Raw genomic sequence first — 57,671 nt, 5'->3', positions numbered from 1 at the left:
CCATAACCCGCACATTGTTAAACATGGTGATACTTATCTACTATATTACATGGGATCTACTCATCCTTTGCCGGAACCGGCCTCGGGTGAGGGATTCGGATTGGATGATCCGAGATGTATCGTCGCACGGGCGAATAAACGTGTAGGACTGGCGACATCAAACAGTATATTTGGCCCTTGGAAAAGGGCGGTTACACCTATATTGCCAACCCGTCCCGGACATTTTGACAGTTTCCTGATATCGAATCCTGCGCCTTGCATGCACGACGATGGTTCCGTATTACTCATCTACAAAGCGCGTCAGTATGAGGGGAATGTACACGGAAATATGACGATTGGTGCCGCCTATGCAGAGCACTGGAGTGGACCTTACCGTGTTATCAGTGACAAACCTGTGTTTCCGCCGGGGAAAATTCATATTGAGGATCCGTTCCTATGGCATACAAAGGACGGTTATGAACTGATCGCCAAAGATATGGATGGTCATCTTACCGGGGAGAAACATGGTGGTATTCATGCATTGTCTGTAGATGGATTGAGTTGGGAACTATCCGCTAATCCACGTGCTTACTCCCGTACCCTACGCTGGGAGGACGGAATCATAAGAACGATGGGCAATCTGGAGCGACCTTTCCTATTGTTTCAGGATGGGGTTCCTACTCATCTATTCGCTGCTGTCTCGGACGGTAAACAAGGATTTAGCGATGCGAAAAACACTTGGAATATGGTGATTCCATTAACAACGTAATCCATTCTTTAGTGTGATGACGGACTGGTCAATAAGCGGTCCCCCTCCTGAACATCAGGGCAAACAGTTCAATCTATCTAAGTACGATCTTATTTCCTATTAGAGAGGGGAAAATATGATGATACTCCAGAGAAATGTGCAGTTAAGATCCATTGTAATGGTGCTTACTTTGGTGTTGATTTTAGGTACTCTTTCTTCAGCCTTAGGCAGTCGTATGATTTATGCGGAACGAACGAATCTTGCGCTGGGTAAAACAGCAACCGCCAGTAATGTATTTCAGAATAAGCCAAATTATGATGCCAGCCGGGCAGTGGATGGGCAAGCGTCTTCGCGGTGGGCTAGCGACACGAGTCAAGAACCTTATTGGTTACAGGTTGATCTGGGTCGTGAATTCGCGTTCGATCAAATTGTTATTTCGGAATATCAGAGCCGAATGACCTCCTATTCCATTCAATATTCCAGTGACGGCACGACATGGAATACTGGAAGTACCGGGACGAAGGCGTCCGGTACAAAGGATACCGTGACAGACATAGATCTGGACCATCCAATCACGGGCAGATATGTCAAATTGGGTGTCGATACCGCGAGCAGCGGAATATCCATTTATGAGTTTGAAATCTATGGCGAAATTCCCATCGGAGGTGAGGTTATGCGTGTAACAACCCCGAACGAATTAACAGAAGCCTTCCATTCTGCACTGCCAGGGGATACTATCCTTATGGCAAATGGAACATGGAATGAGATCTACATTGACTTTTCCGCATATGCAACTGCGGAGCACCCGGTAACCCTACATGCTGAAACTCCTGGCAAAGTCATCATTAGCGGCCAATCGGGACTATCCTTAAACCGCCCTCATCTAATCGTTGACGGCTTGTTGTTTACTGACGGTAGAGCCCCAGATGGTAAAGACTCTGTCATCACTTTTAATAGCGATTATGGTCGAATAACCAACACATCCATAGTGAATTTCAATCCCGGTGATACATCAACGAAATATTACTGGGCATTCTTCAGAGGAGCATATAATCGTTTGGACAATAGTCGTTTTGAAGGGAAAGACCATATGCAACCTGTGATCGGGAACAACGGCAATGGTAACGAAAAATATAATGTGGTCGATCATAGTTATTTCAAAAACATTCACCATACCAATGCCAATGGCATGGAGACCTTCCGTATTTGGGGTTATGGCGGCAATGATGAACTTGGTGATGATGGAGCTTATTTTACGATTGAAAACAACTTATTTGAACATGCTGACGGAGACGATGAGGTTATATCGCTAAAATCCAATCACAATGTTGTTCGTTATAATACCATTGTGGAATCACGAGGAGGCATTGTCGGTCGCAGCGGCAACACGAATACGATCGAGAATAACATTATTATTGGCAACCACTATGCTGATAGCACAGGTATCCGGATCAGTGGACATCGTAACACCGTAAGTCAGAACTACGTTCAAGAAGTCTCTGGTGTAGCGTTAACGCTAACGACTGGGGAATACGTATTTGACGAGAACCATCAGCTGGATTATTTGACGCCAGGCTTTGAACCACTCGCACGTAATGGTTCTCCTTATGGTTATGTAGGTCATTACGGTTGGGTGAAAGACAGTAAAATTACAAACAATGTATTCGTCAATAACGACGGTATTGATATCTCAGTGGGTATATTTTACAAAAATCACTGGCCTGGCTATCAAATGGTTCTTTTACCCGAAAACAATCTAATTTCCGGCAATATTGTGTATAAACCCAACGGCGGTACAGCGATACTTACAACGAAGCAAGAGAGTACCTCACCGTTAGATACATTCAAATTTCTACCGAACTCATTCCATAAAAACGTCGTCTTCGGAGGGGGAATCGAGATTAACTCGCCTAACTCGGATAAAGGAACCATCGTACTTCCCCTTCTTGGTAAATCAGTGAGTAACTCGTCAAGCCAGTTGGCGGAAGATGCAATTCAGTCATATGGCTTGAAGGGAAGAGGCCTTAATTCGATACAAGACCCATCCGATTCTTCTGGTGGCCAGAAGCCGCTTATGGCTCAGGATGTCGGTCCATCCTGGATGAAATAACCGTTCAAACTTTAAATAAGAAAGAAAGACCCTAACTTCAAATAACAATTAAAAAGTGAGAGATCCATATATCATTTTGGATTTCTCGCTTTTTCTTAATGTTCAATTTGAAATAAAAACATACATTCTCGTCTAGCCTTCAGACCCAATGGCCAACTTAACCGATAAAGAAGAACCCCAAGCCATATTGGCTCGGGGTTCCTCCTATTCATTGTCCTCTAATGATAGAGTTATGCCGATTTTATTTAGGGAACTAGAACGGGTGCCATACGATTATGAGTCCCTTGTTCATATGAATACGCTAGCTTGATGATTGTAGCTTCATCAAAGGTGCGGCCCATGAATTCAATACCTGCAGCCAGACCTTCAGAAGTGAAACCCGCCGGAACGGAAATTGCAGGGTAACCTGTGTAAGCACTTAAGCGGTTGTTATTGCCTGCGTCTTGACTTCCTCCAATTTCAGCTGCTGTTTGTGTTGTAGAAGGATATACAATAGCATCCAGGTTATTATCTGCGATCACCTTCATGATTGCATCACGTGACAATTTTGTACGTTTCAATACAATATCCTTATACTCTTGTGATTCTAGATTACGCGTATTTCTTACAATAAAGGTTGCTTTAAGTTGAGCGTAGAACTGTCCAGATTCAATAATTTCACTAAGGTTATGATAGCTAGCATCTGGTGCGTACTCAGCCAAGTACTCATTTAACTGAGTCTTAGATTCGTATCTACTTAAGCTTGGATAGGTAAAGATTTCTGCAAGGTTTGGAATCGTAATAGGTACAGTTGTTGCTCCTAGCCTTTTTAAATCATCTACAGCAGCATTTACAAGTTCACTCACCGGTTGCTGTTTATCTTTAGTTCCAAATAGCTCTGTTGCAACTCCAATTCGAGAACCCTTCAAACCATCCACAACTAAGGAATCTGTGTATGTTGCTGGAATGTGTCCGATATAAGCTGTTGCTACATCATCTTTATCGTAGCCTGCAGTTGCATCCAATAGAATGGCTGCATCAGTAACTGTACGAGCCATCGGACCACCCACATCTTGCGTTAACGCTAATGGAATAATGCCGTCACGACTAGACAACCCTATGGTCGGTCTGATTCCAACAAGGTTATTATAGGACAATGGAATACGGATCGAACCACCCGTATCCGTTCCGAAGCCTGCCAACGCGAAGTTAGCTGCGACGGAAGCACCCGTTCCTGCACTTGAACCCCCAGGATAATGATCCAAGGCATATGGATTCAATGTTTGCCCACCTAGCGAACTTGTTCCTTGCGTATTTAAAGCAAATTCATCAAGGTTTGCTTTAGCAATAATGATCGCTCCAGCACTCTTCAACTTAGCTACTAGTTCAGCATCCTTTGAAGGGATAGAGTCTTTCAAACACAGACAGCCAGCCGTCGTAGGCATATCGGCAGTCGCGTAATTATCTTTAACAATAATAGGAATACCGTGGAGTGGACCACGTACGCCATGCTCTACTCGCTCCACATCCATAGCCTTTGCTAGCTTAAGCGCATCTGAATTGACCGTAATGATCGCGTTAAGCTTGATCCCTTGATCATCATATTTTTCAATTCGATCTAAATACATTTGAGTTAACTCTTCGTAGGTCAATTTCCCTTTGCTAACTGCATCTTGAATATCCGAAATCGTCGTTTCATTCAGAATAAATGGCTTAAGTAATTCATATACCCGGTAGGCTACAGCTGAAGCCTCACTCTGTGTTAACACCCGATTCGGTTCAAAACGAGTATCACTAACGCCATTCATTAACTGCTGGTTAACCACTGCTCCTACTATGGGAGAAAGACTCGTATCATCTCCTATATCGGTAAATGTTTCTGGCTCATCTGTTAGATGAAGTGATTTATATAGTAGATACGCTGCATTCTTACGAGATACTGTTGTCGTCTCAGTCATACTAAAAGTGATCGAACTACCCGCAAGTTTAGCCGATTGATCTAGCAGAGCAACCCATTCACTAGAAGAGATAGGCTGATTAGCTGGCGCTGTAACACTACCCAGTTTAAGTTCAATACCGAGAGCTGCATCTCCCGTATAACTCTCTGAAGAGGCGGAATTTGCCGTGAGGGGGATTGTTAACGCTAGAGATGTAGATATGATGATCGTTGAGTAGATTTTTTTCCACCTTGTGTTTTTAATTTGCGAATATAAAAAAGGCTGCTCGATTAGCAACCTTTCCTCTTCGTCGGATTACTTATTACTCATTCAATGAGTTGATTTTGTTTGCATTTTAAACTTCATAGTAGGGCTTCCTCCTTAAGATGAGTGGTTGGTTTATGTGTACTCTCATCATACTGAGCCTGTTTTTTTCAAAGTTGAAATTTAACGCTCTACAGGAATGCTAAGCTGGACGGGAAAGTATATTCTTCCATGGGTTTTCACAGTATAAGACCGTTAGAATACATTTACTATGCTTTCTTTAATCTTGTTATCACAAAATGGCTAATATTCGTGATGGCATGTTGCGCTTCGGGCAGCATGTATGCTAAAAAGTGGAACACACTCCACATTTTTTCCCATACTTCTAGCGAGACTTCGACACCTGCGGCTTTTGCGAGGTCAGCAAACCGAGTAGCGTCGCTTAACAAAACCTCATGGTCACCTACTTGGATGAGTAGTGGGGGTAATCCTCTTAAATCCATCCTCAAGGGGGATAACAAAAGGGGCGCTTCCTGTGATACATTACCTAGATAATCGTTCAAAATCCTTAGATTAATCTGCCTACTGCCAGTAGGATCAAGTTCTGCTCGACTATGATACGATTCCCCGTCTAAATGCACGAGATCAGTATGCGGCGTTATGAGAAAGGCGCCTGCCGGAAGTACTTCATTAGCCTCACGTAAAGATAGCAGTGTCATCAGTGCAAGACTACCTCCGACAGAATCGCCTCCCAATATGATGTTATGAGGCGCATATCCATTTGCTAATAACCAATGATACGCACTCAGGCAATCCTCATTTGCAGCGGGAAAGGGATACTCAGGTGCTAAACGGTATTCTAACGTCAACACTTTCACACCACTAGACTTCGAAATCCTTGCAGCAAGATCACGATATGTTTCGCAGCTTCCTGCGATAAATCCTCCACCGTGAAAGTAAAGAATCACTTCTTTCGCTGTCTCTGGTTTATTATCCTCAGTACTGACCCATTCACCTTTTAAATGCCCGACAGCAACCTTTTCGACCATAATATCAGGAAGCTAAGGGAGTGCCGCTGCTGCTTTCGCCATATATTGCCAAATTTGTTCAACAGTCTTACCTTCGTAGTTACTGTTTTGCCGTAAATAACTTTTGATCATTGTGAGCTGTTCTACATCCGTTTTTTGCACGTGAATTCCTCCTACAAGGTTAATAAAGTGATTATAGAACCTGTAGTAAGGTACAAGGTCAAGTTAAGATTTCATATTGAGGGTCTGGAGTACATCCTGCACATCGAGATGCTTATTCGTTGCTTGTAGACTAGATTTCAAGTCTGACAACATTGATTTTGTATTCTCTCTCTTGCTAATTTCTTTGTTGATACTGTTGATTTTTCTATCAATAACATCAATAAAGTCAGAGATGCTGATCGAATGATCTTCCGACTTCGTTAGAGCTTTCTTTATTTCTCTAAGTGTAAATCCACAGAGCTTAGCATTTTTTATAAAAGTGAGCCGGATCAGGACTTCATCTGTATATAAACGATAGCCGGATTCTGAACGTTTCGGAGGTTGAATGAGCCCTTGTTCTTCGTAATATCTTAAAGTTTCAATATTCACATCTGCCATTTGCGCGATTTGTCCCCGTTTAAATCCTTCCATTAGCAAACCTACTTTCATAATCCATCAGATAAGATCACGAATATCATAGTATACATTGTATAAATATGTAAATAAAAGTTAGGTAATAAAGTGCTACACTTGTAGAGTGAAGATTTTATAAGGAGGATGCGAAATAATGAAAATAAGAAAGTTTCATGATTTGGATGTAAGGCAGATTGTCTCTTTGTTCTATGAAACAGTGCATTCGGTCAATAAACAACACTATACACAAAAGCAACTTGATGTCTGGGCACCCAGAGAAGAAGAAGTGCTTAAACGGATAACTTGGAAAGATTCTTTCAATCTCAATGTCACTTATATAGCTGAGATCAACGGTAATATTGTAGGGTTCGCTGATATGACTCAAGAGGGCCATTTGGATAGATTGTATATACATAGAGATTTCCAGAGACAAGGAATAGCTTCATCTTTGGTGGATAATTTAGAATCCGAAGCGAGACAACGAGGTCTTATTGCAATGGATACAGAAGCAAGTATCACGGCACGACCATTTTTTGAACATCACGGGTATCAATTAACGGAATCGCAGGTTGTTGAACGCAAGGGCGTGTCATTAGAAAATTTTAAGATGGTTAAAAATTTGTTGAATAAATAAAAATATTTTATTTTACTAAAACCCTTTTGCCTTTTCGGGAGTCTAATCATGGAAAGGAACGGGGTGGGGGATTGTCTACGGAAGAACTGGTGATGGCCGCACAATGCGGTGACCATGAGGCATTTCATCAATTAGTTAGCATCAATAAGAAGAAACTTTACTCAATTGCCGTTGCTTACTTAAAGGACGAGAATGATGCATTGGAGGCTATCCAAGAAACGACATGCAGGGCCTACACTAAGCTTGCAAAGTTAAAGGAACCTATATATTTTCAGACTTGGTTAATACGTATTCTGATCCGATGCTGCATTGACGAACAAAAAAGAAAACGTAAAATGATGCCATTATTTCATGTGACTGAACCGCTTGCTGCGGATCTTGAATTAGATTTCAAAATGAGTATGGAAATGGCAATCAATCTGCTCGCTCCTAAGCTTCGTCATATCATCATCCTTAAATACTATGAGGATATGACACTTAGTGAGATTGCTAATCTGTTAGAGAAACCGGAAGGTACAGTGAAGACTTGGCTGAACAAAGGGTTAAAAGAACTTCGAATGTATTTGTCGAAGGAGGGGGAATACGAATATGTCCAACCCAACTGAATATGAAATAGCATGTGGATTAGATGATCGGATTGAGGCTGCCATTACGGATGGCATTCGGAGAGGGCAAATGGAGACAACACGTCGCAGCAAACAACGACGAAGACGATTTACAGGCGTGATCCTTACGACAGTACTACTCTTCACTTGCATGTTCACGATTAAAGTATCACCGGTGTTCGCCGCGATGGTCAGGGAAATTCCTGGTCTGAATAAGTTCGTTGATTTGATCAACAACAATACATCGGATAAAGGTATTCAACTCGCTTTAGATAACGACTTCATCCAGCCTGTTGGCGTCTCCGACGAGCATAATGGCATGAAGTTCACGGTTCAAGGCATCATCGCAGATGACTCCCGAATGGTTGTGTTCTACGATATTCAATTGCCGGACAAGGATAGTTCTGTCGAATTAGATGATGTATCTCTAACGGATACCTCAGGTAAGAAAATATTGGCCTCACTCAGTTACAATAATTCAGATGAACGGAAACAGGAAGACATTCGAGAATTTGGAATTCAGCGTGGGACAATAGTTGTTGAAATCACACAAGGGAAGTCACTACCTAGTGCAGTGCTACTTAAAGTCGTTTTTAAGAAATCACCATTATCGAATTTGGACAATGTGAAAAGAGACATGTTCGCAGGCGATGGAGAGAATTTAATCACAAAAGATAATGATCGTGGTACGGAGTTTAACGTCACCATACCGATTGATCGAGAAAAATTTGAAGGGCTTCAAAAAGAGTATATCATTGGCGAAACTATCCAGATTGAAGGCCAGAGTATCACCTTTGATAAAGCTGTCGTCTCTCCTTTACGCATTTCTTTGTATGTGGACTATGATAAGGAAAATTCAAAACAGATATTTGGGCCTGGGGATATACAGTTGATTGACGATCAAGGGACGGCTTGGAAAAGTATATCTGGGAGTATGGGTTCTCTAAAGGATAGACAAATTCTTAATTTTGAGAGTCCGTATTTCAAAGTACCTAAGACTTTGACCATTGAAGGAAGCTGGTTTCGTGCACTCAACAAAGATCAAATGTCCGTAATCATTGACACAGAGAAAGGGCAGTTACTTAAGACACCAGACGAGAAACTGGACCTTCAAGGGATAGAAATTATCGATAAATATCTGCAATTGGATTTTTCCCTCAAGGGCCTCGATCCAGCAGATTATATGGGTTACTCTTTGTTTGAAGGGGAGTTTACTGACGCGGATGGTAACAAGCACCAACGGGAGAATCTTAAGGAAAGTACTACAAGTAGATTTAGTGACTCTGGGCCGATAGAGCAACACAATCTTCAATATATGGATAATAAAACATATAAACAACCACTTACTTTCACAATATTCAACTATCCTGCATATATCCGTGAGCGATACAAGATTCGTATAAAGTGAAGAAGAGTTACTCTTCCAAAAGTATATCATCTCACGCCATGAAGTGATATTATAGTTAAAATATTGTAAATACGATGATTAGAAGAGTAAATAAATGCAATTCATTAGCAGAGAGCTCCGAAGGGTGAAAAGGAGTAATGAATGATTTATTGAAACAAGTCTATGAGTATCATGTTGGAACCTGATTTATGAGGATAGCATGACAGGAGCTCCTGTTATAGAGCTAGAGTATACACATGATTCTCAATCATGTCGTACTTGAAGAGGTTATTATGGCAACATAATAGCAAATCTGGGGTGGTACCACGAATTTCATATCTCGTCCTCAAGACTAACGTCTTGGGGGTGAGATTTTTTGTCGTCTACACGTATATAGATGACGAATTTGGTTTGTAGCAATCTAGAGGTGATGGATGAACATCATCATATTTCATATAAGAGCTGTTGGAAAGGAGTAACACAATGAAAGTGAAACCAATTTCAGATTATTGGAAGTATTCTTCGATGTTATTATTTGGAATAGGAGTTTCAAATTTAGGTTCGTGGATTTACTTTATTGCACTTAACTTAATTGTGCTCGATATTACGAAGTCACCACTTGCTGTCTCGGGGCTTTATATTATGAAGCCGTTAGCGACAATATTCACGAATCTCTGGTCCGGAAGTCTAATTGATCGATTGAACAAGAGGAATGTAATGGTATTCCTAGATATCTTTCGCGCAGTCATCATAACCTTGTTACCGTTGAGTTCTTCCATCTGGTACATGTATACCCTTGTTATTCTCATTAGTATGGCAGGTTCGATATTTGGACCAACATCAATGACTTACATAACACAACTGATCCCAGAGGAACAAAGACCGAGGTTTAATTCACTGAATACCTTAATCAACTCTGGCGCATTTCTACTGGGCCCAGCTATCGCGGGAGCTCTATTCGTTGTAAGTTCAGCCGTGCTTGCAATCTATCTGAATGCGATAGCTTTATTTATTTCAGGAGTTATTACGTTACTCATGCCGAACTTGGAGAGTCAAACAACGCACGGGAAATCAGAAACACAACAAAGGATATCTTTGGCGTTATTGAAAAAGGACTGGGATATGGTCATACAGTTTTATCGACACAACGGTTATGTTAGGGCTATCATTTTTCTATTTGGAAGTACAATGTGGGTCATGGCATCGGTAGTGGACTCATTGGAGGCTTCCTTTGCAACGCTAGTAATAGAAATGTCTGAAAGTGAGTATGGTGTTCTTGTTAGCATTGCGGGTGCAGGTATTATTGTAGGGGCTATCGTGAACACTGTTATTGTAAAAAAACTGGCCATGACGTTGATGATTGGGATGGGTTCAATAGGTGTCTGCTGTGGCTATATGATTTATGCGTTCTCACATTCATTTCTATACGCTGCTGTTGGATTTTTCACCCTCGCGTTTTGGCTAGCATTTGTAAATACAGGATTCACTACATTCTATCAAAGTAATGTCCCGGTATATATAATGGGTAGAATAGGAAGTCTGAATGATTTTATATCAGCCATACTTATTATAATCACAACCGTGTTTCTCGGAGTGGCCGCAGAATTCCTTTCAATCCAAATAGCCGTTATTACCGGAGTTATTGTTATGTTTTTATTAGGGATTATGTTAAGTGTGTGCGTATTAATTCCGCAAAGTAGATGCAGAGCAAGCTTGAACAAGGTATGATGAAATCATCACACAAACGGTTAATACGAATAGATTGAGGTGGTAATTTTGATCCTAGTGAGTTCATGTTTAGCGGGGTTACCAGTAAGATATAACGGAACACATCGAATAGATCTCAGAATTCAGAAATTGATAGAAGACAATAAAGCAAAGATGGTTTGTCCTGAACTCCTTGGAGGTTTCTCAACACCGAGAGAGCCTGCTGAGATCGTCGGAGGAGATGGAGAGGATGTCCTTAATGGACAAGCAAGAGTTGTTGATAAATCAGGACAAGATGTCACGGACCAGTACATTAAAGGAGCTTACGATACGCTTAAACAAGCGCAAGCGGTTCATGCGGAAATCATCATTCTAAAGGAATACAGTCCATCTTGTGGAAGCTCAATGATTTATAATGGTACATTTGAAGGCAAGAGAATCGTTGGCAATGGCGTAACGACCGCTTTACTTATAAGAAATGGTCTAAGAGTAATTTCGGAAGAGAACTTATCAGATTTTCTGCATGATCTATAAAGGATACGTATTCCATTGACAGTAAGCTTTATTTCTATTATGCTTTACAAGAATTATTTTTAAATATCACAAACTCATTTTTTTTGAGAGACGAAATTTTTAAAAGGGAAACCTTTTTTTCGGTCGTCATCTGTCCTTAGGACAGGTGGCGATTTTTATTTTTTAATAGAAGGAGTGTTAAGCTTGAATGTATTGAAATATTCAATTTTTGCGATATTGGGTGCGATATCGTATGGTACACTGTCGACGATGGTTAAGCTTGGATTTAAGGATGGTTATACTTCAGGAGAATTAATCGGTAGCCAATATCTCGTTGGTTGGGTCATTATCGCTGCTATATACCTTTTCTCATTTAATTATAAGATTTCATTGAAGAACGCTGGACAGTTGTTGTTTACGGGTTTGATGACTGCTTTAGTAGGTATAACCTACGCGGTCTCTGTATCTGAATTGCCTGCTTCAATAGCGGTTGTATTCCTGTTCCAATTCACTTGGATAGGTGTTGTTATTGAAAGTATTATGACTAGAACATGGCCAAGTAAGAGTAAATTAGTAGCTATCTTATTGTTAGTAATCGGTACATTGATGGCGGGAGCTATTTTTAATCAATCTTTATCTTCATTGAGTATGAAAGGCGTGTTGTTTGGACTACTTGCTGCCTTATTCTTTGCACTTTACATGGTACTTTCTTCAAAAGTTGCGACGCAGGAAGCTGCTCCAAAACGGTTGTTCTTTATTAGTACTGGAGCGTTCTTAACGATATCCCTAACAACAAATCCGGTACACCTTGTTACTCAACTAACAGAGACAAGTCTATGGAGATATGGTTTGCTACTTGGGGTGTTGGGTGTCGTAGTTCCGTTCTTTTTATTTGCCATTAGTATGCCTAAAATAGGAGCAGGTCTAGGTACGATCCTATGTGCAGCAGAATTACCTTCAGCCATGGTGGTCTCTGTCATATTCTTGGGAGAATTGGTTACACCTCTGCAATGGAGCGGGATGTTCTTGATTGTACTAGGAATCATGTCTCCAGAAATATTAAAGAGGATGTCAGTCACGCAACGATCAGGGGAAAAGTTACTGCCTTACAATAGACGAGGATGATGTTCTTTCTCAGTAATGGCCTTAGCTATCCAATCGAAAATTCATTCATAGATGTGTAAGTTATAAATCTGCATTACTGAGAGACTGATCAAGGGAACCCTTGTTCAGTCTTTTTATGTTGTAACACAAGCTCGTACTCGGTCAAATGCAGCTTGGAAATAATATTTTCATGAGAATTGCAGGGGACATGATAAAATTAACGTCTAAGACTAGGGGAAGGAGAGGAGAACTATTGACGAGGATAAAATCATAGAAGATATTCTTCAAGGGGACGAGACAGCATTTCGGTTCATTGTAGATCAATATAGTAAACATATATTCCATACGACATACTCCGTATTGCGCGATGTTAAGGATGCAGAAGATGTTGCCCAAGAGACCTTTATCCAGATCTATAAGTCTCTTTCTCAATATCGATCCCAAGGGTTTAAATCGTGGATTACGCGTATTGCAATGAATAAGGCTATTGATCTGAAGCGAAAGAAAACACGGCGAGGCGAAGATAAGCAATATCCTGTGTTCGATATGGAATTGATTGCCTCAGATGAAGAAGATCTGTTAAACCGTACGATTCGTAAAGAAAAAAATGAACTCTTTAAAAGGAAGTTACAAACGATTCCAGATAATCATAGGGTTGTGCTTACGGCTTTTTATTTAGATGAGAAGAATTACGAACAAATTGCGCAAGAGCTTGAGGTTAAACCGAAAACGGTAGAATCTAAATTGTATCGGGCAAGAGAGTGGATTCGGAAGAAATGGAAGGAGGAAGCTTGGAAATGAAACATTTAAGCGTGGAAGATAAGCGAATACTAGCACAACTATATATCAATGGTGGCTGTACGATGGAACAAGAGAAGTCTTGGGAAACGCTACTACTTGAAGATACGGAAGCGATGGATTTACATATCCAACTTCTATCTTCCGTGGAACTAAGCATGCCGGATATGATGGATTCGATACAATTTACGGATGACGTCATGAATAGCATACCGTTTCATCTTTACGAGAAGGAAGAGAGTCGTATTGAACAACAGCGACGACGGTGGTTCGAACATCCTATATTCCATTATGCAGTTGCTGCATGTGTGACCTTGTTATTCTTGTCTACAGGGCTTTTTGATAAATTAGTAACTGGGGATTTAACTGTTATAGCTAAAGAACAGAAACAGACGACGCCATATAGCGAACAGATGATGGATATTACAGTGACGTGGCTTGATCAATTGAAACGATAAATGAGACTTGAGAGGATGGATGGATGTGCATAATGAACGAAATGGACTTTTGGCTTTCGCATTAAATGTGTTCCCCGGGTTAGGACATTTTTTCTTGGGAAGAAAATCTAGAGGATTTCTATATCCTTTAATGTTCTTTGGAAGTATTGGTGTGAGTTCTTTGTTGGCTATTGTTAGTAATCAGGATGAATTTATAGGTGTTGGAGCCGTAGGGGGACTTTTCTTCTGGTGTGTTAGTATGCTAGATTTAATAATCTTCTTACTAAGAAGGCCATCTTCACCCCAGATTGCATTGCAAATGAGAAATGAACTAGGTCATGCAGTGTATGAACAAGGACACTTAATAAGTGAACCATTCGTTTCAAAAAGTGAGCATAGTGAGCGTTTTTACACGATTCTACTATCATTTATCCCCGGATTAGGACATTTCCAATTAGGCTTGATGCAACGTGGATTATCTTTTCTAATCGCATTCTTCGGGTTGTTAACGATCATGATGTTTGTTTCGGGGATTACAAGTTCCTCGATATTCCTGTTGTTCCTAGGTGTACTCCCGGTTATTTGGTTATATTGTATGTTTGATACGGTACAACAAATGAATCGGAAGCAGGCAGGGGAGCCGTTAGTCGATCGAACATTATTTGAGGAATTTGAAGAAGGACGAGAAGATGGTAAACGTAGTAAAACATTAGTGACATTATTGTCTGCTTTTCCTGGTGCGGGACATATGTACCTAGGCTTGCAAAAGAGAGGGCTACAACTGATGGTATTGTTCTTGGGTTCCATCTATATTCTAGATATTCTTAGACTTTCAATATTCATGTTTCTTATCCCTGTGATTTGGTTCTATAGTTTCTTTGATGGACTCCAGCAGGCATCTCGATATGGCAAAGAGCCGCTTATTGATCGACCGCTTGTTGAAGGAATTGACAATCACCGTGGGTTGCTAGGTATAGCATTATTATTACTTGGGATGTATTATCTAGGGACACAATTCATTATTCCTTTATTGGATGCAAGGTTCCCTGAATTCCGTATTGACTATCGATTCCGTACGTATATCCAAACATTCATCGTGTCGATACTCTTTATCGGCGGTGGACTGAAGCTTGCGCTCGGGAATAAGAAGTTGAACAAGAAATCGGAACAGGTTCGACCTCGTCGTTAATGTATTCAAGATAAATGTAGGAGGTATTCATGACAACAGCATTGGTGTTAGGTGGGACACGATTCTTTGGAAAGAGATTAGTAGAGCTCCTTTTAGAAGAAGGGGTAGAGGTAACGATCGCTACTAGAGGGAAGACTTCGGATGGGTTTGGAGATAAAGTAAAACGTCTTGTCATAGATCGAGAAAATTATGACTCCTTATTACAAGCTACTGAAGGTTTAGCGTGGGATGTCATATACGATAATATCTGTTATTCTCCACAAGACGCATGGAATGCCTGTGAAGTATTTGCAGGTAAGGTGAAGAGATATATTAATACATCCACTATCTCCATATATGAATCCAATCCAAATGAACACATAGAAACAGAAGTGGATCCAACTACCTATCCTATACAGATGGGAACGCGCTCAGATTTCAACTATGGTATAGGTAAAAGACTAGCCGAAGCCGTATTCGCCCAACATGCCACATTCCCTGTGTGTAGTGTTCGATTTACTTTTGTCGTAGGTGAAGATGATTATACGAGACGTCTTGAATTTCACATCGATCGGATTAAGGAAGGGACACCTATTCTTATTCCTTCACTTGATGCAAAGATAAACTTCATTTCTTCGGATGAAGCGGCTTCATTACTAAGCTGGTTGAAGGATCAATCGCTTACCGGAGCTCTAAATGCCTGCTCCACAGGTGAGATATCGTTAGCAGAGATGATCGAATTGATGGAACAAGAAGTGGGCAAAACAGCCATTATAGATCAACATACAGAGGATTCGAATCACTCACCTTATGGTGTGGAAGAATCGTTCTTCAGTAGCAATGCGAAGGCAGTAGAAGCAGGGTTCCCCTTTACATCATTAAATGAGTGGTTTCCAGCTCTGATTCGTCAGTTGGTACGAACAACATAATAAATATTGAATTAGACAAAACAATCCCAATCCTAATTATAGGAATGGGATTGTTTTGATATCGGGTCATAAGAACAATGCATCTCTCTGGAGTGGTCTTACTACACCATTATTTCTCATGCACGTTCCTAACGATCACTATCTTTTAGGTACGTTATTAAGCAGTAAACCGCGATACAAATATTCAAAAATAAATTCAAATGCTTCTAAGTGTCTCTTAGCTTCAAAGGCATTCTTACCCCACGCACAGATACCATGATTCTGTAACAATATGCCAGGTACCGCAGGATTAAGCACCCCAGGAACTTCTGCTGCAATACTTGGAATGTGTGCATAATTAGGGATAACTGGAATGGAAATCTCAGCATTTTCTTCCCAGATGTTGAAAGCTTTAATCAGTTCAATACCCTGAGCTTTAACAACCCCGCTCTGACCAAGCCATTCGCTAATTAGGTTGTTATACACGGTATGTACGTGGAACACCGCACCGCATCCAGTCAATCGATAAATTTCACAATGGATCAATGTTTCTGCACTTGGCTTAAGTGTCGTGGCTTCACAAGCTTGACCGTTCTGATCCACGAATAAAAAATCTTGAGGCGTACTCACGGATTTATCTTTGCCGCTTGCAGTTACCGCAAAATGAAATTCATCCTCTTGAAATTCCCCAACACGAATCGATAGATTGCCGCTTGTTCCAGGGAACCAATTACGCTCTGCAAATAGGGTTTTTACTTGTCGTAGATCATCGAGCGCCTGTTGTTTTTCTTCTAAGGTGATATTTTCAAAGCTCATGATTTAAGCACTCCTTGTTCTTGTTTCAGTTGCATATCTTTTAAGATATCATGAAATGTCGCATAAGGTACATGGTCTACTCCAAGCTCTTCACATTTCGTAGTGAGGTGGGATCGGGAATAGACAAGATCAGCAATTTTGGCACCTTCGAAGTCTGTTAGGCTATCTCCAATAAGGATTCGGAAATAAGATTCCTCTGGAAACTTACGCATCACCGTTGTTTTGCACATGCCGCATCCACTCTCGCAAGGAGGAAGACATGGATTAGGCCAAGTAATTTCAATTTGTTCACCTGTAAAGTCAGCACCATTGCAATAAATATGGTCCGCAGGAATGCCGAATGGCGCAAGCATAGGATGGATGAAGAAATCCATACCACCACTAGTGACATTGAATTCAATATTCTCAGCTTCAAGATAGTGGAGGAAGTCTTGGAAACCTTCGCGTATCCCAGCGGTATTGAGTACAAAAGAAGTGAGTTCTTCCTTTTGGCCAGAAGGCATAAGTGCGAACATAGCGCCGACACCTACTTTTAGCGTTAACCGTTGTTTAATTGTATCTTCGACAATAGCTTCATAACCAGCAGGTTTGAATTGATTCATAATCGCAACAATATTATCTGTAATGGTGATAGTACCGTCGAAATCGCAAAAGATGACGGTTTTCTTAGGTGATGTCATTATTTTCCTCCCCAGATGTTTAATGCTGTTTGTAGTTCAGGAAATGAATGTGCATAGTCGGATAAAGGGATGTTGTGAGTAGCAGCATCAATGGCTTGTAAGAAAGCACGTCCGCCTGCAGCCGTACCCATTGGATGGCCATGAATACCTCCACCTGCATTGACTACGACATCCATTCCGAAATCTTGAAGTATGACCGGTACGAGTCCCGGATGAATCCCGGCAGAAGGGACAGGCATACTTGTCTTTATAGCTAAATCTGAGCTAATAAGTTCATCTCTAATCGCTAAATTCTCATCCCGCGGCATCGTGACAGATCCATAAGGAGAAGGGAAAAGTACCAGGTCCGCACCAGCTAGGCGCATCAACTGCCCAAGAAGTACAGACGCTGAAATGCCATAATGAGGTGAAGGGTACATTGCCCCAGCTAATGCAGGATGTGCTGCGATTGGAACGGTAATCTCCGGATCACTACTTAGCTCATGTAGGACATCATAGCCATAAGAAAGCACGTTGAATAGTAAGGCATTTGCGCCAGCTTCGATAGCTCTTAGCGCTTGTTGTTTCAGATTGGACGTGCGTCCAGTTAAGTTCGTAGCGTAAAGAAGTTTTTTACCTGTTTCTTTACTTGCTTCTTCCGCAGCTCTAGCACAGATCTCGACACGTTTCTCAATCGGTGTTAGTTCATTCTCGAACAAAATTTCATCATCTTTAATGAGATCTACCCCACCCAATGCTTGAAGGGTGAATTGCTCACGAAGTTCATCAAGATTAAGTCCGATGACAGATTTGAAGATACTCATGAGGAGTGGGCGATTGTATACATCAAGTTGTTGGCGGATGCCTTGAATTCCAAATTTAGGACCTGGAAAAGCGGACAAAAATGACTCTGAGAATCCAAGCTTGATTAGTTTGATTCGACCATCCATAGAGATTTTACCGAAAACAGTGACAAGAAGTGCTGGAATGTCACGGCTGAAATTCACATCAGGGTAGGCGATAGTGATGTCAGCATACCGATTAGCGTCCGATAAATCTTCATGTACATCGACATATAAGACTTGACCTAGATGTTTTTGCATGGCGGTACGTTTCGCTTGAGGTAATTCAGTCCAACTTCCTACCGTTAATCCAACAGCGATTGATTCTGCCTTTTTATGAAAATCCGCTTTCGGATCATGTAATCTATACGTAGCTGTGCAATAACTCATTTAAATTTCCTCCTCAAGAGCCGCGCCCATTTCACGTGATCGTTCACTGCAACGATTGACAGCAGCAATAACATCTTCGAAGAAGTTACCTTCGTCAAGCACGCTAATCGCGGCTTGGGTAGATCCGTTAGGAGAAGTGACTTTCGCTCTCAGAGCTCCAGGTGCTTCTCCCGTTTGTTGTACCATTCGAGCAGCACCAAGTACGGTCTGAACCGTCAATTCTGTACATTGTTCTGGAGTAAGACCACCACGAACGCCTGCAGCGATCATCGCTTCCATCATATAGTAGATATAAGCTGGGCCACTTCCCGAAATTCCAGTCAATAAGTCCATATTTTGCTCTTCAATAATTGTAATCGTACCAACAGCTTCAAATAGAGTCGTAACAATACGTTGTTGATCTTCAGTTACTTCAGTTGAGAACGAAATTCCAGTAGCGCCAAGACCAATTGAACTAGAAGTATTCGGCATCGTGCGAGCGATAGGTTGATTGCGACCTAAAAGGCGCTGCATGGTGTTGATCGACAGACCTGCGATAACAGATACAATCAACTGATCTTCTGTAAGTAGGGGGCCTAATTGTTGGAGAGCCGCAGCAGCATCTTTGGGCTTCATCGCTAGGACAATAACCGAAGAACTCTGCAGGATACCGACCTTAGCTGATTCGTCATTGCTGGTCCTAACTTGATATAACTTTTGCAATTCTTCAAGTCGGGTAGTATTACTACGATTAAGCATCATTATATTGGAAGGCAGAACAACGGATCTTGCTATAAGACCGCGTACGATCGCTTCTGCCATCGATCCTGCACCATGAAAAGTAATATTATTCTGAATTGCGTACTGTTGTTGACTCATTTGGCCCATGATTCAATCCTCCATGTCGGAAATTATCGACGAATTTGTCCGTTACCGTAGATTCTATATTTAGTAGAAGTAAGTGAAGGGAGTCCCATTGGGCCCCGAGCGTGCAACTTTTGAGTGCTAATTCCAATTTCTGCACCGAATCCGAATTCGAATCCGTCTGTGAAACGAGTAGAAGCATTATGATAAACAGCAGCAGCATCAACCTCTTGGATGAAGAATGCAGCCTGATCTTTGTCTTCCGTAATGATACATTCAGAGTGTTGCGTTCCATGTTGCGCAATATGATCAAGTGCTTCTTGCACATTGTTGACTATTTTAACATTCATGATGTAATCATTATATTCCGTCGAGTAGTCTTCGTCGGTAGCTAGGGTAGCCCAAGGGATGATTGGGAGCGTAGCCTCACATCCACGTATTTCTACATTGGATTCCTTGAATTGTTCTGCCAGAGATGCAAGATGGCGTGTAGCGAAATCGCTATGAACGATAAGGGTCTCCATCGAATTACAGACAGATGGACGTTGTACTTTAGCATTTAAGCTAATATTAGAGGCCATATCAGGATCAGCGGATGCATCTAAATACGTATGACATACACCAGCGCCGGTCTCGATGACAGGGACAGTAGCGTTCTCAACAACATTCTGGATGAGTGATCTGCCACCACGTGGAATCACAACGTCTAGTAATCCTTTAAGCTTCAACATTTCATCGACAGATGCGCGATTAGGATCTTCGATAATTTGTAGAGCATCGACTGGGATAGCTGATAGAGCAAGAGCACGATGCAACACTTCAATAATTTGACGGTTGGATGAGATAGCGGAAGATCCACCACGCAATACAACCGCATTACCCGTCTTAAGACAAAGACCAGCAGCATCGACAGTCACATTCGGACGAGCTTCATATATGATACCAATTACACCAAGTGGAACACGTACTTTATCGATTGTAAGACCATTTGGACGATCTAAAGCTTCTAGTACGTCACCAATAGGATCTGGAAGATCAATAATCTGTTCTAAACCTTCAGCCATAGCGTTAATGCGTTCCGGAGTTAATGCCAATCGGTCGAGTAGGGAAGGAGCTGTACCTTGCTGACGTCCACGTTCAAGATCTTCAAGATTTGCAGTTAAAATAATCTCTTGTTCCTGTCTGAGCGCCTGAGCCATCAGTTGCAACGCTTCATTCTTCTGTTGAGTATCCAAGCGATTCAGTACAGTAGCAGCAGCTTTCGCAAGCGTGGCCTTTTGTCTTACTTCACTTTGGTTCATAGGGATAACCTCCTGAAATTTTTTGAGCATATCATCGTCGAACTACTTCGAAAAAAATCACATCGGAAGCATGGTTTTAATTTTTTAGCGATACTTCCAGTTTTACTTCATGAAAGATCGCATCGTAAGCATAAGCTTAGTTTTATGAGGTTTACTTCAATGTTTTTTTCTCTATTAATACCCGCATTAAAGTGGATCTTGCCGCAATCTTGCGAAGGTGAAGGAATTGTTCTGAAGAAGCGTAGCGTTCGCCTTTGTCATAGGATTTCTACCGCGATAAGCGGCTTATAATCAAGAATCCAATGACAACAGCGATCGGAAGAACAATCCGTCACCGTAGCGGCTTTCGCCTAAGCCTCTACTTTAATGTAATCCACTCGTCACGATGAACAACCTCTAACCGATGAATACTATCAATCTTCTGATATACATCTGAACTGGACATGCCGCATACTTGGCGTAATTGTTCATCATCATAATTAATGACGCCGCGTCCGAGGACTACTGCATCCGTATTAAGTACTTCTACGACATCGCCTGCATGAAAATGACCTACTACGTGTTTGACACCTACGGGAAGCAGACTATGCCCACCATGGATTAAGGCTGTTTCCGCACCTGCATCTACAGTGATGGAGCCAAGTGGTGTCGACATGAAGCCAAGCCATTGCTTTTTCATAGATAGGGAAGAGAGTTTAGTATCGAAATAAGTTCCACGGCCTTGGCCGTCTACAGCGTTCTGAAGATCTCCATGAGCTGTAACCTGCCCGATGAAGACAGGGACACCGCCTCGGGTGGCTATCTTGGCAGCATCTATTTTGGAGCGCATGCCACCTGTACCGAGTGAGGAACCAGCACCACCAGCATTAGTATAAATTTCCTCCGTTATTTCAGTCACATGACTGTAGCGAACGGCATCTGGATACTTGCGTGGATCACCACTATAAAGACCGTCCATATCTGTGAGGATCAAGAGGTGACGTGCTTTCACTAAATTGGCGACAAGGGCAGATAATGTGTCATTATCACCGAATTTAAGCTCATCGACAGACACGGTATCATTTTCATTAACAATAGGGATGACACCTTGTTTCAACAATTCTTCAACGGTCATACCGGCATTATTCATCCGCTTGCGACTGCAGAAATCAGTCCGTGTGAGTAATAACTGAGCGGTAACAATGCCATGAGCGGCGAAGGCTTGCTGATAGGCTTGCATTAATAGTGCCTGACCAACGGCTGCTGCAGCTTGTTTCTCATGTAATAATCGAGGACGAGCGTCATAACCAATCTCACGAAATCCTGCTGCAACCGCACCTGATGTGACCAACAACACTTCGTGACCTGCCGCTTTTAAAGAAGCCATTTCTCTTGCGAAAAATATGATAGCCTCACGATTCAATGCTCCTTCGACAGAGGCAAGGGAGCTACTTCCGATTTTGACAACGATACGAGAAGACACAACAATCACTTCCTCATTAAAGATCAATTTTACAACAAAACAACAAAAAAACCTTCATCCTTGACGAGCAAAGGACGAAAGTTATAGCTTCCGCGGTACCACCTTTATTGATGAATAGATCATCCAACTTAATGACCTTGTAACAGAAGGTACTGTCCTGCATGATATTGCAGGCCGCTCAGGGGTAGGTTCGATAAGGATTCACGGTAAACTCTCTCAGCCAAGGAATTTACTCTCTATCAGCGTGCACAGCCTTAACTAATGGTCCCGTCAACACGTTTTCATATATAAGAGGATGTTCAAAAATTCATCTTTTGATCACGAAGTTTACCAAGAGGCTTATTCGACATCGAATATTGAATTCAGGCGGTCCTTCCGGTGCTCACGTAGGTACTGCCTACGCTCCGCTCCTCACTCCCTTGCTTCATCCAATATTCTCGGTGCTGAAAAGATGACTTTTTGTACTCACACTTTAAAAGATACGTTTATTTTCAAATAGGATACCATGGATAGGAACCCTTTGCAAAGATTATGAGAAGATGCCTAGTTTACCGATCCGTGCGACTGCTTCTTGTAGTCTAGCCTCGGAGCTAAGTAAGCCTATACGTACATAACCTTCTCCACAACTACCGAATCCTACACCTGGTGCGACAGCTACTTTAGCTTCTTTAAGTAGGAGATCTGAGAAAGAGACGGACGTATGCCCCTCAGGGACAGGTAACCAACTAAAGAATGAGCCACTCGGTCGATCGGTGTGCCAACCGATTTCATCTAATGCCGTGTGTAACGCATTCCGTCTAGATTCATATCGAGCCACTAACTCATGAACACAATCCTGAGATGAAGTGAGTGCGACGGCAGCAGCAGATTGGATACCCCCGAATAGACTGACATACATATGATCTTGAAGCGAATTAATGTGTGAGATCACTTCGGCATTACCAAGAGCAAATCCTACACGCCATCCAGCCATATTATACGTTTTGGAGAGGGTGTACATCTCGATTCCTATTTCTTTGGCACCAGGTGCTTGAAGGAAGCTGACAGGCTGCTTACCGTCGAATCCGATAGCGCCATAGGCGAAGTCACTGGCTACAATAATTTCGTTCTTTGCAGCGAATTCTACGGTTTCTTCATAGAAAGAAAGAGGAGCCGTTGCAGATGTTGGGTTGTTAGGATAATTCAGGAACATGAGCTTTGCACGAGCTTTATCTTCATCACTAATCTGATTGTAATCAGGTAAGAATTTATTCTCTTTGAGAAGAGGCATGAAGGACATTTCAGCACGTGCCAGCGCTACACCCGACCAATAATCTGGATATCCTGGGTCTGGTACAAGGCAGAGATCTCCTGGATTAAGAACGACTTGAGGTAACTCTACAAGCCCTGTTTTGCCCCCGAATAGAATAGCGACTTCTGTCTCAGGATCAAGAACAACACCGTAATCTTCGAGATATCGTGTAGCAATGGCTTCTTTTAGAAAAGAATAGCCCGTAAAAGGAGGGTACTTATGATAAAGCGGGTTAGCCGCCGCACTTTGTAACTCTTTCACGATATGTTCTGGTGTTGGTGTATCGGGATTACCTTGTCCTAGATTAATGACATCATGGCCTTCGGCAATCTCACGATTGACTTTCTGAACTAGATTAGCAAAAAACTGGCTAGGTAGTCCCTTAATAACATCGGCCGGTTCGATCTGAAAGGCTGAGACGTTATTCTGGTTGTTTGGGTGACTGGTCATCCTTAATCACACTACTCTCTTAAAAATATAGTAAATTTAATTTATCATCATTTAACCGGGCTGTATAGATTGAATTAACATAAGGAATTGTTGCATGGGAATGGTTCAACAAGATAAGATGATGTATATCAATTGGAATAGAGGCGAGGATCATGACAAATCTAACAAACAAAGACCAATTACGTATAGCATTGATTCAAACACCTATTCAATTAGGGGACCCAGAAGCGAATGTGTTGCATATCCGCTCTTTAATGGAGAAAGCCGTGGGACAGACACCCAAACCTGATCTTCTTATGTTGCCTGAAATGTGGAATACAGGGTATGCATTGGAACAAATTCAAGAAATAGCGGATGATCGCGGTGAGCATAGCAAGGAATGGCTAAGTTCTTTTGCCAAAAAAAATGATGTCTTCATTATAGGCGGTTCGATTGCTGAAGCGAATGGCGATCAGATTACGAATTCGATGTATGTGTTCGACCGACAAGGGGAAGAAATTGCTAAATATTCGAAAATTCACTTGTTCTGCTTAATGAATGAAGAGAAATATTTAGTTCCAGGCCAAGAACTAGTCACTTTTCCCGTGAATAATGATTTTAAAGCTGGGGTATCTATTTGTTATGATATTCGTTTTCCAGAAATGGCACGTAGTCTAGCACTAAATGGGGCCAAGGTACTGTTTGTTCCAGCTGAATGGCCGCATCCCCGCTTGCATCATTGGCGTACACTGCTTATGGCACGTGCCATTGAGAATCAGATGTATGTTGTTGCTTGTAACACAGTTGGGGATAACGGTGAAGCTTCATTCTTCGGTCATTCCATGATTATTGATCCATGGGGCGAGATTGTTGCTGAAGGTGGAGAAGGTGAAGAAATCGTGACTGCTGAACTCTCGTTGTCACTTGTAGACGAAGTGAGAAGCCGGATTCCTATTTTCCAAGACCGCCGACCTGAACTTTATAATAAGTAAGTAGTAAGCGCTCCTATCTAGATTATATCCCTGCCATCGATTTCTTGAATGTCTCGATAAAAGCTTCAGCTGCCTTAGAGAGATAACGTCCTTTACGATATGCAACAACAAGCGTACGGTAAGGAACAGGATCAGCTAATGGTAAGTACACAGGAACGAACTCAGATCTAGGAGCTCGAGCAATATACCTTGGGACGAATGTCACACCCATACCAGCGGCAACAAGAGATTGGATCGTCTCCATATTGCTACTTTCGAATACGACTTGAGGTTCAAATCCAGCTTGTTGGCAGAGCTCAATGGTCATTTTACGAAATCCTTGACCTCTCTTTAGCACGATAAAAGGTTCGTCTTTTAACTCTTCTAATTTAACCGCTACAGGTCTTTTACTTGCCATTGCTCTCTTAGCTAATGGGTGATTTGGAGGGACGGCAAGATCAATTAATTCTTTCCCGATGATCTCATAGGCAAGAGAAGGCTCCACAAGTGGAAGAGAGAGTAGACTTAAATCTGTTTTTCCAAGCGCAGTCAGCTTCTCCAGATTCATAGAGGAATCTTCTACGAGAGAGATCTCTATATCTGGAAAAGTTAGCTTGAAGGTTGGAAGTACATAAGGAAGCAAATGAGAACCGGTAATAGGCATACTTCCCACGACAACTTTTCCTCCGCGAAGTTGTGATATGTCGGACATTTCTTGTCGCAACAATTCTACGGCATCTATGATTTTCTGTGCTTGTTCCATGAATGCAGCACCTGCATGTGTGAGTTCAACACTGCTCGTATTTCTTTGAAAAAGAAGTACGCCAATTTCTTTCTCAAGCTTGGATAACTGCTGGCTGAGAGAAGGTTGAGCAATGTGTAACTTCTCTGCAGCTCTTGAGAAATTACGTTCAGCAGCGATTTGTAACGCATATTGTAATTGTCTTAGTTCCATTAAATAATCATCCTTTAAAGTTAGTAGGGACAAATTGTTATCGTTTCTTACAATGTGAATATATTGGATCTATTGTACCCGTTTCTCCTATATTATTCTAACATCTTATAGTTGAAACCTATAGCATTTATAGATATTATATCTTGGAACAATGAAGAGATCGATGTTATCATAGCTTTATTCAAGAAATGCCGTTCAATTAGGGTGTTTCTTCCAAAGTTCGAATTTAAGATGGGGTGAATATGATGAGTAAAAAGACAATGTTCGAGAAAATTTGGGAAAATCACGTCATTCATCAGGAAGAGGGCAAGCCGAGTATTCTTTATATCGATTTGCACCTTGTTCATGAAGTGACATCTCCGCAAGCATTTGAAGGTCTTCGTCTAAGTGGACGTCAAGTACGACGTCCTGAGTTGACATTTGCAACGATGGATCATAATGTACCAACGAAAGATCGTTTTAACATTAAAGATCCTATCTCCAAGCAACAAATCGATACGCTGTCACAGAACTGTCGTGATTTCGGCGTAACATTATATGATCTTGATTCTATCGATCAAGGGGTAGTTCACGTTATGGGTCCTGAACTTGGACTTACGCATCCTGGTAAAACAATCGTGTGTGGCGATAGCCATACTTCTACTCACGGCGCTTTCGGGGCTTTGGCCTTCGGAATTGGTACAAGTGAAGTAGAACACGTTCTTGCAACGCAATGTTTGCAACAATCCAAAGCGAAGACGATGGAAATCCGTTTTTTAGGTAACCGTAAAGCAGGCGTTACTGCAAAAGATATGATTCTAGGTGTTATCGCTAAGTATGGTACAGATTTCGCTACTGGATATGTTATTGAATACACGGGTGAATCCATCAAGTCGTTGACGATGGAAGAACGTATGACGGTCTGCAACATGTCTATTGAAGGTGGCGCTAGAGCAGGTTTGATCGCTCCAGATGAGACGACATTTGAATATCTACGTGGACGTCAACATGTACCTCAAGATGCAGCTTACGATAAAGCTGTTGAAGGCTGGAAGCTATTGCTTACAGACGAAGGTGCTGCATTTGACCTCATATTGGAATTCGATGTGGATTCATTGATTCCACAGGTGACCTGGGGAACAAGTCCTGGGATGGGAACAGATATTACGTCTAAAGTTCCTGTACCTGCGGAGTTGCCAACAGAAAATGAACGTAAAGCTGCTGAGAAAGCGCTAGAATATATGGGTCTTACACCGGGTACACCAATCACTGAAATTGAGATTGATTATGTGTTTATCGGTTCTTGTACGAATGGTCGAATTGAAGATTTGCGTGCAGCTTCGCAAGTAGCGAAAGGGCACAAAGTATCAGATAAGGTTACAGCTATCGTTGTACCGGGATCTGGTCGTGTGAAAATTCAAGCCGAAGAAGAAGGATTAGACAAAATTTTCACAGAAGCGGGATTTGAATGGCGTGATGCAGGATGTAGTATGTGTCTTGCGATGAATCCGGATGTTCTTGAACCAGGACAACGTTGTGCTTCTACTTCGAACCGTAACTTCGAAGGACGTCAAGGACGTGGAGGACGTACGCACCTAGTATCTCCTGCTATGGCTGCTGCTGCTGCAATCAAAGGTCGTTTCGTGGACGTGCGCGACTGGAACTTCAAGACTGAAGCGGTTAACTAAAGAAATCGAAAGAGAGGAGATAATCAAATGGAAGCATTCACTAAATTAACTGGGATTGTAGGCCCAGTAGATCGCGTTAACGTTGATACAGACGCTATCATTCCTAAACAATTTTTGAAAAGAATCGAACGTACGGGGTTTGGTCAATTCTTATTCTATGAATGGCGTTTTGATCAAGAAGGAAAAGACATTGATAGTTTTGAGTTGAATAAACCTCGTTATAACGGTGCATCCGTACTCGTATCGAGAGCGAACTTTGGGTGTGGATCATCACGTGAGCATGCGCCATGGGCGATTTTAGACTATGGATTCAAATGTGTCATTGCACCTTCTTTTGCAGATATTTTCTACAATAACTGTTTCAAGAATAGTATCTTGCCTATTAAGTTGTCCGAAGAGCAAGTGGAAGATTTATTCCAACGTACAGCTGCACATGATGGTTATCAATTGCATGTTGATCTAGAGAACCAGACGCTAACGGATGAGTATGGTCTACACATTGATTTCAACATTGACGAGCATCGTCGCCAGTTCCTTCTACAAGGTCTAGATGATATTGGTCTTACACTACAACATGAAGCGGACATTACGACTTATGAGCAAAAGCGTGCTAGTCTTGCTCTTGTCTAGGAAGTAGATAAGTAGTTTACAATTAGTAATTTACTAAGCCTTCATTCCCCTCATGGGAATGGAGGCTTTTTTTACTCATGTGATGACAACAAACGACTGCGGTGCAGGAAATACCACAAAATTAGTATATTCCTCAAAATATATTGTAGTTTGAGCAGGAATCGCCTACCTAAAGGTAGAATAATGTTATTAATGAGAAAATTGGGTTGAAGAGATGGTTTTTTCGAGAAATAATTACAACTGGGGTGAATAATGAAGAAATTTAGTCTTTTATTACTTTTATGTGCGTTCTTTCTTATCGTGTTTCCGAGCGAAGGGAGTGCTGCTGCGGTTCAGTCAAAGATCATTCTTGATGGTAAGGAAATAGGTATGCCTTCTGGTGTCCAGGTTCAGGTCATAAATGAGAACGTTATGATCCCCATTCGTGTCGTTGTTGAGAATCTCAAGTTCAAGGTCGATTGGAATCAGAAGACACAAGGTGTCATGATCCAACAGGATACAAAGATTATAACGCTAACGGTCAATCAACAATCAGCGACGGTTGATGGTAACCAAGTCGTATTGAATACTGCCCCGCAAGTTAAGAACGAGACGGTGTTAGTTCCAATTCGGTTCGTGAGTGAACAAATGGGACTTTTGGTTAGCTGGGATAACGTAGATAAGACAGTTTATTTAACGAGTGGTAACAAAGAGTCAATAAATAATGGACAAGCAGGCGTTGATACAGGAGAAGTAACACCAACCCCTAATGTTCCTACACCACCTCCTACATCAGTTCCAGGTATAGATGGAAGTGGTCAGACGACAAATCCATTGAATCGTCTCAATGGACTCAGTTTTGTTAATAACCAGCTACTTGTAACTTTAGATGGTGCAATAACACCGGAGATTTCACGATTAACAAATCCTGATCGGATTGTCATTGATTTACCGAATACGAATTTCGCTGATTCTTTTGGAACCATACATCCTTTGGATAGTGGATTGAAAGGGAAATTGGATCTCAGTGGGTATCCGAATGTGTCGGAAGTGAGATATTCGTTGTTTACTCGTGATCCATACAAAGTTCGTGTTGTCATTGCTCTGAATGCTGCTAATGCATATCAGCTAAGTCAAGATTCGGATTCTAAGATGCTAATTATCGATTTGAATGCTTCTGAAGATAGTAATACTATTCCGCCACTTGTTCCAGTTCCAGTCGTCCCTTCTGGTCATAAGATTGTTGTTATTGATCCTGGCCATGGCGGATCAGATCCAGGGGCATTAAGTATCAGTAAAAAACATGAGAAGGATTTTACTTTAGCGGTTTCTTTGAAAGTTCAATCCCTTCTACTTAAGGAATCCAATATAGATGTTGTAATGACTCGTGATAGTGATACATACCCTACTTTATCTGAACGTGCTCAGTTGGCTAATCGATTGTATGCGGATGTGTTTGTATCTATTCACGGTAACAGTAATCCTTCATCTAAGCCAAGTGGAACAGAAACTTATTATTACCAAAGGAGTAGTAGTAAAGATCTAGCAAACGTCATCCATAAGTATTTAATTAAAGCAACGGGTTTAAGTGACCGTGGAGTTAAAAGTAATAGTCTCCATGTAATTAGAGAGACAAAAATGCCCGCTGTACTTTTGGAAATTGGATTCCTAAGTAATAGCTCGGATGAGTTAATGATGTACTCAGACGACTATCAGAATAAAGTGGCACAAGCAATTGTAAATGGAATTAAAGAATATTTGGGTGTTAAATAAAGAGAATTCCTTGAAGAGGATGTGATGTCGTGAATAAAAAACTAGGCTGTTCAATAGTATTATCTCTACTAATGCTTATTGCCATGGGGTGTGGGCAGAAACCTCTCAGTGATGCAGGTAGTACCCAAGTCGTGGGGAATACGGCGAGTACTACGAATGCGAATGTTCCTGAAACCCCAGCGAAGGATAATAGTACATCCACAGAAAAAGATACTCCAGTAAAGAAACTTACAACCGACACCAAAGAGGTAGCTACATCTGGAGTAGTGGAGGACGCACCCAAAGAGGATGCTACTACTAATCAGGACAAGAAGAATACGCAAAGTGAAAAGATTCTGGTGTATTATACGGATACAGATGCCACGGTGCTTAAGAAATCGGAGCAAGAGATTCATTTCGTGAATGCCACCGATAAGTATCAATCTGCCTTTAAAGCATTGCAAGTTGATGGTAATCCTGAACTTATCTCCTTATGGAGTAAGATTACGCTTAAGACCGTATCATTTAATAGTGGAAAAGTAACTATGGATATTCATATGCCTGACGAAGCAAGATTAGGAGCTGGCGGCGAGCAGTTCGCGTTAGATGCTTTAAAGAACACGTTATTTCAATTTGAAGAAGTGAAAAGTATTGAACTGCTTGTGGATGGTGCAGCTGTTGAGAGTTTAATGGGACATGCTGATTTAGAGCATCCGATGGTACGATAAGTTTTAAAATTTCTAAATGTAAATATGATATTTGGTACAAAACCTTCATTTCCGATAATTGGGAGTGAAGGTTTTTTTCGTAAATACGCATGTTCTACATAGTTATAAAGTAGGGGGCTTTTTTTCATTAAAAGGAATATTTTCGCAACCTTTAGCGAAAAGGTGCGTCTAATAGTTGTCCATCGAAAGGAAGTGAAACTAGGACTAACTCAATTACAAATAACAAAATTAATAAGGATGGTAGGGTGAATGATGAAGAAATTTAGCTTCTTGGTGATGATTATCATCTTCGTTATGGTGTTTCCAGGTAAAGGACAAGCTGCCTCAGGGCATTCAAATATATATTTGGACGGTACGGAACTTGTCTTAGCAACGAATGCCAAAATTGAAACGATTCAGAATAATGTTATGATTCCCGTTCGTGTGGTCGTGGAAAATCTAGGATTCAAAGTTGCATGGGATAAAAGCAAGCAGTCGGTCACGATCAATAATGATTCGACAGTCATTCATCTTGTTGTTAACAACAAGAGTGGATATGTGAATGGAAATGAAGTTACACTTCCAATCGGACCGGCTTTAAAGACAGACACCGTATTGGTGCCGATTCGATTCGTTAGTGAGCAACTAGGGCTTCAGGTCAACTGGGATAATGTAACCAAGAGAGTATATTTGATCTCCTCGAATACGGGGAATGGAAAACCAGATCCTAACCCTGATAAAGAGCCAGGTACTGAACCAACAACACCTGCTGAATTAGCACTAATTAATAGCTTAAGCTACAGCGATAATCGTCTCATGATTTCCACAACAGGTAGTATAGAGCCTAAGGTGTCAGTAATGACCTCGCCTAATCGTATAGTAATTGATATACCCTACGCGAAGTTCTCTGAATCATTTGGGACGAGCCAACAACTAGATAGCTATTTACAAGGAAGCTTTCATGTCGTTGGTTACCCAGATATAGAACAAGTACGGTACTCGTTATATAACAATTCGCCATCGACCGTGAGAATTGTGATGGATTTGAACTACGCTAAGGATTATACGATTTATGCTGAAGGTAGCTTACTTATTGTAGCATTAAAGACATCCGATTCTCCAAATCCAGGAACTCCTGTGGGAGGGAATGGCAAAAAAATTGCTGTGATTGATGCTGGTCATGGGAATCAAGATCCTGGAGCTATTGGTATCACGGGTAAAAAGGAAAAGAATTTCAATTTGGCAGTTGCTCTTAAAGTGGACAAATTGTTAAAAAATGAACCTAAAATAGACGGCGTTTTGACACGTAGTAATGATATTTTCCTAGAACTTAAAGAACGCGTTAAAATAGCTAATGATTTAAAAGCGGATGTGTTTATTTCTATCCATGCTAACAGCTCGGGCTCATCAGCAGCATCAGGGACTGAAACGTATTATAAGAATGATCGTAGTAAAGCATTAGCAAATGTGATGCATAAATATTTAGTGAGAGCTACAGGGTTTAAGGATCGCGGAGTTCGTTACGGAAACTTCCATGTTATTCGCGAGACTAATATGGCTGCTGTCCTACTCGAATCTGGTTACCTAAGTAATAAGCAAGATGAAGCCGGCCTATTCACAGAAAGCTTGCAAAATCGTGTTGCTCAAGGTATTGTGGACGGAATTAAGGAATATCTTGGCGTGAAATAACAAGAAGTAATGCTACAAAACTTTTGTTTATGCGTTCGAAGTAAGTTTAACGGGGGATATACTAGAGTAACGCTTCAAAACTTTTAGAGTATGCTTTCGAAGTAAGTTTTGACGAAGTATATAATAATAGTAACGCTACAAAACTTTTAGGAGGAACAATATGAATAAAAAATGGTGGTGTACTGGGCTAATTGCGTTAGTTGTAGTTATTGGAACTGGTTGTGGGGATAAACCCCAGGCAGGACCTAGCAACAGCACAAACGAAGGCCAAAAAGAGGTCGTTACTGTACCTGAAAAGGAAGTTCCTGCTACAAATGCTTCAGGCGATAAAGGTATCGAAAGTACTGAAGACGTTGATAAAGACAAAGGTAAAGATAAGGCTAAAGAGGAACAAGTATCATCCAAGAAAGAAACAATCTCTGTCTATTATACGGATCCACAAGAGATGGAATTGAAACAATCTAAATTAGAAATTACATTTGAAGATGATTTACAAAAGTATAAGGCAGCCTTCAAAGCTCTTCAAAGTAGCAACAATGATGAACTCATTCCTTTATGGGGAAAAGTAGAGTTGAAATCACTTGATATGAAGAATGGTGCCATTACGATGGATATTCACCTTCCAGACGAAGCTCGTCTTGGTTCAGGTGGGGAAATGTTCGCACTTGAATCTCTTCAAAAGACGTTGTTTCAATTCGATGAAGTAAAGTCTATTGAACTTCTGGTAGATGGCCAACAAGTTGAAAGTCTCATGGGACATGCTGATTTAGAGCACCCGATGACGAAGAATTAAGAAAAGCAGGAAATAGCGCTTTTATGTCGAATAAACTGTTTATATCAAGGATTTATGATTTGTGCTAAGTAGAGAGGGGTAACCATATGCATTCCAAACGTAGTCATCATTCTATTAATTCCAAAAAAGTAGTATCAGCCCTACTTGTAAGTATGGTGGCCTTAAGCTCAGGTACCGCAGCATTTGCTGCAGAGACGACGTCTCCTGTCACTAACCAAGTGGTGACGACAAGTAGTAGCGTATTCAGTGATGTGAAGAGTGGATTCTTTGCAGAAAAACACATTTATAAATTAGCTGCTCAAGGCATTCTCTTGGGAGATAAAGGTTTGTTTAGACCTAATGATGGTGTAACACAACAGGAAGCAATCACAATGGCCATTCGGTTTATGAATATTCAGGACCAAATGAACTCAGGTCCCGTGATAACCTGGCCAACTAATTTTACGGTGGGGAATTATTTCAAACCCTATGTGACTTTAGCATTCCAGAAGAAATTGTTGGATACAAAACTCGTTACAGATGATGCTAAATCGAAAACAGCTTGGGGCGAGAAGAAAGCCAACCGGGAATGGATTGCTGAATTGTTAGTGCGTGCGATTGGCAAGGAAGCAGATGCCGCCTCTTCTGCGAATAAGGCTACAACATTCGCGGATAACAGTAAAATTTCTGCTTCTAAGCTCGGATTTGTAAATGCTGCGATCGAGATGGGATTAACAAAAGGTGTAGAAGGTAACCGATTCGATCCACTGGGATCTGTGACACGTGGACAACTAGCGACTTTCTTTAGTCGTGGTGAAGCATTAATGGATACGAAGTATGCAAATGCTAATGAAGGTATTGTTACAGCAGTAAGTGACAAATCTATTAGTTTATTTGTTAACGGTAGTGTGCATAGTTATTCACTAAATAATACAACTTCTTATTATACTAGTGATTCCGAGACGAAGATTCCTTTAACCGATGTGAAATTATACTCTAAGGTTATGGTTATTGAGAATAGTGGTAAGGCCGTTTACGTAGAGGTAACAGATCCCAAAGAACAACTAGAGAATATTGAGACAACCTTTGAGCGTTTGTTCCCAGGGAATTCAATAGGGGTTTCTAATAATACAGCATTTGCTTCATACACTTATGATAACAACACGCTTTTCCAAGATGTAAATGGCAATAAGATTGAACCAAAAGATTTAACTGCTGGTAGCCAAATTGTTATTAAACGTGAGAATTTTACTGCCAATAAGAGTCTAGTGATGGTTCAAGTGAAGACGGGTGTCGTGAATAAGAGTGGTACGGGAACATTAGAAACCGTAGAGTCGAATACGAAGACGGTTACTATTAAAAATGCACTGGGTACGACGGAAAGCTACAAATGGGATGACCGTTTAATCGTTAGTTATCAGAAAGAAATTCTGAGTCCTGCAGAATTGAAAAATGGCTCTGCCATTAAATATACGATTCAGAACAATATCATTCAGTCTATTGAAGTAACTCAGGCTGTTGAACGGACACTTCGTGGTTCGATTTATGAAGTCGGAACAAATGGTACCACTCTTACCTATAAGAGAGATGGCGGGGCATTGGAAGTGAAACTACTATCTGATAAGCCTGAAATTGTCATCCAAGGTATCGATAAACCACTATTATCTGACCTTATTGGGGATAAAACGGCTGGTGATCAAGTAGAGTTGACATTAGATGCGAAAGAATTGGTAACTAAGATTGTAGTACTAAATAGACAAATGGAACAAAAACCATCTTCAACGGTTGTATCGTATGATGCAAAGTCAAAACTATTGACTGTTCTTGATGCTAATAAGAAGCCGTTTGTATTTACTTTAGATGACAAGACGAAGTTAATCTATAATTCGAGTACACCTACATTAACGGGTATGGAATCACTATTAACAAGTAACCGTAGAATTAATGTTAGTTATATCGGAAATCGAGCTTTATCTTTAGAAGTTGTTTATAAATATGATGGAACGATCACTGCAATAGATACCGCTTCTCGTAAGATAACGCTTCAAGGATCTGGAGATCAAAGTATTACCGTGCCTTATTCGAATCCTACGATTGAAATGTATGGTAAAAGTAATGTAAGTATGTCAGATGTGAAGATTGGAAGTTCCGTATCACTTGTATTGTCGAATAATCAAGATACTGTACAAAGTATTCTAATGAAATCGGTTATCCAATTTGAGCTTGTATCTGTTGACACAGCAGCTAATCGGATTATTGTGAAGTCGGATGGAAGCACGAATCAACTTTATTTAGACAAAGCAGTCATTATTGGTGATAGCGGACAGTCTTTGAAAATTTCTGATCTGCAGGCGGGTCAGATTTTGAATATTACGCTAAGTGGTAACACAGCAGCAAATGTCCAAAACATCAAATTACTGATAGGTCAAGTACTCACTGCAGATACGGCAACTTCGAGTGTCACCGTTAAAGATTATAATGGTAGCACTGAAGTCTTTAAAATTAATGGTGCTCTTAAAATTCTACGTGCGGGAAGCATCAACACTAATTTAAGTAGCCTAGTCGCTACTGATCGTGTTGAAATTCGTAAAGATGTGGATGGAACTACGATCATTAAAGTTCTAAATTTAGTTACCCGTGATTTCTGGAAGTATGATAGTTCTACAAGAGAATTTTTTGTGAAACGACAATATACAACAGAGAATAATCGGTATGTATTGGCACCAAATGCATATATTCACCAAGGTGACACGACATTACTCGTGCAATCTCTTAAAGAAAATGATAATATTGTACTGTATTTAAACAATGATGTGATTGTGGAAGTACGCAAACCGTAATCTGCTTTGGGAATGGTCATGAAATACACCGTCTTGATACGGGAGGTAGTTCCTGTATCAAGACGTTTTTTTTGCAGGAGGAATTCATCATGAAGTCTGAAACGGTACGCCATATTCTGGATACAATGCGTGATATGTTTCCTGAGGCGCATTGTGAACTGGTCCATAGTAACGCTTTTGAATTGACGATTGCGGTACTTCTCTCTGCTCAATGCACAGATGAGATGGTAAATAAGGTCACTAAAGATTTGTTTCAAAAGTACAGATCACCTAAAGATTATGTCGAGGTTCCGCTTGAAGAGTTGGAGCAGGATATTCGACGAATTGGACTTTATCGCAATAAGGCCAAGCATATTCATAACTTATGCAAAATGGTGATAGAACAATACGATGGTGATGTTCCTAAAACACATGAACAATTGGTGTTGCTACCAGGCGTGGGACGTAAGACAGCCAATGTGGTCATGTCTAATGCATTTGGAGTGCCTGCTATTGCGGTAGACACACATGTGGAACGGGTATCCAAACGTCTAGGGTTGACAGGATGGAAGGATTCCGTACTTGAAGTGGAAAAAAAGCTGATGAAACAAGTTCCGAGGGACGAATGGACGGATACTCATCATCGACTTATTTTTTTTGGGCGCTATCATTGCAAGGCTCAAAATCCACAGTGCCAAATTTGTCCGCTTCTTGATGTATGTCGTGAAGGCAAAAAACGTATGAAGATGACCCAAATCAGGAAAGATAAAGATAATATAGGATAGTGAACATTAGAGATGGGATGGGATGTCAGATGAAGTGCATATCAGTATATACGAATAATTTTGAAGCGTTCTCCGATATTTTTGAGAGTGTTGTGGAAACAGTATTTGAAGAGCATGAAGAGAAGGAAGTGGATGGCATTACTGTCAGCCATTCTGGAGAAGTACCTGAGTTTTATTTGGAGCGTATGTCACAGAAACCAGAAGTTGTGGTTATGAAAGATAAATCACGTGGTGTTACGATTCTTCAACATGGTTCTGTGTTTGAAATATTGATGCCTGACCTTGAGTCTGTATTGGCGTAGGTTCTTTGAACCGCGTATACAATACTTAAGTCGTAATAAAACCGAAGGATATTCTTCGGTTTTATTTTTTTGCAAAGGTAAAAGGATTTCACTAAGTTAATGGAGATGTTAAAATAAATAAAGTTATTTCAATGAGATAGATCACAAGGGAGAGAGTAGATCCATGATGGTAGCGACAGATAGCAAGAAAAAGAATGAAGAAGTGTATTTAGAAGCTCTTAAGAACCAACTGTCATCTTGGGGAGATACAAAAGCTACAGATACAATTGATGATTTATTACATAAGGAACAATCAGGTGAATTAACGATCGCGTGGTGTGGTCATTTCTCTGCGGGGAAATCGAGTCTAATCAATTCACTATGCGGGATGAAAGTATTACCTTCTGGTCCAGTTCCTACAAGCGCGAATGTGGTCACGATTCGTAATGGATCAGCCCGGGCTGTGATTTATTCACAAGATAATGCAGAAGCACCCATGGAGGTAACGACAGACGAACTAAATGAATATTGTACGAACGGAGGTTCATATTCCTCGGTAGATGTATGGGAAGAGATCCCGTTCCTCGGCTCCTCGGGTGTGTTGATGGATACGCCAGGCGTTGATTCTACAGATGATGGGCATAAGAAGGCTACGCACTCTGCGCTTCACTTAGCAGATGTGGTTCTATATGTGATGGATTACAATCATGTTCAGTCTGAGAATAACTTGGTATTTGCGAAGAGTCTATCGGATTGGGGCAAGCCATTGTATCTCATTGTGAATCAAATTGATAAACATCGAGAACAAGAATTATCTTTTCAGTCTTATCGGGATGAAGTGATCTCAGCGTTCGACCGCTGGCAGGTACATTACGAAGGGCTCATATTCAGTTCATTGAAAGAATCGGATCATCCTTATAATCAATATGACAGTCTTAAGGAATTAATCATGGGCTTGATAGGTAAGAAGAAGGAGTTAGTACAGTACAGCATTTCTTGTTCGGCAAATCATGTGGCGGATGACCATGTTCTTCAATATGGAGCTTCATTGGCCGAAGAAAAGGAACAGCTTCTAGAAGAACTGGGCGGTATAGAACAATTGGCTCAGATTGAAGATGAAAGACTGTCTTTGGTAGGAGAACAGGATCAAGTACGCGGACTCACACAACAAGAAAGGGCAACGTTACGTCAGGATATCAATGCGATCTTGGACAATGCTAATCTTATGCCTGCAGAAATGCGAGATTTAGCTCATGATTTTGTAGAAAGTCGTAAGCCTGGGTTTAAGAAGGGATTATGGTTAGCTGGGAATAAGACACGTGTTGAACAAGAGCAAAGACAAGCAATATTCTTGCAAAAACTTCAGGAGCAAGTCTCATCGCAAGTTGAATGGCATGTACGACAGTTAGTAGCTACATGGGCTGATAAGCATCATCTGTGGAGTGAGGAATGGCAGAGAAAGATGGACATGTTCATTCCAGTGATAGATGAGGATATTATTTATAAGACACTTCAGATCGATGCTATTCTATCGGGAGAGTATGTTTTGAATTATTGTCGTAGTGTTGCTGAACAGATTAAAGTCCAATATCGGCGTAACATAACGGAGTTTACTGAGCAGCTTCTAGTGCTGCTAGAGGATGTGGCTGCGCGCGAGCTGCAGCGCTTAAGCCTTGCGATGGCCGACTTGGAGCAACAGTCGGCACAGGGATCCCGCTACGCTGCGCTCAAGCAGGAGGAAACTACGCGTGCGCAAGCGCTAGCTGAGCTGCTGCCGCCGCGCGTAAGCCTCACCCCCGGCCTCCTGCCGGCGGTGAGGCCCTTACGGCCGCCCGCTCCTGCGGAGGCGGCCGAAGCGGGTGCGCTTCGCGCTGCGCCCGCGAAAGATCTTGCCCCGCCGCACAGCGGTAGCGGGGCAACGCACGGCGGTGCGGCCACAGGCCGCCGCCAGCGGCTATCAAGTGCGGCAGCGCAGCTGCACGGCGCAGCAGCGCTGCTAGAGCAGTATCCCGCGATGGCATCTGCCGCGCGGGGAATCCGTGAACGCGCCGCTGCGCTCGAGGGCGGCACGTTTACGCTGGCGTTGTTCGGAGCTTTCAGCGCCGGTAAATCTTCCTTCGCGAACGCCTTGCTTGGCGAAGAAGTGTTGCCGGTCTCGCCGCATCCTACCACGGCGGCAATTAATCGTATTCTTGCACCTCATGATGACTTTAAGCATGGAACAGCACAGGTGGTCATGAAGTCCCGTGAGACGCTGATGGAAGACCTGAGAATATCATTCTCGATTCTCCATTTAGGTGAACCGGATCTGAACCACTGGAGTGCTGCTGTACACGATTTAACATCAGATGGGATACATCCAGCGGGATTACCTCATTATGGGTTCTTGAAAGCTGCTAGTGCGGGGTGGGTGGAAGCAGAAGGGATCCTAGGTACGATGCAAACGGTAGACCTTACACAGTATCGCTCTTTTGTAGCGGATGAGACGAAATCTTGTTTTGTTGAACGTATCGATTTGTTCTACAGTTGTGATCTAACGGAACAGGGCATTATTCTTGTGGATACACCCGGAGCGGATTCCTTACACGCGCGTCATACAGGTGTAACTTTTCAATATATGAAACATGCAGATGCATTGGTGTTCGTCACCTATTATAATCATGCTTTTTCTAAAGGAGATCGACAATTCCTCTCCCAATTAGGAAGAGTGAAAGATAGCTTTGCACTGGATAAAATGTTCTTTATTATCAATGCGGCAGATCTAGCAGGATCGAATGATGAGCTAGAGCAAGTGATTAGTCATGTGAAAACAAACTTGCGAAGTAGCGGGATTGCTTCACCTCATATTTATGCCTTATCTAGTATGAAAGCACTAGAAGGCAAGACCACAAACCAACAATCATTGTTGTTATCTTCTGGATTCACAACATTTGAAGAGTCATTGAATGATTTCGCAGGTAAAGAACTTCCTGGCTTATCTATTCAAGCTGCGAAACAAGAGATCACGACTGCACGTAAACGTGCAGAAGAGTGGAATCGAATATCAAGGCAAGATGAAGCGACGCGAGGTTTACGTCAGCTTGAGTTGCAGAAGACTTTTGCTAAGGCAAAGGAGATGCTGAGCCAATTCACGCTACTATCAGGACAAGATAAAGTCATCGAACAGGAAACGAAAGAATTACTGTTCCACGTGCGCAAGCGGATCGAGTATAATTTGGGTGCATTTTTTAATGAAGCTTTTCATCCTTCATTACTTCGTGATGGTACGGGATCATTGAAAGAGATCTTTGGCGATTGTGGACGTGAGCTAGAACAATCTCTGTTGAAAGAGCTTGATCAAGAATTATGGACGACCACATTACGACTTGAGTTAAAGGCGAAATGGATTCTTCAAGAAGCATCACAGAAGTTCACAGATCAGGTCAATGCCATAGATGAAGGAATGTTGCTAACACCTGTTAAAGAAGAGCAATCTTGGCATGTTCCTGATCTACAAGGAAGTAAATTTAACAAGACAGTGGAATGGCATGGGTTGTGGTCTACTTTCAAATCTCCTAAGTTGTTTTTTGAAGGTAAGGGGCGCGAGAAATTGAAGGAAACCGTTGAACCGACACTCAGGGAGAATATTACGGATGCAGCAACTGCACAAGAGCCATTACTTTATGGTTTCTATATTCATGAATTTAGTGAAGCTTTAGTGCGTCAAGCTAAATGGTTAGAAGAACAATTATTAGAGAATCAAAGTGCGTTGGAAAGTACATTACAATTAACGGAGCTACCCGTCACTTGGCTAGAATTAGCGGATCGTCTGAAGTCATATGAAGAGATGTCTAACTAAATTTTATGTTAAATAAATTAGGTAAAGGGAGCGCTGTGATAGCGTTTCCTTTTTTTTGAGATGAGTACCCTAGGGATATGGAGTATTTCGCAATATATCATAAAAAATTCCTGATTGTTTCCAGTAATTGACCGATGGTTGCGTATCGCGCCTGTTTATGATGAGTTATGAGCTTTGCCGCCTTTTGAAGACGGTGTTAAACTTCATTAATGTTCACAAATATGAATGAAATGGATCTAACGTATCCAAAGGAGGAGAAACATGAATGTACTTAGGCAACTAAAAGGCTTCTTCTGGGACAAACGAAGGGTTTTGTATCTTTCGATCCTATGCTTAGCGATTTCTACTGCTTTAGGGCTGGTTACGCCCAACCTGCTTCGAATTCTGATTGATGATGTCATTACTCCTAGGCAGTTCGACAAAGTACCTATGCTCGCCCTGACGGTTATCCTTGTCGTCATCGCCAAAGCGATTATGCAATTTCTAAGCGGGACCCTAGGTGGTAGACTGGGTAACCATTTGGCCTACCGTTTGCGAAATGCATGTTATGAGAAATTGCAGTTTTTATCATTTCGGTATTATGATACCGCGAAGACAGGGGATTTAATGTCACGCCTTACAGGTGACCTGGAAGCGATCCGTAACTTTATCGGTTTTGGTCTAGCGCAAATGATGAATACGATACTCATGGTTACATTTGGTTCGATTATGATGTTCTCCATTCATTGGCAGTTGACGTTAGTGACCATGATCAGTGTACCGTTCTTAATCATTGTGGCTCTGAGATTTGAGGGTGTAATTCATCCAGCATTTCAAGAGATGCGAATTGCATTAAGTACACTGACAACAGCTGTTCAAGAGAATGTCACCGGTGTAAGAACGGTGAAATCTTTTGCACGTGAACCTTATGAGGTAGAGAAGTTCTCCATTCGTAATGAACGTTATAAGACGAATCAAATCTTCACCTCGACATTATGGAGTCGCTTTTTCCCACTCATGGAGTTCCTAGCATCAATTACTGTTGTTTTGTTACTTGCGGTAGGTGGAACCTTTGTTATTAATGGGTCACTCTCCTTAGGAGAATTGGTTGCTTTCTTTAGCTTGATTTGGTACATAATTGGTCCGATGTGGAACATTGGGTTCTTAATTAATAACTATACCCAATCGGAAGCTTCAGGAGAACGCGTGTTAGAACTCCTTAATCATCCTATCGACGTTAAAGATCGTGAAGATGCGAAGGAACTTGTAGCAGAAGAAGTGAAAGGGAATATTACGTTTGAGAACGTCACTTTCGCTTACGGAAATAAGTTAGCTGCAGTTAAAGATATTAGTTTTGATGCACCATCAGGTTCCGTTATTGGTTTCTTGGGTGGAACCGGTTCAGGTAAATCAACGATTATTCAGTTACTTATGCATGCGTATAATGTGAATGAAGGTACCATTAAGTTAGATGGAGTGGATGTTCGAGATATCACAGTACATAGTCTGCGTAGCCAGATGGCCTCTGTATTTCAGGAGACATTTCTGTTCTCGTCGAGCATTCAGAATAACATCTCATACGGTTTGAAGGATGTCTCGATGGAGGAAATTATTCGTGCTGCGGAGCTTGCGAAGGCTCATGAATTTATTATGGAAATGCCGGATGGTTATGATACGGTCGTGGGTGAACGAGGTATGGGGCTTTCTGGGGGACAGAAGCAACGGATCGCTATCGCACGTGCGTTACTGAAGAATCCTAAAATTCTTGTTCTTGATGATGCAACAAGTGCCGTCGATATGGAGACAGAGCATGAAATTCAATCGGGATTCCAAGAAGTGATGAAAGGGCGGACAACATTTATTATTGCTCACCGTATATCTTCCTTACGTCATGCCGATGAAATACTTGTATTGGATGAAGGTAAGGTTGTGCAAAGAGGTAAACATGAGCAATTAATTACTGTACCAGGTCCTTATCGAGATGTTTATCAAATTCAGTACGCTGATCATATTGCCCGGATATCCAGTGAAGCAGAAGAGCAGGTGAAATCATGAGCACTCATGTAAATGTAGATAGGCATAATGACCCAACAAGCAAGACTGTTAAGAAACCGATAGGTGTAAGTACAGGCGGGGAACGATTTGTTTACAAAGATGATGATGTGATTGATAAAGCTTTTGACTGGGGGCAATTTCGTCGATTATTTGCATATATGAAACCATATGCGAAACAATTACTGCCTCTGATAGGCTTGATGATGATCTTGGGGACGATCACCAAATTAACAGTTCCTTTTCTAACGAGTATGGCTATTGATAAGGCGATCTCACCTGCGAACCCTAGTTTGAAGATGTTATATATGATAGCTGCGGGTATATTTGTACTTTATGTAGTGCAATGGGTAGCGACTGCCTATCGGATAAAATATATGAATATTATTGGTCAGAGAGTTATCTATGACCTGCGTGCGGACTTGTTCAAACATATTCAGAAATTATCCTTTAACTTTTTTGATAAAAGACCAGCGGGATCAGTTCTCGTACGGGTAACGAATGACGTGAACTCGTTGCAGGAACTTTTTACGAACGGTGTCGTTAACTTAATGATTGACTGTGTACAGTTGGTGGGGATTGTAATTATTTTGTTACTCATCAATTTCAAACTTGGGCTTGCAGTTATCATCACAGTTCCGATTATGTTCCTGATTTCTACGAAATTGCGTGTGAAGATACGTAGAGCTTGGCAGGATGTTCGGATGAAGGGATCTCGTATCAATTCACATTTGAACGAGTCTATTCAAGGGATTCGTGTTACTCAAGCATATACGCAAGAGAAGGAAAACATGGAGTTCTTCGATACGATGAATAAGGACGCAAAGAAATCATGGGATAAAGCGACGACCATGAACCAAGGATTTGGTCCACTTATTGAAATTACAGGTGGTTTCGGTACATTAATACTGTTCTGGTTCGGTGCCTATCTGATTCAACAAGGTGAATTAACGATTGGTTTACTGGTAGCCTTCTCAAGTTATGTAGGGAACTTCTGGGATCCAATTAACCGTCTAGGCCAAATGTACAATCAACTATTGGTTGCGATGGCTTCCTCGGAACGGATATTCGAGTTCATGGATGAGAAGCCGAATATCGATGATAAACCCAATGCAACAACACTTCCACAGATCAAAGGGAATATCACTTTCAGGAACATCGTCTTTGAATATGAGAAGGGTCGTCAAGCCTTAAAGGGGATAGACTTAGACGTTGATGCGGGTCAGACGATTGCGCTAGTGGGTCATACGGGTTCAGGGAAGAGTACCATTATTAACCTGATTAGTCGCTTCTATGACATTACGGATGGACAGATTAAAATTGATGGCTATGATATCCGAGATGTGAAAGTAGAGAGTCTGCGTAGCCAAATTGGTATTGTCCTACAAGATACTTTCATCTTCTCAGGTACGATTCGAGATAACATAAGGTTCGGAAGACTTGATGCGACAGATGAAGAGATTGAAGCTGTAGCCACAGCTGTGAATGCACATGAATTTATTGCGAAGCTACCAGGTGGATATGAAACGGAAGTAGAAGAGCGTGGGAATATGTTGTCCATGGGACAACGTCAATTGTTATCCTTTGCGCGTGCGCTGCTTGCGGATCCTCGTATATTGATCCTTGATGAAGCTACAGCGAGTATTGATACGGAGACAGAACTTCGCATTCAAGAAGCACTTAAGGTTCTACTCCAAGGACGTACATCCTTTATTGTCGCCCATCGATTATCAACGATACGCCATGCTGATAAAATTGTTGTGTTAGATCATGGGGAAATAAAAGAAGAGGGAAGTCATGCAGAACTCATTTCCCGCAAAGGAATTTATAACGGTCTCATTGAAGCGCAATATCGATTTATTTAGCTTTATATAAAATTACACAATGGTTCCAAATTATTCAAATTATTACGGGTATTTTGACTGAATGTATCTATTTTATGATTGTTTATGTCAAATAAAATGTGAAATTTGATGAAAATTATCGGAGTACGCTTGCATTATTGTTGCCAAACCCTGAAAATAGAGATGAAAGAACTATAGGGGGGATGGCAAGTGGTGTGGGGTGCTCCTTTTTCTGCATATTCCAGGAAAATGTTGCTGCTGGGCAGTGGAGAATTGGGTAAAGAAGTGGTACTTGAGGCCCAGCGTTTGGGTATAGAGACCATTGCCGTGGACCGCTATAATGATGCTCCTGCTATGCAGGTAGCGCACAGGTCCCATGTAATCGATATGCTCGATGCTGAAGCTTTGAAAAGCATTATTCGACAAGAACAACCTGATATCATTGTTCCTGAGATTGAAGCTATTGCAACACATGTGTTATTGGAGTTAGAACAGGAAGGTTACCATGTGGTTCCCAAAGCACGCGCAACGCATCTAACGATGGATCGTGAAGGAATTCGACGCTTGGCTGCGGAGACATTATCGCTGCCAACGGCTGAATATCGATTCGCTGACAGTCTAGAAGAATTGAAGGCTGCTGTTGTTGAGCTCGGAACACCGTGCGTGATTAAACCAATTATGAGTTCTTCTGGTAAAGGGCAAAGTGTATGTAAGAGTTTAAATGATGCAGAAGCCTGTTGGACCGCCGCTTTAGAAGGTGGACGAGCTAAAAGTACGCGAGTCATTATCGAATCCTTTGTTCAGTTTGACAGTGAAATTACACTTCTTACGGTACGTTCTGTATCCGGTACGCTGTTCTGCCCACCGATCGGCCATATTCAAAAAGATGGCGATTATGTGGAGTCTTGGCAACCGCATCAGATGAGTATTGCACAACTTGAAGAATCACAATCCGTAGCGAAAGCGATTACGGATGAATTAGGTGGTTACGGCGTTTTTGGTGTTGAATTGTTCGTAACGCCTGATGGGATTCTGTTCAGTGAAGTATCACCCCGTCCTCATGATACCGGTATGGTCACGATGGTAACACAGGACTTGTCGGAGTTTGCCTTGCATGTGAGAGCCATACTTGGCTTACCTATTGAGCACGTACAACTTCTGGCTCCGGGCGCATCGGCGACATTGAAAGCCCAAAATTATAGTTCGAATTTTGCAATTAGTGGCGTGGCTGAGGCTCTTTCACTGCCACGTACTCAAGTGAGAGTATTTGGTAAAGGTGAGAGCAAACCAGGTAGAAGAATGGCTGTTGCTCTAAGTAGTGCTGATAATGTTGAGATTGCTCGTAAGACAGCAAAACATGCTGCCAGTCTTTTAAAAGTGGAGGTATATGATCATGAACAGTAGTTTGTCTGCTCCTACATTGAGCATCCGTAGATTTCAATGGGATGACCTGGAGACTATTACTGCGTTAATGCGAGAACTTAACTATCCTACAACCCTCAGTGTGATGAGAGAACGTATGGAGGACATGGAATCTAGTCCTTTATACTGTACTTTAGTAGCTGAAGTAGATGGTATTGTAGTAGGCAAGATCAGTTTACACCACATTGTTTCTTTTTCACGTTGTGAACCGACAACCCAGATCACTGCGATCATTGTTGCAAAAGAATATCAAGGTCAAGGGTTAGGTAAAAGATTGATTCAGCAAGCGGAAGATTGGAGCAAGGGACAAGGAAGTACACTTTTGTTCCTAACCAGTGGAAACCGTGTGGAGCGTGCACCTGCACGTGCATTTTATGAGCATATCGGCTTTACAAAGACAGGCTATCGTTTTAGTAAAAAATTATAGAACCTTTCTGATGTCATGAAATTTCTATCCCATCCCCTCTAGGGTTGGGTTTTTTTTATGTTTACATCATTTCAGGATTGATATACAATCCTGAATATATCATACGATGGTCCTAGTGTTATTCTAGAAAGCGTTTACAATATAGTGATGAGGGATGAATATGTATAGTCTTATTTTAGTAGATGATGAAGAAGATGTAAGGGAAGGTCTGCTTGATGAAATTTCATGGGAAGAATATGGATTTCAAGTCATAGAAAGGGCCGAGAATGGTCGAGAAGCGACCGAATTCATTGAAAGATGTGTTCCAGATGTTATCGTAACGGATATTCACATGCCTTTTATGAATGGATTAGAACTCGCTGAGTGGACTCGTAATCATTATCCCAATACCAAAATTATCATCCTTACAGGGTATGATGAATTTGAATATGCCCAAAAGGCGATTAAATTACATATAGACGAATATGTATTAAAGCCATTTTCATCGAAAGAACTCGTCGATATTCTACTTAAAGTGAAGCATCAATTAGATGAAGAGGCCGCGGATAAAGATAACTTACAGAGTCTAGTTCAACATTATCGTAAGAGTCTTCCCGTCCTGAGAGGTACGTTCCTATCTTCTCTAGTGTCAAGACGGATACCCCTATCTGAAATTAATGAAAGAAGTCTGAGTTATGAGTTGAATTTGACAGCAACTTCGTATATGGCTTCTATTGTAAGAGTCGATTATACATATTCAGATTTGCAGGAAGTGGACCATTCGGTGAGTCCTTTTTCGCCAGAGTCTATGAAAGGTACCAAAGATCGGCAATTACAATTATTCGCCGTGTTGAATATAACAACGGAAATATGTGCGAAGTACAATGCCTTCGAAGTGTTCCTTCACAACGATGATGTTGTCCTGTTATTTATGGATCCAGATAAGGATACCGAGAAGACGAGTGGGCGAATGCTTGAAATACTCGAGGAGGTTCGCCAGAACGTAGAGAAATACTTAAAGCTCACGGTGACAATAGGTGCTGGCACGATGACGAACGCCATTGAAAGTGTACACCATTCCTATAATGAGGCGCTACAGGCACTTGATTATAGATTGATATTAGGGAATAACCGGGTGATATGGATCTCTGATGTGGAGATAAGTCATGATCCATTGATTTACGAACCCCTTCATTATGATGAATTAAAACAACAGATGTTAATCCGGTCTATTAAAGTAGAAACGGCTCAGGAAGTGGGGAATACAGTAGCTGGTCTATTTGCAGATATAGAGATGACACAACTTACGGTAAAGGATTGCCAAGTATATGTCCTAGAAATTCTGACGTCCATTATGAAGGTAGCAAAAGAGTTCCGTTTGGAACTTGATGAAATATTCGGTTCGAATGAGTATCCCTTTGCTGAGATCACGAAGTTTAATAATTTGAATGAAGTAAAGCTATGGATTACTGGTATTTGTATCAAGCTCATGAATCACATTTCGAAGGGGCGTCAATCTAGTTACAATCAATTGGTAGAAGATGCAAAAGTGTATATTACGACTCATTATCACGAAAGTGATATTTCTATTAACAAAGTATGTAAACATTTGCACATTAGTACAAGTTACTTCAGTGGTATTTTCAAGAAAGAAGTAAAGATGACCTTTGTCAATTATGTGATGCAACTACGGATGGAATCAGCAAAGAATCTACTACGTTCAAGCGACATGAAATCCTTCGAAGTAGCAGAGAAGGTAGGGTTTATCGATCCCAATTATTTCAGCTTCTGTTTCCGTAAGAGATTTGGATATTCTCCAAAAGAATATCGGAACAACTCGGGAGGGGTAGCTATGAGTGAACATTGAACCTAAACATTCAAGGTTATTTAAATTCACCAAAAAACCAAAAGTCCCGCTTTCTTTTAATGTAAGAAGTATTCAAGTGATTATTACCATTTCATTTACGATGATTACAGTTGTAGTAGTGTTGTTAGTAAGCTTATTACTCTACAATAAATTTGCCAAATCCGCAGAAGATAACGCTTATCTAAACATTCAACAGATTATCGATCAGGTTAATTCTCATTTGGAGTTATATGTTAAAGGGATGCAGGATATCTATGAAGTGGTGGAAGAGCAGATCGGTCAGACAGATAATATATCGGATTCATTATTGAAAGAACAACTAACGACACTTCTTCACACCCGTGAGGATTTGGTCTCGGTGGCCTTGTTTACACCAGAGGGTAACATGGTACTCGACGTTCCAAATGCAACGATGCGACGCAATACACAGCTAAAGGAACAAAGTTGGTTTCTGACGGCACTTAAACAACCAGAAGCTGTATCTTTTTCCCAACCGCATATTCAGAACTTATACAAAGGTCAATACAAATGGGTTGTTTCGTTAAGTAGAATGATATCTTACAAGGCGGACGGCGTCATGAAAATGGGTATTCTGTTGGTCGATGTTAATTTTCGGACAATTGATGAGCTTAGCAGTAAAGTCATTCTGGGCAAAAAAGGCTATGCCTATATTATGGATACTCTAGGAAATATCATTTACCATCCACAACAGCAATTAATCTATGCCGGACTTAAATATGAGAATATTGAGCCTGTATTTGATTATGCCTTTGGGAGTTATATAGATACCTCTACAGTAGAACAAAGATATATTACGATTCGAACGGTGAAACCTATTGGTTGGAAAATAGTTGGTGTAGCCTATCCTGATGAGATCGTAACCACGAAGAAGGATCTTCAGGTGTTTATATTCTGGTTTCTTGCGGTAGTTATAATTGTAGTCCTATTGGTCTCTATCTTTGTATCTGCCAAAATATCGCAGCCGATTCGCAGGTTAGAGAAAGCTGTGAAACTGGTAGGACAAGGTGACTTCAATACACCTATTGATGTGAAGGGCGCATATGAAGTAGAGCAATTATCCAAAAGATTTAATTTCATGCTACATCGGATTCGCCAACTAATGGGTCAGATTATACATGAACAGGAAGCCAAGCGAAAAAGCGAACTAGATGTTCTTCAAGCACAGATTAATCCTCATTTCTTATATAATACATTGAATTCTGTCATCCGGCTTGTGGAGCGGGGGAAATCGGAAGAGGTCATTACAGCGATTACTTCACTATCTAAATTATTCCGAATCAGCTTGAGTAAAGGGATGAATATGATCCCGCTAGCGGAAGAATTAGAGCATGTCCGTCATTATCTAATTATTCAAAAGATCCGATATAAGAGCAAATTTAATTACAAAATGGATATACAGGATGAGGCCTTACCTTGTACAACACTGAAGCTTATCATTCAACCGATTGTAGAGAATGCCATCTATCATGGAATTGAGCTTATGCCAGATGAAGGCTGTATTCAGATTTCAGTTAAGGTTGAAGGAGAGAAGGTCATCATTTCAGTTACGGATAATGGTCTCGGAATGACGCCTCAAGTCATGGGACACTTGTTAACAGGTGGTGTGAAAAGCGCAGGAGGATCAGGCGTAGGTGTGAAGAATGTTCATGAACGTATCCAATTGTACTACGGCAAGGCCTATGGATTGACATTCATGAGTGAAGTGGAAGTAGGAACCACGGTCACGATCACCCTACCTATGATGAAAAATGAACCAGAAAATGTGGAAGGAGAGGGATTACTATGACTAGAGCCATGAAAAGGGTAATGGTATTAATTTCCTTACTTTCACTAGTGTTGGTTTCTTGTTCAGATTCTCCTTCCAGTTTACGGATGACAGATACCGTTCGAAAGGTGAGTATGATCGTCAAGATGAAAAGTGGTTCTTTTTGGAACACGGTTAAAATGGGCGCTGAGGTGGCTGCGAAAGAATATAATGTGGAGTTAACCTTTCTTGGTCCGGATAGCGAGAATGACATAGAGGGACAAATCAAGTTAGTTGATGATTCGATAACGAACAAAGCAGACGCTATTATTCTATCAGCGAGTGATTATATGAAATTAGCACAGGTGACAGACCGGGCAGCCTATCACAAAATTCCGGTTATTTCCGTTGATACGGAGGTAGCTTCGGCTCGTGTGAAGACTTTTGTAGGTACAAATAATTATGAAGCAGGTCAGAAAGCAGCAGAGAGACTGGTAGCATTGATTGATGGGAAAGGCCAGATTGGCTTGGTCAGTTTTGTAGAGGGAGCACGGAATGCGGATGAGAGAGCATCTGGGATGTTGGATTATTTTGCTCGTTTTCCCAACGTAGAAGTGGTGGATACCGTGTATTGTGGATCTGACGTTCAGCTAGCGGCGGATTTAACGAATGAAATGCTAGGTCAATATCCCCATATAAGTGGACTAATTGCCTTAAACGAAGTAGCGGGTATCGGTGTTTCCCAAGAAGTACTGAAACTAGGACTTGGAGGGAAAGTGAAAATTATTACATTCGATAGTCCCCCTGAGGTAATTGAAATGCTACAAGAGGGTATTGTTCAGGCAACGGTTATTCAGAATCCCTACAGTAATGGCTATTTAGCCGTGCAGCATGCTGTAGAAGCAATTGAAGGGATGCATGTTCCCGAGAGAGTGGATACAGGTTCCAAATTGATAGATCTTGATAATATGTTGTGGCCAGAGAACCAGAAGCAACTATTTCCGTTTGTAAGGTGAGCGTAAGGCATGAGAATTTTTATATAAAACAGGAGTATTTTATATTTGGTTTAATGTTTTTTTCAGCGATAATGAAAACGTAACCAATAGGAAATCGTATTTCAAAGAAAAGTTTATGGGGAGGTTTATTTTAATGAAAAAAAGAATGAAGAAAATCACACCAGTTCTTCTTGCAGGTGCACTACTCGGTTCTGTTGTAGCAGGTTGCTCAAACTCAGCTGACGGAGGTAAAGAACCTCAAATTGGGGTAGCGATTTACAAATTTGATGATACCTTCATGACGGGTGTTCGTAATTCTATTAAAACGAATGCTGAAGGAAAAGCAAATGTTGAGATTGTAGATAGCCAGAATTCTCAACCTACGCAGAATGACAAAGTAGATTTGTTCATTACAAAGAAAACAAATGCACTATTAATTAATCCGGTAGACCGTACAGCTGCTGGCGTTATTATTGATAAAGCAAAGACTGCTGATATTCCTGTCGTATTCCTTAATCGTGAACCACTTCCTGATGATATGAAGAAATGGGATAAAGTATATTATGTTGGTGCTAAAGCAGAAGAATCTGGCACAATGTCAGGTGAGCTGATTGCTGATTATTGGAAGGCACATCCTGAAGCGGATAAGAACAAGGACGGGGTTCTACAATATGTCATGTTAAAAGGTGAACCAGGACATCAAGATGCAGAATTAAGAACAAAATTCTCTATTGAAGCGATCGAAGCTGCAGGGATCAAAGTAGAAAAAGTTGCAGAAGACACAGCGATGTGGGATCGCGTTAAAGGTCAAGAAAAAATGGCTGCATTCCTTGGCGCTAACGGAGATAAAATTGAAGCTGTTCTAGCTAATAACGATGATATGGCACTTGGTGCAATTGAAGCATTAAAAGCTGCTGGTTATTTCAAAGGTGATAAATTTATGCCCGTTGTAGGTGTAGATGCAACAGCTCCCGCTATAGAAGCATTGCAAGATGGAACCTTACTAGGAACTGTACTTAACGATGCCAATAACCAAGGTAAAGCTTCTGTAGTTCTAGCTACATTGTTGGCTAAGGGAGAGAAACCTACGAAGGACAATGTAGGTTTTGAAATCTCGGACAATCAATATGTATGGATTAAATACAAGAAGATTACGAAGGACAATATCGACGAAGCAAAATAAGTGAATTTCTAACGGTGGAGCTGGATATTTCACGAGAATCCAGCTCCCTTTTAGATTCTAAGTATAGAGCGATGTGCCTTTAAGGGCAACATATAGGTCACGTAGGAGGAGGTGGAAACCATGGCTGAACATGAGTTTTTGCTAGAAATGATAGAAATCACTAAGGAGTTTCCTGGTGTAAAGGCACTGGATGGTGTTACTTTGCAAGTGCGTCCTGGAACGGTACACGCTCTTATGGGTGAGAATGGGGCCGGGAAATCAACGTTAATGAAATGTCTTTATGGTATTTATGAGCCAGATGCTGGTCAGATTGTGTTGGATGGCCAACTAGTTGAAATACACAACTCCAAGGATGCACTAAATCTGGGTGTTTCGATGATTCATCAGGAACTTCACCCGGTACCTTTCCGCAATGTGATGGAGAATATTTGGTTAGGTCGATTTCCGACGAGGGGAATAGGTCCAATCCAGTTTATCGATCATAAGAAGATGTATAAGGACACAGCAGACTTATTTAAGGAGCTTGATATTGACTTGAAGCCAGACACGATTGTTGGTAACTTGTCCGTATCCAAAATCCAATCTATTGAAATCGCGAAAGCTGTCTCCTTCCATTCTAGGGTTATTGTGATGGATGAACCAACGTCTTCGCTGACTAGCGTTGAAGTAGAGCACTTATTCCGCATTATCCGTGACCTGCAGAAGCGAGGAGTAGCCATTATTTATATATCGCACAAAATGGAGGAGATTCTACAAATCTCTGACGATGTAACCATTATGCGAGACGGGAACAAAATTGGTACATGGCCAGCTAAGGAATTAACGACGGATAGCATCATATCTAAGATGGTTGGGCGTGACCTCACGAATCGTTTCCCAGAAAGAGATAATGTACCAGGTGACGTTATTTTGAAAGTACAAGACTTAACCTCTACGCATTCTAAATCATTTAGAAATATATCGTTCGATCTTCGTAAAGGTGAAATTCTCGGGATTGGTGGCTTAGTTGGAGCTCAACGGACGGAACTTATTGAAGCATTATTCGGGCTTAGAGAAATCGCTTCAGGGACCATTTCTTTGAATGGTAAGGAAGTCAAAATCAAATCGGCGGAAGATGCTAAACGAATGGGGATGGCACTACTTACGGAAGAACGGCGTGCTACCGGTATTTTCTCCGTCTTATCTGTACATGAGAATGGGGCCATAGCTAATATGGATCGGTATCAGAAGCCGTATCTGTTACTTGATGCGAAACGTAAGAAAAAAGAAGTCGATCATATGGTAGAGAAGTTACGTACGAAGACACCAACGACGCGTACGCTAATGATGAATCTTTCGGGTGGGAATCAGCAAAAGGTATTATTGGCTAGATGGTTGTTAACAGAGCCTGAAATTCTTTTGTTAGATGAACCAACACGAGGTATTGATGTTGGAGCTAAATACGAGATATATACCATTATTGCTGATTTGGCGAAACAAGGGAAAAGCATCATTATGATTTCTTCTGAGATGCCTGAACTGCTTGGGATGTCTGACCGGATTATGGTGATGTCTGAAGGTCGTCTAACCGGAATCGTTGAGGGTAGTGTTGCTACTCAAGAACAAATTATGACGCTTGCCGCTCAGCATTAAGGCATCGAAGGGAGATTATTTATGAATACGAAAAGATTACAAAGTTTTGCTTCGCAATATGCCATTTATATTGTCTTAGTTGTACTCATAATTGGGATTACAGCGTCCAATCCAGCATTCTTATCTATTAACTCATTAAGAGATGTATTAATTCAATCATCCACACGTACGATTATTGCGCTAGGTGTGGCTTTTATTCTAATTACAGCCGGAACGGATTTATCTGCGGGGCGAATCGTTGGGTTAACGGCGGTAATTGCCGCTTCAATGTTACAGAAGGCTGAATATGCGGCTCAATTTTTTCCGGACATTCCACAAATGCCCTATATCATCCCTATTGCGATTGCTATATTGGCGGGTCTCTTCTGCGGCCTTGTCAATGGATTTGTGGTTGCTAAGCTCAATGTACCACCCTTTATCGCCACATTAGGGACAATGGTTGCCGTGTATGGGATTAACTCTTTATATGTCGATATGGAACCGAACAATTCTCAACCTATTGCTGGTCTTCGAGATGACTTTAAGAATATTGGAACGGGAGCCATCGGTGAAGGGAAGTTTTCCTTACCTTACATTGTTCTTATCGCAATCTTTGTGGCATTTATTGTATGGGTCATCTTTAATAAAACAAAGCTTGGAAAAAATATGTATGCAATTGGTGGAAACATTCAAGCTGCGAAAGTATCTGGTATTAATGTAGCCAAATACTTGATTTATATCTATGCTATTGCTGGATCTCTTTATGGTCTTGCGGGTGTACTAGAGGCGGCGAGAACCGGTGGAGCAACGAATAACTACGGTAATATGTACGAGCTTGATGCTATTGCCGCTTGCGTCGTTGGTGGTGTATCTACGACGGGTGGCATAGGAACAGTGCCTGGTGTAGTAGTCGGGGTACTGATCTTTACAATCATTAACTATGGACTAACGTTTATCGGTATTAGTCCATATTGGCAACTGATTATCAAAGGAATCATTATTGTGGCTGCTGTTGCTTTTGATATGCGTAAATACGCAACGAAGAAATAGGTGAAAAGGACGATCATCGAATTAAGTTACTAGAGGTTGCTAGGTGCATAATAGCCTACCTTATGTACTCACACCGATTAAATTGTGTGAGTATATAAGGTTTTTTCTGTTGTTTATCATTTGTTTATCGTTGTCAAAAGACGTTTTACCAGTATTTGCGGGGTTAAAAATGAAATCTAGCATGTTACAATGATTTTGTTGCTGATGACAATTTTGTAACCTTTTTGTAACTAAGAGATTCAAAAATACGATTCGAATGAAGGAGATGTGTAATATATGAAAAAATCAATGATCAAAACGGTGATGGCTGGAACATTTGCTTCTATATTAGCTGTTGGAATGGTACTACCAGGATCAGCATCGGCTGCTTCTGCTGAAACTTACAAATATACTGACGTGAAGGTTATTCTTCAAGATTGGATTAAGAATCATGACGGGGAATGGAAAGTCATTGTAGAAAAGTTACAGACTACGATTAAACCTTCTACACCAGTTACTAAACCAGAAGTAAAACCTGAGGTTAAGCCAGAAGTGAAACCAGAAGTAAAACCTGAGGTAAAACCAGAAGTTAAGCCTGAAGTTAAGCCTGAAGTTAAACCAGAAGTGAAACCAGAAGTAAAACCAGATACAAATGCAGATCAATCGGTTACTGCGCAGGTTGTGGCTCTAGTAAATCAAGAACGTAGCAAAGCAGGTCTTAAACCATTGACTTCAGATGCTAAATTAGCCAATATGGCACTGGATAAAGCAAAAGATATGAATAATAACAATTATTTTGCTCATAACTCACCAACTTATGGATCTCCATTTGATATGATGAAACAATATGGTATTACTTATAGCTATGCAGGCGAGAACATTGCGAAGGGTCAAAAAACGCCGGCCGATGTCATGACAGCTTGGATGAATAGTGAAGGACATCGTGCTAACATCTTGAATGCAAACTATACTATTATTGGTGTAGGATATTATAACGGTCATTGGGTACAAGAGTTTATTAGTAAATAATAAATAGTAAGCAATGAATTGAACGGTTAGGCTATTCAATCTTGAATAGCTTAACCGTTTTTTTGTGTTATATTCGAGTGAATATATGCTTTCCCTCTAAGTTTCTAAAGGGAATTATGTATGGGAGTTCGTCTTTAATTCAATCTATATAGATGGCTTAATTTGCAAATTTGAAATAGAAGTTTTAATGTTAAAAGGAAGATTGAAGGAGGTATTGAATGTGAATTCATCGAAGTGGATCTGGCGCATTGTAAGTGTGGCCTCAATTGCGACGACATTGGTACTGTTAGTTGGATTTATATACGCTATTAAAGATGTTAATGCTCCACAGGTTGTAGTTGAGATTGAACGTCCATCTCAACCAATAGGCGAGGGTGTAGCGGATAGTATGGATAATAAAAAGGAATATAAGATTGCAGCCATTGGAGACTCTTTAGCCAAAGGCACAGGGGATCAAACCGGAAGCGGGTTCGTGAAAAGAAGTGTAGAAAGTCTCGCGAAGAGTAGCGGTAAGAAAACGACGTTACTAAACAACCTAGGCATTAACGGACTAACGACGGATGGATTGGTGAAGAAGTTAGATGAGGAAGGTGTACAGTACGTTCTGAAACAATCTGATATTATTATCCTTTCTATTGGGGGTAATGATCTATTTCAGGGAGCGCAGCTATTATCTTCAGCTAAGGGTAAGTCAGGTGAATCAACAGGCACAACGTCGACGAATTCAGTACAAGACGTAACAGCTGAGAAGATCACAAGTGCATTGCCAAAAGCATCAGCACAATTAAAAGTTGCTTTAGAGAAAATAAGAACCATTAACCCTGATTCCTATATTATTTATGTAGGATTGTATAACCCTTTTGGAGATTTGAAGGAATTGAAGGTCGTGGGCAATGAAGCTGTAACGAAATGGAACAACGTAGCACTTACAACGATAAATAAATATGAGAATATGACTCTAGTCCCTACATTTGATTTGTTTACACATAATTTAAAGCGTTATTTATCAACAGATCACTTTCATCCGAATGCTGAAGGATACCAACAAATTGCTAATCGTATTGTGCAAGGAATAGAGTAACATGGACATTCGTAAGAAAGGGGCGACATACTTTGAGTGTGAATAGAGTGGATAAAATTGTTCTATCTGTTGAACATGTACATAAAAAAATAGGTAAAAAAATGATTATTAAAGATGTAACTTTTGATGTGCGAGAAGGCGAAATATTCGGTTTCTTAGGTCCAAATGGAGCGGGTAAGACGACGACGATTCGGATGCTGGTTGATCTGATTAAACCGAGTAGTGGAACGATAAAAGTATATGGCTATGATGTCAATCGTGATCAGGAAAATGCGTTGAAATACGTAGGTTCAATTGTTGAGAATCCTGAAGTATACACGTATCTCACGGGTTGGGAGAACTTAGAACATTTTGCTCGTATGCAGTCTGGAGTGGATGAAGCGCGGATTCAAGAAGTGGTAGATATCGTACGGTTAGATCAACGAATTCATGATAAGGTACGTACATACTCACTCGGGATGCGTCAAAGACTCGGAATCGCTCAAGCACTATTAGGCCGTCCTAAGCTACTAATACTCGATGAACCTACGAATGGTCTGGATCCAAAGGGAATTAAAGAGCTCCGTCTGTTCATTAGGAAGTTGGCAGAAGAAGGATTGGCGGTATTGG

Annotated in this window: 48 protein-coding genes and 1 other annotated feature (1 of these 49 running past the window's edge); of the genes, 36 read left to right on the top strand and 12 right to left on the bottom strand. The window is 41.1% G+C overall.

Going from position 1 to position 57,671, the window contains the following annotated elements; translation table 11 throughout:
• Together BW961_RS00235 and BW961_RS00230 are read left to right on the top strand one after the other, a co-directional pair.
• Nucleotides 1-748: the 3' portion of a glycoside hydrolase family protein gene (locus tag BW961_RS00235; protein WP_068590351.1), read on the top strand. It extends 266 nt beyond the left edge of the window; the window shows 748 of its 1,014 coding nt (coding positions 267-1,014); its start codon lies off the left edge, out of view; its stop codon occupies nucleotides 746-748.
• A gap of 115 nt (nucleotides 749-863) precedes the next feature.
• On the top strand, nucleotides 864-2,837 hold the full coding sequence (locus tag BW961_RS00230; protein ID WP_082867636.1) for a chondroitinase-B domain-containing protein: 1,974 nt from the start codon (nucleotides 864-866) through the stop codon (nucleotides 2,835-2,837).
• Nucleotides 2,838-3,082: 245 nt separating this feature from the next.
• On the opposite strand, the gene BW961_RS00225 is transcribed toward BW961_RS00230, so the two are convergent.
• The 4 genes from BW961_RS00225 to BW961_RS00215 all read right to left on the bottom strand — a co-directional run bounded on the left by BW961_RS00225 (nucleotide 3,083) and on the right by BW961_RS00215 (nucleotide 6,678).
• Nucleotides 3,083-5,050 (bottom strand): amidase, encoded by a 1,968-nt coding sequence (locus tag BW961_RS00225; protein ID WP_244555830.1) that lies wholly within the window; start codon nucleotides 5,048-5,050, stop codon nucleotides 3,083-3,085.
• A gap of 236 nt (nucleotides 5,051-5,286) precedes the next feature.
• Nucleotides 5,287-6,066: an alpha/beta hydrolase gene (locus tag BW961_RS00220; RefSeq protein WP_082867637.1), complete on the bottom strand. Its 780-nt coding sequence runs from the start codon at nucleotides 6,064-6,066 to the stop codon at nucleotides 5,287-5,289.
• A gap of 12 nt (nucleotides 6,067-6,078) precedes the next feature.
• Nucleotides 6,079-6,207 carry a hypothetical protein gene (locus BW961_RS31515; RefSeq protein WP_280175174.1) on the bottom strand — a complete coding sequence of 43 codons (129 nt, stop codon included), beginning with the start codon at nucleotides 6,205-6,207 and terminating at the stop codon, nucleotides 6,079-6,081.
• A gap of 63 nt (nucleotides 6,208-6,270) precedes the next feature.
• Nucleotides 6,271-6,678, bottom strand: a complete 408-nt coding sequence (locus BW961_RS00215; protein ID WP_068590356.1) for a MerR family transcriptional regulator — start codon at nucleotides 6,676-6,678, stop codon at nucleotides 6,271-6,273.
• A gap of 136 nt (nucleotides 6,679-6,814) precedes the next feature.
• On the opposite strand from BW961_RS00215, the gene BW961_RS00210 reads away from it, so the two are divergent.
• The 10 genes from BW961_RS00210 to BW961_RS00165 all read left to right on the top strand — a co-directional run bounded on the left by BW961_RS00210 (nucleotide 6,815) and on the right by BW961_RS00165 (nucleotide 15,942).
• Entirely contained in the window at nucleotides 6,815-7,294 is a 480-nt protein-coding gene (locus BW961_RS00210) for a GNAT family N-acetyltransferase (protein WP_068590357.1), read from the top strand.
• A 71-nt stretch (nucleotides 7,295-7,365) separates the two neighbouring features.
• The gene (locus BW961_RS00205) at nucleotides 7,366-7,899 is read left to right on the top strand and encodes a sigma-70 family RNA polymerase sigma factor (RefSeq protein ID WP_068590359.1); all 534 of its coding nucleotides are present in this window, start codon (nucleotides 7,366-7,368) and stop codon (nucleotides 7,897-7,899) included.
• A complete protein-coding gene (locus tag BW961_RS00200) occupies nucleotides 7,883-9,307 on the top strand; it encodes a DUF4179 domain-containing protein (protein ID WP_068590361.1) in 1,425 nt (474 codons plus the stop codon). Before BW961_RS00205 ends, BW961_RS00200 begins: the two co-directional genes overlap by 17 nt.
• A 65-nt stretch (nucleotides 9,308-9,372) precedes the next feature.
• Nucleotides 9,373-9,637: a binding site (T-box leader), on the top strand.
• Nucleotides 9,638-9,775: 138 nt separating this feature from the next.
• Nucleotides 9,776-11,014 (top strand): MFS transporter, encoded by a 1,239-nt coding sequence (locus BW961_RS00195; RefSeq protein WP_394327648.1) that lies wholly within the window; start codon nucleotides 9,776-9,778, stop codon nucleotides 11,012-11,014.
• A 48-nt stretch (nucleotides 11,015-11,062) separates the two neighbouring features.
• Nucleotides 11,063-11,527, top strand: a complete 465-nt coding sequence (locus BW961_RS00190; protein WP_068590366.1) for a 2-thiouracil desulfurase family protein — start codon at nucleotides 11,063-11,065, stop codon at nucleotides 11,525-11,527.
• A 183-nt stretch (nucleotides 11,528-11,710) separates the two neighbouring features.
• Nucleotides 11,711-12,631 carry an EamA family transporter gene (locus BW961_RS00185; RefSeq protein WP_068590368.1) on the top strand — a complete coding sequence of 307 codons (921 nt, stop codon included), beginning with the start codon at nucleotides 11,711-11,713 and terminating at the stop codon, nucleotides 12,629-12,631.
• Nucleotides 12,632-12,862: 231 nt separating this feature from the next.
• Nucleotides 12,863-13,411: an RNA polymerase sigma factor gene (locus BW961_RS00180; RefSeq protein ID WP_326110744.1), complete on the top strand. Its 549-nt coding sequence runs from the start codon at nucleotides 12,863-12,865 to the stop codon at nucleotides 13,409-13,411.
• Nucleotides 13,408-13,866, top strand: a complete 459-nt coding sequence (locus BW961_RS00175) for a hypothetical protein (protein WP_068590372.1) — start codon at nucleotides 13,408-13,410, stop codon at nucleotides 13,864-13,866. The genes BW961_RS00180 and BW961_RS00175 overlap by 4 nt, the downstream gene beginning before the upstream one ends.
• A gap of 25 nt (nucleotides 13,867-13,891) precedes the next feature.
• On the top strand, nucleotides 13,892-15,034 hold the full coding sequence (locus BW961_RS00170) for a hypothetical protein (protein ID WP_139331487.1): 1,143 nt from the start codon (nucleotides 13,892-13,894) through the stop codon (nucleotides 15,032-15,034).
• Nucleotides 15,035-15,063: 29 nt separating this feature from the next.
• Nucleotides 15,064-15,942 carry an NAD-dependent epimerase/dehydratase family protein gene (locus tag BW961_RS00165; RefSeq protein ID WP_068590379.1) on the top strand — a complete coding sequence of 293 codons (879 nt, stop codon included), beginning with the start codon at nucleotides 15,064-15,066 and terminating at the stop codon, nucleotides 15,940-15,942.
• Nucleotides 15,943-16,080: 138 nt separating this feature from the next.
• Here the strand turns inward: BW961_RS00165 and mtnB are convergent, their stop codons facing one another.
• From mtnB to BW961_RS00130, 7 genes are all read right to left on the bottom strand, one after another.
• A complete protein-coding gene (gene mtnB / locus BW961_RS00160; RefSeq protein ID WP_068590381.1) occupies nucleotides 16,081-16,737 on the bottom strand; it encodes a methylthioribulose 1-phosphate dehydratase in 657 nt (218 codons plus the stop codon).
• Nucleotides 16,734-17,417, bottom strand: coding sequence for a 2-hydroxy-3-keto-5-methylthiopentenyl-1-phosphate phosphatase (locus BW961_RS00155; RefSeq protein WP_068590383.1), 684 nt, complete (start codon nucleotides 17,415-17,417; stop codon nucleotides 16,734-16,736). Before BW961_RS00155 ends, mtnB begins: the two co-directional genes overlap by 4 nt.
• Complete coding sequence (locus BW961_RS00150; protein WP_068590385.1) at nucleotides 17,417-18,628, bottom strand: 2,3-diketo-5-methylthiopentyl-1-phosphate enolase; 1,212 nt, start codon at nucleotides 18,626-18,628, stop codon at nucleotides 17,417-17,419. Before BW961_RS00150 ends, BW961_RS00155 begins: the two co-directional genes overlap by 1 nt.
• Nucleotides 18,629-19,495: a pyrroline-5-carboxylate reductase gene (gene proC / locus BW961_RS00145; RefSeq protein ID WP_068590387.1), complete on the bottom strand. Its 867-nt coding sequence runs from the start codon at nucleotides 19,493-19,495 to the stop codon at nucleotides 18,629-18,631.
• 23 nt (nucleotides 19,496-19,518) lie between these two features.
• Nucleotides 19,519-20,772, bottom strand: a complete 1,254-nt coding sequence (locus BW961_RS00140; RefSeq protein WP_068590388.1) for a glutamate-5-semialdehyde dehydrogenase — start codon at nucleotides 20,770-20,772, stop codon at nucleotides 19,519-19,521.
• 358 nt (nucleotides 20,773-21,130) lie between these two features.
• Nucleotides 21,131-22,234, bottom strand: a complete 1,104-nt coding sequence (gene proB, locus BW961_RS00135; RefSeq protein WP_068590391.1) for a glutamate 5-kinase — start codon at nucleotides 22,232-22,234, stop codon at nucleotides 21,131-21,133.
• A 529-nt stretch (nucleotides 22,235-22,763) separates the two neighbouring features.
• Nucleotides 22,764-23,975, bottom strand: coding sequence for a pyridoxal phosphate-dependent aminotransferase (locus tag BW961_RS00130; protein ID WP_068590394.1), 1,212 nt, complete (start codon nucleotides 23,973-23,975; stop codon nucleotides 22,764-22,766).
• Between the two features lie 152 nt (nucleotides 23,976-24,127).
• Here BW961_RS00130 and BW961_RS00125 point away from each other — a divergent pair, with 152 nt between their 5' ends.
• A complete protein-coding gene (locus tag BW961_RS00125; RefSeq protein ID WP_068590396.1) occupies nucleotides 24,128-24,946 on the top strand; it encodes a carbon-nitrogen family hydrolase in 819 nt (272 codons plus the stop codon).
• 22 nt (nucleotides 24,947-24,968) lie between these two features.
• Here BW961_RS00125 and BW961_RS00120 read toward each other — a convergent pair whose 3' ends face one another.
• Complete coding sequence (locus BW961_RS00120) at nucleotides 24,969-25,880, bottom strand: LysR family transcriptional regulator (protein ID WP_068590399.1); 912 nt, start codon at nucleotides 25,878-25,880, stop codon at nucleotides 24,969-24,971.
• Between the two features lie 245 nt (nucleotides 25,881-26,125).
• On the opposite strand from BW961_RS00120, the gene leuC reads away from it, so the two are divergent.
• The 23 genes from leuC to BW961_RS00005 all read left to right on the top strand — a co-directional run.
• Nucleotides 26,126-27,547 (top strand): 3-isopropylmalate dehydratase large subunit, encoded by a 1,422-nt coding sequence (leuC, locus tag BW961_RS00115; RefSeq protein ID WP_068590401.1) that lies wholly within the window; start codon nucleotides 26,126-26,128, stop codon nucleotides 27,545-27,547.
• 27 nt (nucleotides 27,548-27,574) lie between these two features.
• A complete protein-coding gene (leuD, locus tag BW961_RS00110; protein ID WP_068590403.1) occupies nucleotides 27,575-28,177 on the top strand; it encodes a 3-isopropylmalate dehydratase small subunit in 603 nt (200 codons plus the stop codon).
• Nucleotides 28,178-28,429: 252 nt separating this feature from the next.
• Nucleotides 28,430-29,929 carry an N-acetylmuramoyl-L-alanine amidase family protein gene (locus tag BW961_RS00105; RefSeq protein ID WP_068590405.1) on the top strand — a complete coding sequence of 500 codons (1,500 nt, stop codon included), beginning with the start codon at nucleotides 28,430-28,432 and terminating at the stop codon, nucleotides 29,927-29,929.
• Between the two features lie 29 nt (nucleotides 29,930-29,958).
• A complete protein-coding gene (locus tag BW961_RS00100; RefSeq protein ID WP_068590407.1) occupies nucleotides 29,959-30,636 on the top strand; it encodes a GerMN domain-containing protein in 678 nt (225 codons plus the stop codon).
• 252 nt (nucleotides 30,637-30,888) lie between these two features.
• A complete protein-coding gene (locus BW961_RS00095; RefSeq protein WP_068590606.1) occupies nucleotides 30,889-32,304 on the top strand; it encodes an N-acetylmuramoyl-L-alanine amidase family protein in 1,416 nt (471 codons plus the stop codon).
• Between the two features lie 160 nt (nucleotides 32,305-32,464).
• Complete coding sequence (locus BW961_RS00090) at nucleotides 32,465-33,097, top strand: GerMN domain-containing protein (protein WP_068590410.1); 633 nt, start codon at nucleotides 32,465-32,467, stop codon at nucleotides 33,095-33,097.
• 86 nt (nucleotides 33,098-33,183) lie between these two features.
• Nucleotides 33,184-35,916: an S-layer homology domain-containing protein gene (locus BW961_RS00085; RefSeq protein WP_068590412.1), complete on the top strand. Its 2,733-nt coding sequence runs from the start codon at nucleotides 33,184-33,186 to the stop codon at nucleotides 35,914-35,916.
• A gap of 89 nt (nucleotides 35,917-36,005) precedes the next feature.
• Nucleotides 36,006-36,680 (top strand): endonuclease III, encoded by a 675-nt coding sequence (nth, locus tag BW961_RS00080; RefSeq protein ID WP_068590414.1) that lies wholly within the window; start codon nucleotides 36,006-36,008, stop codon nucleotides 36,678-36,680.
• A 29-nt stretch (nucleotides 36,681-36,709) separates the two neighbouring features.
• On the top strand, nucleotides 36,710-36,982 hold the full coding sequence (locus tag BW961_RS00075; RefSeq protein ID WP_068590416.1) for an NAD/NADP transhydrogenase alpha subunit: 273 nt from the start codon (nucleotides 36,710-36,712) through the stop codon (nucleotides 36,980-36,982).
• A gap of 163 nt (nucleotides 36,983-37,145) precedes the next feature.
• Nucleotides 37,146-40,799 (top strand): dynamin family protein, encoded by a 3,654-nt coding sequence (locus BW961_RS00070; protein WP_068590418.1) that lies wholly within the window; start codon nucleotides 37,146-37,148, stop codon nucleotides 40,797-40,799.
• 261 nt (nucleotides 40,800-41,060) lie between these two features.
• On the top strand, nucleotides 41,061-42,833 hold the full coding sequence (locus tag BW961_RS00065) for an ABC transporter ATP-binding protein (RefSeq protein ID WP_068590420.1): 1,773 nt from the start codon (nucleotides 41,061-41,063) through the stop codon (nucleotides 42,831-42,833).
• Nucleotides 42,830-44,695 carry an ABC transporter ATP-binding protein gene (locus tag BW961_RS00060; protein WP_068590421.1) on the top strand — a complete coding sequence of 622 codons (1,866 nt, stop codon included), beginning with the start codon at nucleotides 42,830-42,832 and terminating at the stop codon, nucleotides 44,693-44,695. The genes BW961_RS00065 and BW961_RS00060 overlap by 4 nt, the downstream gene beginning before the upstream one ends.
• 192 nt (nucleotides 44,696-44,887) lie before the next feature.
• Nucleotides 44,888-46,078: a formate-dependent phosphoribosylglycinamide formyltransferase gene (gene purT / locus BW961_RS00055; protein WP_068590608.1), complete on the top strand. Its 1,191-nt coding sequence runs from the start codon at nucleotides 44,888-44,890 to the stop codon at nucleotides 46,076-46,078.
• Complete coding sequence (locus tag BW961_RS00050) at nucleotides 46,068-46,523, top strand: GNAT family N-acetyltransferase (protein WP_244555829.1); 456 nt, start codon at nucleotides 46,068-46,070, stop codon at nucleotides 46,521-46,523. The genes purT and BW961_RS00050 overlap by 11 nt, the downstream gene beginning before the upstream one ends.
• 160 nt (nucleotides 46,524-46,683) lie before the next feature.
• Nucleotides 46,684-48,369, top strand: coding sequence for a response regulator (locus BW961_RS00045; protein WP_068590425.1), 1,686 nt, complete (start codon nucleotides 46,684-46,686; stop codon nucleotides 48,367-48,369).
• Between the two features lie 100 nt (nucleotides 48,370-48,469).
• The gene (locus tag BW961_RS00040; protein WP_082867649.1) at nucleotides 48,470-50,176 is read left to right on the top strand and encodes a sensor histidine kinase; all 1,707 of its coding nucleotides are present in this window, start codon (nucleotides 48,470-48,472) and stop codon (nucleotides 50,174-50,176) included.
• On the top strand, nucleotides 50,173-51,150 hold the full coding sequence (locus BW961_RS00035; protein WP_068590427.1) for a substrate-binding domain-containing protein: 978 nt from the start codon (nucleotides 50,173-50,175) through the stop codon (nucleotides 51,148-51,150). The genes BW961_RS00040 and BW961_RS00035 overlap by 4 nt, the downstream gene beginning before the upstream one ends.
• A gap of 145 nt (nucleotides 51,151-51,295) precedes the next feature.
• Nucleotides 51,296-52,312, top strand: a complete 1,017-nt coding sequence (locus BW961_RS00030; protein WP_068590612.1) for a galactose ABC transporter substrate-binding protein — start codon at nucleotides 51,296-51,298, stop codon at nucleotides 52,310-52,312.
• A gap of 120 nt (nucleotides 52,313-52,432) precedes the next feature.
• On the top strand, nucleotides 52,433-53,944 hold the full coding sequence (locus BW961_RS00025; RefSeq protein WP_068590430.1) for a sugar ABC transporter ATP-binding protein: 1,512 nt from the start codon (nucleotides 52,433-52,435) through the stop codon (nucleotides 53,942-53,944).
• Nucleotides 53,945-53,965: 21 nt separating this feature from the next.
• Nucleotides 53,966-54,973: a galactose/methyl galactoside ABC transporter permease MglC gene (mglC, locus tag BW961_RS00020; protein ID WP_068590432.1), complete on the top strand. Its 1,008-nt coding sequence runs from the start codon at nucleotides 53,966-53,968 to the stop codon at nucleotides 54,971-54,973.
• Between the two features lie 276 nt (nucleotides 54,974-55,249).
• Nucleotides 55,250-55,981: a CAP domain-containing protein gene (locus BW961_RS00015; protein ID WP_068590435.1), complete on the top strand. Its 732-nt coding sequence runs from the start codon at nucleotides 55,250-55,252 to the stop codon at nucleotides 55,979-55,981.
• Between the two features lie 220 nt (nucleotides 55,982-56,201).
• On the top strand, nucleotides 56,202-57,062 hold the full coding sequence (locus BW961_RS00010) for a GDSL-type esterase/lipase family protein (protein WP_068590436.1): 861 nt from the start codon (nucleotides 56,202-56,204) through the stop codon (nucleotides 57,060-57,062).
• 32 nt (nucleotides 57,063-57,094) lie between these two features.
• Nucleotides 57,095-57,671 (top strand): ABC transporter ATP-binding protein (locus BW961_RS00005; RefSeq protein WP_425298634.1); only part of this gene is annotated, 577 nt, incomplete at its 3' end.

It is taken from the genome of Paenibacillus macquariensis (assembly GCF_900156375.1).
Classification (GTDB): domain Bacteria; phylum Bacillota; class Bacilli; order Paenibacillales; family Paenibacillaceae; genus Paenibacillus_AQ; species Paenibacillus_AQ macquariensis.
The sequence above is the reverse complement of the archived record's forward strand: the minus strand, read 5'-3'. Positions and strand labels throughout refer to the sequence as shown.

Coding starts and splice junctions, on each gene's coding strand:
- BW961_RS00230 (WP_082867636.1), top strand. CDS start 864: ATGATGATACTCCAGAGAAATGTGCAGTTAAGATCCATTGTAATGGTG.
- BW961_RS00220 (WP_082867637.1), bottom strand. CDS start 6,066: ATGGTCGAAAAGGTTGCTGTCGGGCATTTAAAAGGTGAATGGGTCAGT.
- BW961_RS00215 (WP_068590356.1), bottom strand. CDS start 6,678: ATGGAAGGATTTAAACGGGGACAAATCGCGCAAATGGCAGATGTGAAT.
- BW961_RS00210 (WP_068590357.1), top strand. CDS start 6,815: ATGAAAATAAGAAAGTTTCATGATTTGGATGTAAGGCAGATTGTCTCT.
- BW961_RS00200 (WP_068590361.1), top strand. CDS start 7,883: ATGTCCAACCCAACTGAATATGAAATAGCATGTGGATTAGATGATCGG.
- BW961_RS00175 (WP_068590372.1), top strand. CDS start 13,408: ATGAAACATTTAAGCGTGGAAGATAAGCGAATACTAGCACAACTATAT.
- BW961_RS00165 (WP_068590379.1), top strand. CDS start 15,064: ATGACAACAGCATTGGTGTTAGGTGGGACACGATTCTTTGGAAAGAGA.
- mtnB (WP_068590381.1), bottom strand. CDS start 16,737: ATGAGCTTTGAAAATATCACCTTAGAAGAAAAACAACAGGCGCTCGAT.
- BW961_RS00155 (WP_068590383.1), bottom strand. CDS start 17,417: ATGACATCACCTAAGAAAACCGTCATCTTTTGCGATTTCGACGGTACT.
- BW961_RS00150 (WP_068590385.1), bottom strand. CDS start 18,628: ATGAGTTATTGCACAGCTACGTATAGATTACATGATCCGAAAGCGGAT.
- proC (WP_068590387.1), bottom strand. CDS start 19,495: ATGGGCCAAATGAGTCAACAACAGTACGCAATTCAGAATAATATTACT.
- BW961_RS00140 (WP_068590388.1), bottom strand. CDS start 20,772: ATGAACCAAAGTGAAGTAAGACAAAAGGCCACGCTTGCGAAAGCTGCT.
- BW961_RS00130 (WP_068590394.1), bottom strand. CDS start 23,975: ATGACCAGTCACCCAAACAACCAGAATAACGTCTCAGCCTTTCAGATC.
- BW961_RS00125 (WP_068590396.1), top strand. CDS start 24,128: ATGACAAATCTAACAAACAAAGACCAATTACGTATAGCATTGATTCAA.
- BW961_RS00120 (WP_068590399.1), bottom strand. CDS start 25,880: ATGGAACTAAGACAATTACAATATGCGTTACAAATCGCTGCTGAACGT.
- leuC (WP_068590401.1), top strand. CDS start 26,126: ATGAGTAAAAAGACAATGTTCGAGAAAATTTGGGAAAATCACGTCATT.
- leuD (WP_068590403.1), top strand. CDS start 27,575: ATGGAAGCATTCACTAAATTAACTGGGATTGTAGGCCCAGTAGATCGC.
- BW961_RS00105 (WP_068590405.1), top strand. CDS start 28,430: ATGAAGAAATTTAGTCTTTTATTACTTTTATGTGCGTTCTTTCTTATC.
- BW961_RS00095 (WP_068590606.1), top strand. CDS start 30,889: ATGAAGAAATTTAGCTTCTTGGTGATGATTATCATCTTCGTTATGGTG.
- BW961_RS00090 (WP_068590410.1), top strand. CDS start 32,465: ATGAATAAAAAATGGTGGTGTACTGGGCTAATTGCGTTAGTTGTAGTT.
- BW961_RS00085 (WP_068590412.1), top strand. CDS start 33,184: ATGCATTCCAAACGTAGTCATCATTCTATTAATTCCAAAAAAGTAGTA.
- nth (WP_068590414.1), top strand. CDS start 36,006: ATGAAGTCTGAAACGGTACGCCATATTCTGGATACAATGCGTGATATG.
- BW961_RS00075 (WP_068590416.1), top strand. CDS start 36,710: ATGAAGTGCATATCAGTATATACGAATAATTTTGAAGCGTTCTCCGAT.
- BW961_RS00070 (WP_068590418.1), top strand. CDS start 37,146: ATGATGGTAGCGACAGATAGCAAGAAAAAGAATGAAGAAGTGTATTTA.
- BW961_RS00065 (WP_068590420.1), top strand. CDS start 41,061: ATGAATGTACTTAGGCAACTAAAAGGCTTCTTCTGGGACAAACGAAGG.
- BW961_RS00060 (WP_068590421.1), top strand. CDS start 42,830: ATGAGCACTCATGTAAATGTAGATAGGCATAATGACCCAACAAGCAAG.
- BW961_RS00050 (WP_244555829.1), top strand. CDS start 46,068: ATGAACAGTAGTTTGTCTGCTCCTACATTGAGCATCCGTAGATTTCAA.
- BW961_RS00045 (WP_068590425.1), top strand. CDS start 46,684: ATGTATAGTCTTATTTTAGTAGATGATGAAGAAGATGTAAGGGAAGGT.
- BW961_RS00040 (WP_082867649.1), top strand. CDS start 48,470: ATGATTACAGTTGTAGTAGTGTTGTTAGTAAGCTTATTACTCTACAAT.
- BW961_RS00035 (WP_068590427.1), top strand. CDS start 50,173: ATGACTAGAGCCATGAAAAGGGTAATGGTATTAATTTCCTTACTTTCA.
- BW961_RS00030 (WP_068590612.1), top strand. CDS start 51,296: ATGAAGAAAATCACACCAGTTCTTCTTGCAGGTGCACTACTCGGTTCT.
- BW961_RS00025 (WP_068590430.1), top strand. CDS start 52,433: ATGGCTGAACATGAGTTTTTGCTAGAAATGATAGAAATCACTAAGGAG.
- mglC (WP_068590432.1), top strand. CDS start 53,966: ATGAATACGAAAAGATTACAAAGTTTTGCTTCGCAATATGCCATTTAT.
- BW961_RS00015 (WP_068590435.1), top strand. CDS start 55,250: ATGAAAAAATCAATGATCAAAACGGTGATGGCTGGAACATTTGCTTCT.